This window comes from Streptomyces sp. NPDC085931, from assembly GCF_044540565.1.
GTDB lineage: Bacteria > Actinomycetota > Actinomycetes > Streptomycetales > Streptomycetaceae > Streptomyces.
The window spans coordinates 115,093-170,783 of the sequence record NZ_JBITSK010000010.1 but is presented as its reverse complement, the minus strand read 5'-3'; the positions used below and the strand labels follow the sequence as shown (position 1 = coordinate 170,783).

The following is a 55,691-nucleotide window of genomic DNA, read 5'->3' as shown; positions in this document are numbered from 1 at the left end:
GCGGATGAGGGTGTGAGTGTGAGTCGGGGGGCGGTGGCGTGGTGCCCGGTGCCCGGTCGGTGGGGGAGGGTGCGAGGTCGGGTGCCGGTTGGGTGGGGGAGGGTGGGAGGCCTGGCGGCGGGTCGGTGGTGCCCAGCGCCGGTCCGGTCGGGGAGGGCGCGTGGCCGGGGGCCGGCGGGGTGGGGGTGGTGTCCGGGTCCGGCAGGGCGGGTGCGGGTGGGCGCAGCCGTGCCACCCCGCACGGCACCGCCTCCGTCGCGTACGGCAGCCGCAGCACCCCGTCCGCCGTCCACAGGCCCGTCCCCGTCAACCAGCCCTCCGGCGCGGGCAGATGGTGCACCCGCCGCTCGGCCGGCCGCCACACCCCCACCCAGCTGCCCGCGGGCCCGTCGACCCGCAGCGCCACCGCGCAGCTCTCCGGCGTCAGCACCTGCCCCGGCTGGATCGCGAACGGCGTGACGGAGCAGTCCCGCAACCGCAGGCACTCCGGGAACCGCACCGGCAGCGTGCTGCCCAGCACGCCCCAGCCGAGCCGCTCCTGCCCCGGCGAGGGCGCGTCGGAGCGGACGATCAGCAGGCCGCTGTCGTGATCGGCGAGCAGCAGCCGGTCGTCGCTGTCCGCGGCGATCTGCAGCAGCGGCGACACCTCGCCGCCGCGCTCCAGGTCCACCACGACCGCCTTGGTGCGCCCGCCCGTCTCCCGGTCCAGGGCCAGCAGCCGCCCCGCGCGGTCCAGCCAGACCCCGCCCGAGCCGCGGCCGGGCAGCTCCGCCACCCGCTCGGGCCCGAAGGCGCCGCCCGCCACCAGCCACACCGACGTCGAGCGCGGGCCGACCGCCAGGGCGTACGCCTTCTCCCCGCAGGGCGCGGGCGGCAGCAACCGCAGCCGGGCGCGGTCGTCATGGCACTCGACCGCGCCCAGCGGCAGCTCCCCGGTGCCGGGCCCGGTCGGGTACAGCAGCGAGAAGGCGTGCCGCCCGGCCACCCGGCGGTGGATGAGGACCCGCCCGTCACCCATCGGCTGCACCTCCGTGCCCGGCTCCTCCGGCTGGTTGCGGGGCAGGGGCACGGCGTAGGGCTCGGGGCCGTCGAGGGTCCAGCGCTCCGGGAACCAGGCGTCACCGGCCGACGCGAGGCGCGCGCCGTAGGCGCCGTCCGCGCTGAGCGTGCAGCCGGCCGGCGCGGCACCGTCCCCGTCCCCGTGTCCCGCCGAAGGCTCGATCGCACAGGCAGTCATCGTTCGGTCACCTCCAGTGACGAACGTAGTTTTCGCACGAACAGGCGGGGAATTCCCTGGCGCCCCACTTCACACATAAGGGTGTTCCAGGAACGATTCGCCTGAAGGGAAGGGGCCGTGTGTGCTGAGCGGGGCGAGCGCGGGCCGGCGGAGGCGGTGGCGGTTCAACGCCACAGATCAGGCGGGTAGCCTTGCACCCGTGCCCCGTCTGTCTGAAGTCATCGCCGCGCTGGAGAGCCTGTGGCCCGCCGAGCGGGCCGAGTCCTGGGACGCGGTCGGCACCGTCGCGGGCGACCCGGACCAGGAGGTCACGCGCGTGCTGTTCGCCGTCGACCCGGTCCAGGAGATCGCCGACGAGGCGGTGAAGCTGGGCGCCGACCTGCTCGTCACCCACCACCCGCTCTACCTGCGCGGCACCACGACGGTCGCGGCGTCGCACTTCAAGGGCCGCGTCGTGCACACGCTCATCAAGAACGACATCGCGCTGCACGTCGCCCACACCAACGCCGACACCGCCGACCCGGGCGTCTCCGACGCCCTCGCGGGCGCCCTGGGCCTGAGGGTCACCGGGCCGCTCGTGCCGGACCCGGCCGACCCGGAGAGCCGCCGCGGCCTGGGCCGGGTCTGCGCGCTGGACCACCCGCTGACCGTCCGCGAACTGGCCGCCCGCGCCGCCGAGCGGCTGCCCGCCACCGCGCAGGGCATCCGCGTCGCCGGCGACCCCGAGGCGCTCGTGCGCACGGTCGCCGTCAGCGGCGGTTCCGGCGACAGCCTCTTCGACCGGGTGCGCGCCGCCGGCGTCGACGCCTTCCTCACCGCGGACCTGCGCCACCACCCGGCATCCGAGTTCATGGCGGACCGCGCCCACAGCCCTCTCGCGCTGCTCGACGCGGCGCACTGGGCCACCGAGTGGCCCTGGTGCGAGCTGGCCGCGAGCCAGCTCGACGAGATCTCCGACCGCAACGGATGGGACCTGCGCGTCCACGTCTCCAAGACGGTCACCGACCCCTGGACCGCCCACGCGGCCTCGACCACTTCTGACCCCCTGGGAGCCCCGAACTGAACGCCGCGCCCGCCGACCAGATCCGCCTCCTCGACCTGCAGGACCTCGACGTCCGCCTCCAGCAGCTGGCCCACCGGCGGAAGTCGCTGCCCGAGCACGCCGAGATCGAGTCGCTGACCAAGGACCACACCCAGCTGCGCGACCTGCTCGTCGCCGCGCAGACCGAGGAGAGCGACACCGCCCGCGAGCAGACCAAGGCCGAGCAGGACGTGGACCAGGTGCGCCAGCGCGCCACCCGCGACCAGCAGCGCCTGGACTCCGGTGCCGTCACCTCCCCCAAGGACCTGGAGAACCTCCAGCGCGAGATCGCCTCGCTGGCCAAGCGGCAGGGCGATCTGGAGGACGTGGTGCTGGAGGTCATGGAGCGCCGGGAGTCCGCGCAGGAGCGGGTCGCCGAGCTGACCGAGCGGGTCTCCTCCGTCCAGGCGAAGATCGACGACGCGACCGGGCGGCGTGACGCGGCGTTCGAGGAGATCGACGCCGAGGTGGCCACCGTCACCAAGGAGCGCGAGGTCGTCGCCGGGTCCATCCCCGCCGACCTGCTCAAGCTCTACGACAAGCTGCGCGGGCAGCAGGGCGGCGTCGGCGCGGCGAAGCTGTACGCGCGCAGCTGCCAGGGATGCCGGCAGGAGCTGGCCATCACGGAGCTGAACGAGATCCGCAAGGCGGCGCCCGACACGGTGGTCCGCTGCGAGAACTGCGGCCGCATCCTGGTGCGCACGTCCGAGTCCGGTCTGTAGCCCTCGTTCAGTCGCTGGTCGCTGGTCGCTGGTCGCTGGTCGCTAGTCCCTAGTTCAGTCTCTAGTCCTCAGGGGGCAGTTGCGGTGCGGGAGTTCATCGTCGAGGCGGACGGCGGGTCACGGGGCAACCCGGGACCGGCGGGCTACGGGGCCGTGGTGAGCGACGCGGCGACGGGCCGGACGCTGCGGGAGGCCGCCGAGTACATCGGCGTCGCCACGAACAACGTCGCCGAGTACCGGGGCCTGCTGGCCGGCCTGCGCGCCGCCCACGCCCTGGACCCCGACGCCACGGTCCACGTCCGGATGGACTCCAAGCTCGTCATCGAGCAGATGTCGGGCCGCTGGAAGATCAAGCACCCCGCGATGAAGCCCCTGGCGGCGGACGCAGCCCGGATCTTCCCGCCGGGGCGCGTGACGTACGAGTGGATCCCGCGCGAGAGGAACAAGCACGCGGACCGGCTGGCCAACGAGGCGATGGACGCGGGCGCCAGAGGCGAACAGTGGTCGGAGCCGGCCTCGACGGCCGGCCTGGACACGACGGCCGGGCCGGCGGCGACGCCGGAACCGCCCGGCGACGCGGCGGCGGGCGCGGCCCGGGTGCGCGACGCCCTGGCGGCGGGCCGGGCCTCCGCCGCGGCGCCCGGCCCGGGGCCGAGTGCCGTGCCGTCCGCCCGGGGGGCGACGAGCGCGCCGGGCGGCGCGGACGCGCAGACCGCGGGCCAGGAGACCGTCGGCCAGGAGACCGCCGTCGCCCCGGCGGCCGCGGCCGCCGATGCGCGTGCGGCACGGGCCGTCGCCGAGGACGGTGCCGGGACGGCGGACACCGAGGGCGGTGGCGGGACGGCGGACACCGAGGGCGGTGGCGGGACGGCGGACACCGAGGACGGTGGCGGGACGGCGGACACCGAGGACGGTGGCGGGACGGCGGACACCGAGGACGGTGGCGGGACGGCGGACACCGGAGGCGGCGTTGCCGAGGCCGGGTCCGTCGCCGACGGCCGCGCCGCGCAGGCGGACGAGTACGGTGCGAAGACCGACGCCGGTACCCGCGTGGCGCGGGCCGCGGTCACCACCGAGGGGATCGGCTCGGGCACCCGAGCCACGACGGTGCGGCCCTCCACGGAGGGGACTGATGCCGGCACCCGGGCTGGTGCCGATGCGCGGGCCGGTGCAGAGGCGCCGGCTGATGCCGGTATCCGGGCTGGTGCCAACACGCGGGCCGACTCCGGCAACCACGCCGACTCCGGCAACCACGCCGATGCCGACACCCAGGCCGCTGCCGAAACCCAAACCGCTACCGGCCCCCGGGCCGGCAAACCCGTGGCGGCGCCCGGCTGGGCGCCCGCCGACATGGGTGCGCCGGCCACCTTCGTCCTGCTGCGGCACGGCGAGACGCCGCTGACGCCGCAGAAGCGGTTCTCGGGGAGCGGCGGGACCGACCCCTCCCTGTCCGACGTGGGGCGGGAGCAGGCCGAGCGGGCCGCCGCGATGCTGGCCCGGCGCGGGACGATCCAGGCGGTCGTCTCCTCGCCCCTCGCCCGCACGCGCGAGACCGCCGGGATCGTCGCGGCCCGGCTCGGGCTGGACGTGGAGATCGAGGACGGGCTGCGCGAGACCGACTTCGGCGCCTGGGAGGGACTCACCTTCGCCGAGGTGCGCGAGCGGCACCCCGAGGACCTGAACGCCTGGCTCGCCTCCCCGGACGCCGAACCCACCGGCGGCGGCGAGAGCTTCGCCGCGACCGCCGAGCGGATCGCCGCCACCCGCGACAAGCTGATCGCCGCCCACCAGGGCCGCACGGTCCTGCTCGTCACCCACGTGACGCCGATCAAGACCTTCGTCCGGCTCGCCCTCGGGGCCCCGCCCGAGTCCCTGTTCCGCATGGAACTGTCGGCCGCGTCCCTGTCGGCCGTGGCGTACTACGCCGACGGCAACGCCAGCGTCCGCCTCTTCAACGACACGTCCCACCTGCGCTGAGCCCGGCCGCCGCCCGGGCCAGCTCCTCCACCCGCCCCCAGTCGCCGCCCGCGACCGCGTCCGGCGGCAGCATCCAACTGCCGCCCACGCAACCGACGTTGGGCAGTGCCAGATACTCCGGGGCGGAGTCCGGGCCGATCCCGCCCGTCGGGCAGAACCGCGCCTGCGGCAACGGCCCGGCCAGCGACCTCAGATACGCCGTGCCGCCCGCCGCCTGCGCCGGGAAGAACTTCATCTCCCGCACCCCGCGCTCCAGCAGCGCCACCACCTCGGACGTGGTCGACACCCCCGGCAGGAACGGCACACCGGACGCCCGCATCGCCTCCAGCAGCCCCTCGGTCCAGCCGGGGCTCACCAGGAACCGGGCCCCCGCCGCCACCGCCTGCGCGACCTGCCCGGCGCTGATCACCGTCCCGGCGCCGACCACCGCCTCCGGAACCTCCCGGGCGATGGCCCGGATCGCGTCGAGGGCCACGGGCGTCCGCAACGTCACCTCGATCGCCGGCAGCCCTCCCGCCACCAGCGCGCGCGCCAGCGGTACGGCGGCGCCGACGTCCTCGACGACGACCACGGGGACGACGGGCGCGAGGTCCAGCACGGACGCGGGCAGGGCGGAGGAGGAGGCCATGGCCTCATCCTGCCGTCCGGGATGCAGAGCGCGCAAAGGGCGTTGCGCGTGCTGCAACGTCGGGTCAGTGGACCTCGTCCACCAGGACGTCCAGCGCCCACGCCTGACCGGCCTTCGCGGGCGCCCCGGCCTCCACCACGTAGCCGAGGTCCCGCAGCGCCTCCACCAGCTCGGCGGGCGACCGGGGAGCCGCCCCGTCGGTCAGCAGGCTCCGCACGATCCGCCCCTTCGTCGCCTTGTTGAAGTGACTGACCACCTTCCGGGTCGGCGCGTGCAGCACCCGCACGGTCGCCGTCCGCCCGGCGACCTCGCCCTTCGGCTTCCACGCGGCGGCGTACGCGGCCGACCGCAGGTCCAGCACCAGCCCGCCCCCGGCCGCCTCGTCCAGCACCGGCGCCATCGACGTACGCCAGTGCGCGCTCAGCGCCCCGAGCCCCGGCAGTTTCACCCCCATCGAGCACCGGTAGGACGGGATCCGGTCCGTCACCCGCACGGCACCCCACAGCCCGGAGAACACCAGCAGCGAGCGCGCCGCACGCCGCCTGGCGGCCGCGTCGAGGGTCGCCAGGCCGAGCGCGTCGTACAGCACACCGGTGTAGATCTCCCCGGCCGGCCGCGCCCCCGCCGTCCGCAACCGGGCGTTCTTCGCGACCTCGCCGCGCAGCCCCTCGCTGAGCCCCAGCACCTCGCGCGCCTTGTCCTCGTCGCCCGAACACAGCTCGACCAGCTCGGTCAGGACCGCCTCCCGGGCCCCGGCCAGCCCCGGCAGGGACAGCGACTCCGGCTTCAGCGGCGCACCCCGGCCGAACGAGGCCTTTCCTTCGGACGGCGGCAGCAGGACAAGCACGCGTACTCCTTCGATCGAACTCCGCCGACAGCGTACGGGGGCCTCACACCCGTGCCGGGCCGAGGGCACGGACCAGGCCGTCGGCGTCGTCGGCGTGGAAGCGGACGACCCGGACCCGGCGGCGCCGGCCGAGGAAGGAGACGTGGGTGACCGGCTCGGTCAGTTCGAGCGTGATCGTGGTCTGCGACCCGACTTCGACGTCCAGCTCGCCGTCGGCCCGCTGGTGCGTCATGCGCAGCTCGCGGCGTACCGAGGCGATCCGCTCCAGCGGCACGCACAGGTCGACATGGACGTACCGCCGTATGCGCAGGATCCCGCGGTCCGGGTCCAGCACGTGCGGGCGCACCACGGACGAGGCGTGCAGCCCGACGACGACCACCACGCCGTACCCGTCCAGGAACAGCAGCACCGCGTGCGCGGCCGGGAAGTCCCGCAGCAGCACGGACATCGCGACCGTCTCGACCACGCAGACGAACGCGAGACCCGCCATCATCGCGCCCTGCCCGCGCGCGTACCCGAAGGCCGTCCCGCCCCGTGTCCCGTGCGTGCGCCGCGCCGCCCACAGCACCAGGCTCACCAGCACCCGCGCCTCGTGCCGGACCAGCAGCCCCGCGACCCTCATCGCCGCTGTCCGGCCAGGATCCGCAGCGCACGGCGGACCGCCTCGGCCTGTGCCGGGGCCAGGTCGTCGTAGAAGGCGCGCAGCACGCCGTCGTCCCGGTCGAGCCCCCAGGTCGCGCTCTCCGGGAGCAGCCCCGGGGGAATGCAGCCGGCGAGCACCCGGGCCGCGTCCCCGACCCGCGGATCGTCCGGTTCGGCGTCGGCGAGCGCGTCCAGCAGCGCGTACGCCTCACCGGCCCGCGCCACGGCCCCCGGACTCCCCAGCGCCTCACCGATCGACGCGACCATCCGCTCCCGTGCCCCGGCAGGCATGGAGGTCTCCAGGAAGGCGATGATCTCGCGGTCCTTGGCCGCCATGGGGCTGTCCGTCAGGTGCGCGGTCCCCGCGAACAGCGCGGCCAGCTCGGGCGAGACGGGCCCCTCGGCGGGCAGCCCGCCCTCCGCCTCCAGCAGCGCGCGCAGCCGTCCGCGCCGCTCCCGGACGGCCTCCTCCTGCCGGGCCAGATCCTCGTCCAGCTCGGTCAGCACCTCGACGAGGTCCTTGCCCGCGTCGTCCGCGAGCACGTCCCGCACCTCGGCGAGCCCCAGCCCCAGCTCGGTCAGCCGCCGGATCCGCGCCAGTACGACGGCGTGCCGCAGCGTGTACTGCCGATACCCGTTGGGGCGCCGCTCCGGCTCGGCCAGCAGCCCCAGATGGTGGTAGTGCCGCACGGCCCGCGTGGTGACGCCGACGACCGCGGCGAGTTCTCCGATCCGCATGCCACCAGTGAAGACGTTGACGCCGCGGCAGGGTCAAGCACGCCGCCCGGTGTCTGCGGGCCGTCTTGACCGTGTGCCGTGGTCGAGGGAGCGGGTCCCGCTTCCGCCCGCCCCTTCGGCAGGCCCGTCACCCTCCAGGAACCCTCCGCCTCCGATCTGGACACCGCGGACCTCCTCTGATCCCCTGGGGGGCGGGGGTGTGTGTCATGGGGATACGGGAACGAGCCAGCTGGACCCGAGCCCGGCTGGGGCGGGCCGGTCCGCCCCTGGACCTGCTCACGGCCCACTTCGACCGGCACACCTACGCACCCCACGCGCACGACGAGTTCACCGTCGGCGTCACGGTCGGCGGGTCGGAGGTCATCGCGTACCGGGGCGGACACATCCACTCCTATCCCGGCTCGATCGTCGTGCTGGAGCCCGGCGAGATGCACACCGGCGGACCGGCCGCCGCCGACGGCTACGCCTACCAGGCCCTCTACGCCGAACCGGCCCTGCTCACCGACGGCACCCTCGGCGGCGGCCCGCCGCACTTCCACGACCCCGTCCTGCACGACCCGGAACTCGCCGCCGCCCTGCGCGCCGCCCACACCGACATCAGCGCCTGCCCCGACCCGCTGGAAGCCGAGTCCCGCCTGCCCTGGCTGCTGACCGCCCTGGCCCACCGCCACTCCACGGCCCGCGCCGCGAGCGACACCGTGCCGGGCGCCGGCCACATCGCCCGGACCGTACGCGACCGCCTCGCGGACGAACTGCTTCAACCCCCGTCCCTGGCCGCCCTCGCCACCGACCTGGGCCTGTCCCGCTACCAGCTCCTGCGTGCCTTCCGCACGACCATGGGCGTCCCCCCGTACGCCTGGCTCGCCCAGCACCGCGTGTCCCGTGCCCGCCGCCTGCTCGACTCCGGCCTGCGCCCCGCCGAGGTCGCCGCGCTCGTCGGCTTCGCCGACCAGGCCCACCTCACCCGCTGGTTCCGCCGCGTGCTGGGCGTGACCCCGGCGGCGTACCGCAACAGCGTTCAAGACGCGGCGCGGTGAGACGGCCGAAACTCGGCACATGACTGCACGCGGCTGGTTCCTGTTCTCCCTGATGGGAGTGGTCTGGGGCATCCCCTATCTGCTGATCAAGGTGGCGGTGGACGAGCTGTCCCCGTCGGCGGTGGTGTTCGCGCGCTGCGCGCTCGGCGCCGCGCTCCTGCTGCCCTTCGCCCTGCGCCAGCCGGGCCTGGCGCGCACCGTGCGGACGCACTGGAAGCCGATGCTGGCCTTCGCGGTCATCGAGATCGTCGGCCCCTGGTACACCCTGACCGACGCCGAACGCCATCTCTCCAGCTCCACCGCGGGCCTGCTGATCGCCGGCGTGCCGATCGTCGCGGTCGTCCTCTCCCGCTTCTTCGGCGCGGCCGAGTCTCTCGGTACCCGCCGCATCACGGGTCTCGCGCTGGGCCTCGCCGGCGTGGGCGTCCTCACCGTCCCGCACCTGACCGGCGGCGACGCCTTCTCGCTGGCGGAGGTCCTGGTGACCGTCGTGGGCTACGCCACGGCCCCGCTGATCGCCAGCCGCCACCTCAAGGACGTCCCGACGCTGCACCTCATCACGCCCTGCCTGGCCCTGGCGGCCCTGGTCTACGCCCCGGCGGCCGTCGCCTCGCGCCCCGCCACCCTCCCCTCACCGCAGACCCTCACCGCCCTCGTGGCGCTCGGCGTCGTCTGCACGGCCATCGCGTTCGTGGCCTTCCTGGAACTGATCAAGGAGGTCGGCCCGACCCGCGCGGCGGTCATCACGTACGTCAACCCGGCCGTCGCGGTGGCGGCCGGGGCCGCCTTCCTGGACGAGCACCTGACCCCGACGGTGCTGTCCGCGTTCGCCCTGATCCTGGCCGGCTCGGTCCTGGCCACGGCGGCGGCGCCGAAGCCCGCGGCACGCCGGGTACCATGGTCGGCACGGCAGACGAGCCGGGCGGACGGCCGCGTGGAGTCCCCCTGACGGGGAGCTTCCCGAGGAACGTCCGGGCTCCACAGGGCAGGGTGGTGGCTAACGGCCACCCGGGGTGACCCGCGGGACAGTGCCACAGAAAGCAGACCGCCGGGGACCTCGGTCCTCGGTAAGGGTGAAACGGTGGTGTAAGAGACCACCAGTGCCTGGGGTGACCCAGGCAGCTAGGTAAACCCCACCCGGAGCAAGGTCAGGAGGAGACACCCCGGTGTCTCTGCGCGGACGTTCGAGGGCTGCCCGCCCGAGTCCGCGGGTAGACCGCACGAGGCCGGCGGCAACGCCGGCCCTAGATGGATGGCCGTCGCCCGGCGCTCCGCGAGGAGCACCGGGAACAGAACCCGGCGTACAGCCCGACTCGTCTGCCGCTCTCCGTCGGCGCCGCGGGAGCGGCAGTGGTGGTGTGCCGCGTGTCAGTCCTGCCAGGTCGTCGGGGGAGGGCCGAAGGCGCGGCGGCCCGCCCGGACGGTCAGGGTGGCCATGGCGGCGTTGGCGCCGCCGCCGATCACCGCGCCGATGCCGAACGGCGCCACGCGGCCGAGGACGACGATCCCCTGCTTGGTCCCGTACTTCGTGACGAAGTTCTTCCCCAGGATCTTGTTGATCTGGCGCAACGTCTCGACCGGTACCTTGGCCACGACCTGCCGTCCCCAGTGCTGCCCCGTGCGCTCGGCGACCTTGGTGATGGTGGCCGAGCCGCTCCCGCCGAGCATGATGCCCATGACGATCGTCCGGCGGCGCTCGACCTCGTCGATGGGGATTCCATGGACCTCGGCGAGTGACAGGGCGAAGAGGGCGCTCAACTCGAGCGAGGAGAACGTCTCGCCGGCCGACAGCGCCAGTGCGACCCCCGTACCGACACCGGGCGCTGCCGCGGTCCCTCCCACCGCGGCGCCGGTCCCGGTCAACGTGCTCACGTACATGCGCTCCAGGGTGCGGATCACCTGTGCCGGTGTCGCCTCCGGGTTGCGCTGACGGGCCCGGGCGATGTTCTTGCGCACCAGGACGCTCTGGCTGTCGATCGCCTTGTCCAGGAGGTCGAGGGCTCGCCGCCCGCCTTCGCTCGGCTCGGGAACCTGTCCGTCGTGGGCGTCTGCTGCCATGCCTCGAACTCCTCGGATCGTCAGGTCCCAAGTCTCCCATCGTCACCGCCGGTTCGGGGGCGCTTTCCCCGCAGGTGATGCGCTCAGGGGTGACTCGCCGCCGAGGAGTGGGCCACCCCGTCGCGGTGATCAGGGAGTGGTCGTCACCTCCCTCAGGAGCCTCGTGAAGGACTTAGCCCAGCCCTCCACCGTCTCCGCCCCGAACAGGTCCGTCGAGTACTCGAAGGTGATCGTGATGCGGTCCGCCTCCGGAGTGATCACCGTGTAGAGCTCGTTGCGGGCCACGCCCTCGACGGGGAGGGGGCGGACGGTCGTGCGGACGTCCTCGAGGTGCAGGGCCGGGGGTTCCGTCGTGATCACCGTGAAGAGGACCGTCGGGAACAGGGTCTTCGTCAGCTCCGGGGCCACCAGGGAGACCACGTCCGTCAGGGGGAGGTCCTGGTGGTCCAGGGCCTCGAAGAGGGTCGTGCCCAGCCGGGTCACCAGGGCGGCGAACGAGTCCGCCTCCGACAGGCGGGCCCGGAGGAGGACCGCGTCGCCCACGATGCCGACCGTTTCGGCGCGTTCGCGGGGGAGGCGGTTCGCGCTGGACGCCGCCAGGACGATGTCGTCCTGTTCACCGCACAGCGTGCCGAGCCACTTCGCGAACGTGGCCGCCAGGACCGTGTACGGCGTGGTGCCCAGGCGGGTCGCCGTGGCCGTGAGGCGGGCCGGGGTGTCGTCGTCGACGGTCCAGGTGTGCAGGGCGCCGCGGCCGGAGAGCGTGCCGGGGTGGGGGTGGTCGTAGGGGAGGCGTGGGCGCAGGGGGACGCCGGTGAGTTCCTTGCGCCAGAAGTGTTCCAAGGTCTTCCTGCGGTCGTCCGGGAGGGAGTGTTCCGTCCGGGCGAAGTCCGTGAAGTGGTGCGTCAGAGGCGGCAGTTGGGGTGCTCCGCCGGTCCGGCGCGCGTTGTAGAACTCCTGCAGGTCCCGTCGGATCAGGCCCAGGGACCAGCCGTCGCAGACCGCGTGGTGGAAGACCGTCAGCAGCAGCCAGTGGTCGTCCGCCAGGCGGGCCAGGGCGAAGCGGAACAGCGGGGGCCGGTCCAGGGCGAAGGGGAGGGTGACGCGTTCGGCGCACCACCGGTCCGCCGCCGTCCCCGGCCCGGCGCGCAGGTCGGTGACCGGCAGGTCCACCGGGACCTCGGCCAGGATGTCGACCGCGTGACTGCCGTCCGGCCGGCGCACCGGCCTGGCGCGCAGGGCGTGGTGGCGCGCCACCACGTCGCGGAGGGACTGGTGCAGCGCCTCGGGGTCCAACGCGCCGCGCAGGTCCATGCGGTGGGCGATGTTGTAGACACTCGGGTCGGTGAGGGTGTGGTGGCGGTGCCACAGGCGGCGCAGGGTGGAGGGCATCGGCGCTGTGTCCATCACCCTGGGGCGGGTCGCGATGCCCCGGATCGTCGGGTCGAGGAAGAACTCCGCCATGGTCAGGTCGATGTCCGCCGCCTCCCGCATCCGGTTCAGCAGGCGGATCGCGCTCAGCGAGTGGCCGCCGAGTTCGAAGAACGGGGTGGTGACCGGGACCCGCCGGGTGTCCAGTTCCTCGCACCACAGGTCGTGCAGCACCCGCTCCAGGTCCGTGGCCGGTGCCGAGTGCGAGGGGTCCGCCGGGTCCTGCCCGGGTTCCGCCGGGTCCCGCCCGGCTTCCGGCAGGGCCGCGCGGTCCAGTTTGCCGGAGGTGTTCACCGGGAGGCGGTCCAGGGGCACCCAGCGGCGGGGGACCAGGTGGTCGGGGAGGCGGGTCGCGAGCGCGGCGCGATCCTCGGTCCAGGACGTTCCTTCGGTGAGGACGACGTACGCCACCAGCTCCTGGTCGCCGTGCTGGTCGCGGCGCGCGAGCACCGCCGCGTCGCGGACGGCGGGCAGGGCCGTCAACGCCGCCCGCACCTCGCCCGGTTCGACCCGGTGGCCGCGGATCTTGACCTGGTCGTCGGCCCGGCCCCGGTACTCCAGGGTGCCGTCGGCGCGCAGGCGTCCCAGGTCGCCCGTGCGGTAACGCGCCCCGCCCGCGCCGTCGTCGAGGAACGCGGCGGCCGTCTCGGCGGGGCGGTCGTGGTAGCCGTGCGCCACCGGCACCCCGCCGACGTGGATCTCCCCGACCGCTCCGGCCGGCACCGGCCGGCCCGCCTCGTCCAGCAGCAGGACGCGCGCCCCCGGCACCGGGGTGCCGATCGGGGGCCACTTCTCGCCGGCCGGGTCGACGCGGTGCGACGTGACGATGACCGACGTCTCCGTGGGGCCGTACTGGTTGTACAGCGCGCAGTGCGGGTGGGCGGCGAGGAAGCGGCGGAAGGCGGGAGTGAGGTGCAGGGCCTCGCCGGCGCTGAACAGCTCGCGCAGGGACGGCAGTTCGGGGGCCGTCTCCATCAGGTACTTCAGTGGGGTGCAGGGCATGAACAGGCGCTGGACCCGGTGGTGGCGGACCGTGCGCTCCACCGCCGCCGGGTCGTGCCGTACGGCGTCGTCGACGAGGACGAGTGCCGCGCCCGAAGCGAGCGTCGTGAAGATCTCCTGGACGCTCACGTCGAACGCCGGTGACGTCCACTGCAGGGTGCGCAGCGCCGGGTGACGGGCCAGGTGGCCGCGGACCAGGTTCGCGGGGCCCCGGTGGGGGACGAGCACGCCCTTCGGCCGGCCGGTCGAGCCCGACGTGTGGATGCAGTAGGCCGGGTCCTGCGGGCCGGGGCCGTCCGTGACGGGGGTCGACGGGAAGGTGCCGTCCGCCGACTCCGCGAGGACGACGGGGACTTCGGTGCCGGGCCGGGGTGTGCCCTCGGACGTGACGAGGAGCACCGGTTCCGTGTCGGCGAGGAGCAGGGCCAGGCGGGGGGCGGGCAGGGACGGGTCCAGCGGGACGTAGGCCGCGCCCGTCTTGAGGACCGCCAGCAGGGCCGTGATCAACTGCGGGCCGCGGGGGAGCAGGACCGCCACACGCCGTCCGCGCTGCGCGCCCCGGCTGCGGAGCAGATGGGCCAGCCGGTTCGCCGCCGCGTCCAACCGCGCGTACGACAGCTCGACTTCGTCGCCGAGGAGCGCGACGGCGTCCGGTGTGCGGCGGGCCTGCTCCTCGAACAGGGTGTGCAGGGTGCCGGGCGGCGCGGCCTCCGCCGTGCGGTCCAGGGCGGCCAGCAGCGCGCGGTCGGCCGCCGTGGGGGCCGTCAGGCCGGACAGCGGCGCGCCGGGGGTGTCCAGCGCCCGGCGCAGCACCTGCTCGACGTGGTCCACGAAGCGGCGCACCGTGGACTCGTCGAAGAGAGCCGTGTCGTACTCGACCATGAAGCGGATGCCGCCCGGGTGGCGGGTGAGGTAGACGCTGAGGTCGAACGGGGCGCGCTCGCTCGGGACGTCGAGCAGGGTGGCGGTCAGGTGCGGCGGGTCGAACTCCGCCTCGCCCTCGTTCTCGTACTCCACCATCACCTGGAACAGCGGGTTGCGGCCCGGGTCGCGGGGCGGATTGAGCGCGCCGACCAGCTCGTCGAAGGGGACGCCGCTGTGCTCGTACGCCGCGGTGCTGCTCTCGCGGACCCGGCGCAGCAGGGCCGGGAAGTCCGGGTCGCCGGTGAGGTCCAGGCGCAGCGGGACGGTGTCGAGGAAGAGGCCGACGTGGTCCTCGGCGCCCGGCGGACGGGACGCCAGCGCCGTGCCGATCACCACGTCCCGCTGTCCCGCGAACCGGCCGAGGGCCGCGCCGATCGCGCCGGTCAGCGCCATGAAGGGGGTGGCGCGGTGCCGGGCTGCCAACTTCTGCACAGCGTCCGCCAGTTCGGCGTCGAGGGCGTGGGTGAGGCTCGCGCCCGCTCCCGAACGGACGGGTGGGCGCGGGCGGTCGGTGGGAAGCGTCGACTCGGGCGCACCGGCGAGGTGGTGCCGCCAGAAGCCGAGGGAGGCGGGGTCCGGGCGGGCCGGTGCGGGCAGTTCGGGCAGGGGCCGGGGCTCGGGCTCCGCACCGCGCCGGGCGCGGTAGTACGCGGCGAGGTCGCGGGCCAGCACGGTCGTGGAGGAGGAGTCGAAGACGATGTGGTGGGCCAGCAGGAAGAGCAGGTGACGGTCCGGGGCGAGGCACAGGAGCCGGGCCGCGACCAGGGGGCCCGCGGACAGGTCCAGCCCGTGATCGGCCGCCAGCACCGAGCGCAGCGCTTCCCGCTCCGTCGCGCCCGTGTGGTCCTCCACGGGGCAGTCGAGCGGCATGCGGTCGCGTATCTCCTGGTAGGGGACGCCGTCCGTGTCGCCGAAGACCGTGCGCAGGGCGGGATGCCGGTCGGCGACCCGGTCCAGCGCCCAGCGCAGCGCCGCGACGTCCAGGGGGCCGTCGAGCAGGATCGCCTTGGGTTCGTGGTACATGGCGGTGCCCGGGTGCAGTTGCTCCAGGAACCAGATGCGGCGCTGGGCGGGGGTGAGAGGACGGCGGCGGGGGCGGGGCGGAGGGGCGGTGGGGGCGCCGGCGGACGGTCGCGGGCGGGGTGCGGGGGGAGGGGCGGCCGTGTGCACGGCGGGTTGCGGGCGGGGCTCGGGCCGGGGCCGCGGTCGTGGGTCCGGTGCGGGAGTCGTCCGGCGCACCCGGTCCAGGACCGGCAGCGCGGCCAGCACCTTCTCCTTCGGCACGCCGAAGTCCACGAAGCAGGCGATCTCGTCCGCCCCGGCCGCCAGCAGACGCCGTACGGTCTCGGCGGCGGTGTGCTCGTCGCCGATCAGGGCGCGGGACGCGCAGTAGCGCTCGTACGCGCGGCCCAGCAGGAACTCCACGTCCTCCTCGGGCGTGTTCTCCAGGTCCACCTGGAAGCCCAGGCTGTTGGTGACCTGGTCGAAGAGGGAGAGCGAGGACCGCAGGTACGCCAGGAACGGCCGGTACGCCTCGGCCCGCGCCCGCTCCGCGTCGTCCTCCAGGTACGTGTGCACGAGCACCACCACCCGCCCGGCCGCCGGGTCGAGACCGTGCTCGGCACGGCTGCGCCGGTACAGCGCGATGTTCTCGGCCAGTTGCTCCACCGTCTGCGTCATCAGGTTGGTGACCACACCGAGGTCCTCGGCGGCCGCCCGGCGGTAGCTGTCCGGGTTGCCGACGACGGCCACGTACATGGGCGGCCGCTCCTGCACGGGCCGCGGGTGCAGGGTGATCTCCACGGGCGTGCCGTCACCCGCGGTGGTCTTCACCGGCTGCCCCGACCAGAGGTCCCGTACGGTCGCCAGGTGCTCGTACATCACCTCGCGGTGCCGGCCGAAGTGCTGCGGGGCGAGCGCGAAGTCGGTGGCGTGCCAGCCGCTCGCGAAGCACAGACCCGTCCGCCCGCCGGAGATGTTGTCGACGACCGACCACTCCTCGGCCACCCGGGCCGGATGGTGCAGCGGCAGCACCACGGACCCGGCGTGCAGCCGGATCCGGCTGGTGCGGGCGGCGAGGGCGGCGGCCAGGACGGAGGGGTTGGGGAAGAGCGCGCCGAAGGAGTTGAAGTGCCGCTCCGGGAACCACAGGGCGTGGAAGCCGTGCCGGTCGGCGAAGTCGGCGGCGGCCATGATCAGGCCGTACTTGTCGTGGTCGGTGTCCTCGGGGTAGTCGCCGAAGAAGTACAGGCTGAAGTCGGTGCCGCCGGGTGCGGCCGAGGGGGAGGGGCGGGGGCTGGGCACGGGTGCCGGGGTGACGGCGGTGGCCCGGGGCGGTGCCGTCCCGGTGGGGGTCGTCGCGAGGACGTCGAGCTGGCGGGAGATCATCCCGCCGACCTGGTCGACGAGTTGCTCGGCCAGGCGCAGTTGCTGACCGAAGAGGGCGGTCAGGCCGTCCGGTGACTCCTGCGGGGCGGTGGGCGCCGCTGCCGCCTGAGCGACCGGCTCCTGAGCGACCGGCTCCTTAGCGACCGGTTCCCTAGCGATCGGCTCCTGAGCGACCGGTTCCTGAGCGACCGGCTCCTCCAAGGCCGGCGGTTCGATCACCGTTCGCGACGGGGGATCCATCGCGTCCCGCCCGTTCCCCCGCAGCTCCGCGACCCGCTCCGCCAGCCTCCCCGGCGTGTCGGCCGTGTCGAACACCTCGCGGACCGGGACCCGGACGCCGTACCGCTGCTGCAGTTCCGTGGTCAGGCCCATCAGGGACAGCGAGTCGGCGCCCAGCTCGAAGAAGGAGCGGTCCGGTGTCACGTCCGCCACCGGACGGCCGAGCTTGTCCGCCGCCGATCGCCGTACGAAGTCGAGGACATCGTTGTCCGGCCCGGTCCGCGTGACGGCCTCGGGAGCTGTCAGCGCAGCCGCGTCCGCGAGCGGCGTCCCGCCCTCGGACGGCATCGCGGCCGTCAGGTACGGCACCTTCCGGCGCCGCAGTGGATGCCCGGGCAGCGGCACCCGGCCGCCGGCTCCCGTGAGCGCCCGCCAGTCCAGGTCGGCGCCCCTGCCGTACAGCGAGCCGAGGGCCGTCAGGAAGCCGTGCACCTGCTCGGCGGCCGTGTCGCCCGCGCCCTGCCCCTGCAGCCACCGGCTGTCGGGTACGCAGTGCCGCCCGAGGCCCGTGAGGGTGCGCCCGGCGCCGATCTCCACGAAGTCCCGGCAGCCCTGCGCGACGGCCGTGGCCATGGCGAGGTCGAAGCGGACCGGCTGCCGGGCCTGGCGGCGCAGGTACTCCGCGTCGACCGTCCAGCCGGCCCGGCGCAGCTCCCCGTCGGCCGTGGTCACCAGCGGGGTGTGCGGCGCGCGGTACGTCACCGCTGCCGCGAGGTCCCGGAACGCGTCCAGCGCGCCGTCGATCTCCGCGGAGTGGAACGCCCGGTCGACCGGCAGCGCACGCCGGCGCAGGCCCTCCAGGTCCAGCAGCCGCGCCGCTTCCTTCAGGGCCTGCGGCGAACCCGACAGCACCTGGGCGTCCGGGCCGTTGACCGCGGCGAGTTCCGTACCGGAGGCGGCGGCGATCCGGCGGGCGGTGGCACGGTCGCACCGGACGGCGAGCATGCCTCCGGCCGGACATCGGTCTCGCATCAGACGTCCGCGCCAGGCGGTGAGCCGCAGCCCGTCCTCCAGGGAGAGGGCACCGGCCGCGTACAGCGCGGCGTACTCGCCGACGCTGTGGCCGAACAGCAGCCCGGGCCGGATCCCGGCCGCCCGCCAGGCGTCCGCCAGCGCCGCCTGGTGGGCGAAGAGGGCGGGCTGCGCGGTGTCGGTGGGCCAGATCTCGTCCGGCGCGGCGGGACCGTCCGGCGCGGCGGCACCGTCCGGCCCGGCGGGACGATCAGGGCCGGCGGGACCGTCCGGGCCGTCGGGGCCGGGGGCGGTGAGCAGCGCGGTGAGCAGGCTGCCGCCGAACTCCCGGACGTGCAGCTCCTCGCAGCGGTCGAGCGTGGCCCGCGCCGCCGGGTGCGCGGCGTACAGGCCCCGTGCCATGCCGCGGCGGGCGCTGCCCTGGCCCGTGAAGGCGAAGGCGACCGGGCCGAGCGGGGCCGGTACGGTCCGCCGGTGTTCCGCCAACGCACGGGCGAGGTCGCCGGCCGTGCGGCCGGTCACGGCGGTGCGGGCCGCGCGGTGCGGCCGGCCGAGAGCCAGGGTGGCGGCCACGTCGGCGGCCGCCAGGTCCGGGTCGGCCAGGAGCCGCTCGCGGAGCGCGGCCGTGAGCGCGTCGAGGGACTCGGGGTCGGTGGCCGACACCGGGACCAGGACGGGCAGTTCGGGCACCGGGCGGGGGCGTGCGGGCGGGGCCTCCTCCAGGACGACGTGCGCGTTGGTGCCGCCGACGCCCAGGGCGCTGACCCCGGCCCGGCGGGGCACACCGTCCGGGACCCGCCACGGCTCCAGCTCCGTCGCCAGCCGCAACGGGCTGTCGGCGAGGGGGAGTTCCGGGTTCGGGCGCGTCAGGTGCGGGGTCGGCACGAGCGTGCGGTGGCGCAGCATCAGGACCGTCTTGACGAGCCCGGCCATGCCCGCGCAGCTGTCGAGATGTCCGATGTTGGGCTTGACGGAACCGACCGCGCAGAAACCGGCCGGGCCGTCCTCGCCCGGGCGCAGGGCCCGGGCCAGCGCCGTGAGTTCCACCGGGTCGCCGAGCCGGGTCCCGGTGCCGTGCGCCTCCACGTAGGAGATCGTCTCCGGCGGCACGTCCGCCCGGCGCAGCGCCTGGCGCACCACCTCGGCCTGCCCCTCGACACCGGGGGCGCTGAAGCCGACCTTGGCGGCACCGTCGTTGTTCACCGCGGAGCCCAGGATCACCGCGTGCACGGTGTCGCCGTCGGCCAGCGCCCGGTCCAGGCGCTTGAGCAGCACGGCGGCCACGCCGTTGCCGCCGACCGTGCCGTCCGCCTCCGCGTCGAAGGCCCGGCAGCGGCCGGTGGGGGACAGGATCGAACCGGGGTGGCTGTGATAGCCGGTCTCCTGCGGCAGGTGCACGGCCGCCGCGCCGGCCAGGGCCAGGTCCGTCTCCCCGGTGAGCAGCGCCTGCACCGCCAGGTGCACGGCGACCAGGGACGTGGAACAGGCCGTCTGCACGCCGATCGCCGGGCCCGTCAGGCCGAGCCGGTAGGCGACGCGCGTGGCGAGGAAGTCCGGCTCCCGCCCGATGGCCGACTGCATGCCGGCGGCGGGGTCCGCCGGGTCGTAGGGGGTGCCGGTCGCGGGCCGCCGCTGGTGGTCGTAGAGGTTCATGCCGGACCCGGCGAACACCCCCACCCGCGTGCCCGGGGCGGTCGCCGCGTGGCCGGCCTCCTCCAGGGCCTGGTGGCAGCACTCCAGGAACAGCCGGTGCGCGGGGTGCGTGAGCCCGGCCTCGCGGGGGCTGAGCGCGAAGAAGTCCGCGTCGAACTCCTCGACGCCGTCGAGCACTCCGGACACGGGCACATGACCGGGGGCGCGGCGCTGCTCTGCGGTGAGCCCGGCCGCGGCGAGCTCCCGTTCACCGAACACCCGCACGCTGTCCACGCCGTCCCGCAGGTTCGCCCAGAACTCGTCGGCCGTACGGGCGCCGGGGAAGCGCAGCGCCATCCCGATAACGGCCACACGCTGGTCAGGGCGGCTGCCCGTGGGCACCGCGTCGGGTCCGGCGGCCGGGCCCGGAGTGGTCTCACTCGCCGACGGGACTGCGGGCGCGGGTGCGGGGGCGGGTGTGGGCGCGGGTGCCGGTGTGGGTGTGGGGATGGGCACGGGCGCCGAAGTCGAGTTCGGCGCGGGTCCGTTCGCGGGGTGGGTCGCGAGGTGGGTGGCGAAATCGGCCGCGAGGTGGGTCGCGAGCGCCGTGACCGTCGGGTGCTCGAAGAACGCCGTCTGCGGCACGGGCACGCCCAGGCGCTCCGTCAGCCGGTTCCGCAGCCGCACCAACAGCACGGACGTCAGCCCGAGTTCGTAGAACGGCACGTCCGCATCGGCCGGGCGGCCCAGTACGGCGGCCAACTCCTCCCGGACGGCCCGGGTCACCGCGTCGGCGTCCTGGTCCTGGTCCGGGCCCGGCCCGTGTTGCGGCTCGCCGCCCGGGGCCATGTCCCGCGGCTCGCCCCGGCTCAGCCGGCTCCGCAGCTCCTCCCGGCGTACCTTGCCCGCCGGTGTGCGCGGGAACTCCGCCTCGGGAACGGGCAGGACGTGGGCGGCCGTGAGCCTGAGGCGGCTGAACAGCGCCGCCCGCACCTCCGCGGCGATCCGGGTGTCCTCGGCGGCACCGCGGCTGACGAAGAACACCGCCAGTTCTTCCGTGCCCTGCTCCGCCGACGGGATCCCGCACGCGGCGACCTCGCCCTGCCGGACCCCGGCGACGGCCGTGGCGGCCTCCTCCACCTCGTGGCAGTAGACGTTGAGGCCGTTGAGGATGATGACGTCCTTGCGCCGCCCGGTGATGACGACCTGGCCGCCGTCGAGGAAGGCCAGGTCGCCGGTGTCCAGCCAGTCCGGCCCGGCCGGGTAGGCGGCCGCGTCCGCGTCGGGGTTGCGCACGTAACCCGGGGTGAGACGGGCGGGGGAGTGCACCTGCAGCCGGCCGACGCGGCCCGCCGGGGCGAGGTCGCCGTGGTCGTCGACGACGCGCAGCGTGACGCCGTGCGCGGGCGAGCCGCAGGCGACGAACGTGACGCAGTCCGCGTCCGGGGTGTCCTCACCGGCCCGTACCAGGTCGCCGCCCAGGCTGCTCTTGAGCAGGCGGTGCACGGTGCCCGGCCGGTCCAGCCGGCCGTAGGTGACGGCCGTGACCGTCTCGGCCATGCCCCACACCGGGGCGATGTGCTCCTCGCGCACGCCGTACGGGCCCGTCGCGTCGAGGAAGCGGCGCAGCACCGGCAGCACGACCCGCTCGCCCCCGCACAGCAGGGACTTCAGCCCGCCCAGGTCCCAGTGACGGTCGGGCCGTTCGGCCAGCGCGTCCGCGACGAGCCGGTAGGCGAAGGTCGGCGCCCAGCTGTGCCGTGCCCGGTGCTCGTGCAGGAGGTCGAGCCAGCGCAGCGGGTCGGCGAGCACGTGCTCGGTGGGGGCGTGGACGTTGGTGGCACCGGTGAAGACGGCGAGCAGGTGGTAGAGGAGGAAGGCGCCGCTGTGGTCGACGGGCAGCCAGTTCACCATCGTGTCGTCCGGGCGGACGTCGAGGATCCGGCGGCTGCTCGCCGCGAAGTCCGCGAGCCCGGCGTGGGTCAGCCGCGCCGCCTTCGGGACCCCGGTGCTGCCGGAGGACAGCATCAGCAGGGCGGTGTCGGAGGGGCCGGGCTCGACGTGGTCCGGCGCGGGCGGCGCGGCCAGGCAGTCCCGGGCGAGGGCGATCCGGGGGGCGGGCGAGGCGTGGGCGAGGGCGGCGGCGCCGGGCGCGTCGGTCAGGACCAGCGGCCCGTCGAGTAACGCGTGCGTCTGCCCCAGGCGTTCGAGGGCCGGGGAGCCCGGGGCGGGGTGCTCGGCGATGGCCACCGGGAGCGCTCCGCCCAGCACGCAGGCCCAGAAGGCGGGGAAGAACTCGTCCAGCGGCAGCCCGCACAGCACCACCGGGTCGCCGCGCCGCACCCCCTGCTCGCGCAGCCCGGTGAGCATCCGGCGTGCCGCGTCCAGCAGTTCGGGATAGGACCGGGAGCCGGTCGTGCCGTCGGCGGCGAGGGTGACGACGGCACCGCCGCGCGCCGAGGCGGCGGCGCCCAGCAGCGCCCGTACCGCGTCGACCGGGTCGTCCTCGGTCCGCTCGGGCTCAGGACCCCGGCAGACGGCCTGCCCCCGTAGACGCTCCATGCGTGTCCTCTCCCTCTTCTGCGGTGGTGCACGAACGGTTCGTGGCCTTGCGCGCGTGGCGCTTCCGTACGGTGAACAGCAGGGCCAGGGCCCCGCACGCCGCCACCCCGTGGAAGGCGCCCACGACGGTCAGGGCGGACAGCGTCTCCAACGCGGCAGCGGCGGCGATCGTGCCCAGCGCGAACCCGGACTGCTCGGCGGTGGCGGACAGGCCGAACAGCCGGTCGCGCTGCCGGTCGGGGGCGGCCTGGAGGCGCGAGGTGTAGACGATCTCGGTCCAGCCGTCGGCGAAGCCCGCCGCGAGGGCGGCCGCGATCAGGGCCGGGGCGGGCGGGCCGGTGAAGGCCGCGACGAAGCAGAGCGACATCGCGCAGGTGCCGGCCGCGAAGGCCCGCTCGCCCCAGGTCGTCCCGTGCGGGCGGCGCTTGAGGACCTGGTGGGCGAGGAGCGTGCCCACGGCCCAGGCCGACCAGAACCGGGTCATGAACAACGCCGGTTCGGACGGCTCGGCCGCGGTGGCGGCCAGCGGCAGCGCGACGTTGTGCGAGGCGGACGCCAGCGCGTCCAGGCCCCGCAGCGCGATCAGGCCGAGCAACGGCCCGGCGACCCCCGCGACCCGCAGCCCCAGCCGCCCACCACGGACCCTCGCGCCCGGGCGCCGCCGCCCTCCGGCCGTCGATCGGTCGGCCTCGGTCGCCGGGTTGTTCGCCGCGTCGGCCGAACGGTCGCCGTCGGCCACCGGGTTGTTCGCCGCGTCGGCCGAACGGTCGCCGTCGGCCACCCGGTTGCCCTTCTCGTCGGCCGAACGGTCAGCCTTGGTCACCAGGTTGTTCGCCGAGCTGGCCGAACGGTCGGCTCCACTGGTCGGGTTGGCCTTCGCGTCGGCCGAACGGCAGGCCCCGGCCGCTGCGTCACCCGGCTGGTCCGCCTCGGTCGCCGGGCTGACCGCCGCCGCGGAGTCCGTGCGCGGGCGCAGCACCAGCACCGCCGCCGCCGACACCGCGAAGCTCGCGCCGTTGACCGCGAAGGCGAGACCGAAGCCGCCGAAGGCGATGATCGGCGCCGCCGAGGCGAAGCCCAGCACCGTGGCGACGGAACGGGCCGTCACCAGCACGCCGTTGGCCCGGGCGCGGCTGTCCTGCCCGACCATGACCGGGACCGCGCTGCGCAGGGCGACGTTGAACAGCGTGTTGCCCGCGCCCAGCACCAGCACCGCGCCGAACAGCACCCCGGGCGAGACGTCCCGGGCCCCCAGCGCGAGCACGGCCATGGCGAGCGTCTGGGCGAGGTCGGTGGTCACCATGACCGTGCGGCGGGTCACCCGGGCCGTCACGGCCCCCGCCGCGAGCCCGGCCGCGACACCGGACAGCAGGCGTACGGCCATCACCGCGCCCACGCCCAGGGCGCTGCCCGTGACCTCGTACGAGAACAGGCTGAGCGCGATCAGATTGAGGTACGTCCCGTAGGCCGACACGGCGTGCGCGACCACCAGGGACCGGAACCTCCCGTCCACCCCCGTCACCGGACCCCTCACCCTCGGTGGCCGAAGTCGGCCGCCCTACCATCCGAGCGTTCGGTCGATCATTGCAGAAGCGTTCGGGCCGACGGGTGGAAACAGGCCACCGGGGGCCCCACCGGGGGCCCCACCGGGGGCCGACGCCGTGGCGGTCACTGCCGCGCCGAGGCCAGTGACCGCCGCGCCACCCGCTCCAGGTGGCGCGTGAACACCTCCCGTGCCTCGGGCGTCAGGGTCCGCAGCGCCAGCAGCGCCGTGATGACGACGTCGCACAGCTCCGCCTGCACGTCCTCCCAGCCGTGCGTCACGCCCTTGCGCGGGTTCTGGCCGGTGACGCCGATGACCGCCTCGGCGACCTCGCCGACCTCCTCGCTGAGTTTCAGCACGCGCAGCAGCAGGCCCTCACGGCCCTCGACCGGGCGCTGCGCGTCCAGCCACGCGTACAGGACGTCGACGGTCTCCCACAGCTCGGGCGCGGGCGGGGTGGGGGGCGTGTCATCACTCATGGGCGGCAGCCTGCCACGCGGGTCTGACAACGCCCCCGGCCGCGCCCCGGCGGGGCGCTACGCCATCGACTCCTCTTCGAACAGGGCCTCCTGCTCGCCCTCCTCGGCCTTCCGCAGCCGCCGGGCCCGCCCCCCGACGACCAGGGCGGTGCCCGCCGCGGCCGCCGCGAAGGCCGCCGGGATCATCCAGCCCCGGTTCACCGCGTGCCCGAGCGCGTGGTCCAGGGAGTACCGCCCCGGCCCGGTGACGGCGAGGCCGGCGGCCGTCAGGCCGAGCGTCGCCGCGTACTCGTAGCCGCCGCCCTGGTTGAAGAAGCCGTTCGGGGCGTGCACCGCGGCCGCTCCCGCCATCGCCCCGGCCGCCGCAGCCCCGGCCGCGGGCGTGGCCAGGCCGAGGGCCAGCAGCGCGCCGCCGCCCGTCTCCGCGAGCCCCGCCGCCGTCGCGCTCGCCCTGCCCGGGGCGTAGCCCACGGACTCCATGAACTGGCCGGTGCCCTCGATGCCGTGGCCGCCGAACCAGCCGAACAGCTTCTGCGCGCCGTGGGCGGCCAGGACGCTCCCCGCTCCCAGCCGGAGCAGCAGCAGGCCCAGATCGCCTCGGTGGTCGTGCCTCGCGTGCCTCACGTGCCTCACGTCGTCTCCCGGAGCAGACAGCAGGAACAGGGGAAGACCCCTCGTCGCGTCTCCACCGTCGCACCCGCGGCGCCGCGCGACACCCCACGGCCGCGCCCGGGGCGCCGTTCGGGTGGCACGGGTGGCGTGGCCGGGCGGCCGGGACGAGGCTGACGCGTATGACGATTCAGACGACGCGCCTGAGCGACCCGGTCGTCCGCGCCTTCGTGACCGCCGTGAACAACCACGACCGCGAGAGCTTCATGGAGCTTCTTGCCCCGGGCGCGACCATGGCCGACGACGGGTCCGACCGCGACCTCGAGGACTGGGTCGACCGGGAGATCTTCTCCTCCCGCGGCCACATGGAGGTCGACAACGAGTCCGACGGCGGCCGGTCCCTGCTCGCCCGCTACAGCAACGACACCTGGGGCGAGATGCGCACCCGGTGGAGCTTCACCGTCGACGAGGACGGCAGGATCTCCCGCTTCGAGACCGGCCAGGCCTGATTCGGCAGTCGTTCCACGCACCGGTGCGCACCCCGCGGTCCCTCGCGGGGTCCACCCCCACCCGGTCCCGTGGAACGACTGCCGCCCCCACCCCCCCCTGGATGTGGCCTACGGAAGTCCTCTGCTCCAAGTGTGAAGCTTTGGTGTAGGAGAGTTGAGCATAAGCGCCCCACCGGCCGCAATGGTCCGGACGTACTTATTCCGTTTGTGCAGGTTGACGAGTTGACGAGTTGAACGACCGCACAGGCGCACCCCTGAGGGCTCAGCCGCGCCCCACGTACGGCATCGCCGTGGCCAGCACGGTCGCGAACTGCACGTTCGCCTCCAGCGGCAGCTCCGCCATGTGCCGCACCGTGCGGGCCACGTCCGCCACGTCCATCACCGGTTCCGGGGCGACCACCCCGTTGGCCTGCAGGGCTCCCGTCCGCATCCCGGCCGTCATGTCGGTCGCCGCGTTGCCGATGTCGATCTGCCCCACGGCGATCCGGTACGGCCGCCCGTCCAGCGACAGCGACTTGGTCAGGCCGGTCAGGGCGTGCTTGGTCGCCGTGTAGGCCACCGAGTTCGGGCGCGGCGTGTGCGCGGAGATCGAGCCGTTGTTGATGATCCGCCCGCCCTGCGGGTCCTGCTCCTTCATCTGCTGGTACGCCGCCTGCGCGCACAGGAACGCCCCGTTGAGGTTGGTGTCCACCACGTGCCGCCAGGCGTCGTAGGGCAGTTCCTCGACGGGCACGCCGCCGGGCCCGAACGTGCCCGCGTTGTTGAACAGCAGATCCACCCGCCCGAACCGCCCGACGGTGGCGGCGAAGAGGGCGTCCACGTCCTCCGGCTGTGAGACGTCCGTCCGGACGACGAGGGCCGCGGCCTCCGGCACGAGGGCCGCCGTCTCCTCCAGCGTCCCGGCGCGCCGGCCCGCCAGCGCCACCGACCAGCCCGCGCGCAGCAGTTCCACCGCGACCGCCCGGCCGATGCCGGAGCCCGCGCCGGTCACCACCGCGATTCCGTTCTCCTTCGCGTCCATGGGCCCGCAGCGTACGGGAGGGTCCGCCATCCGGAACTCATCCGTCCGTCATGTGGGTGCGAGGTACGCGTCGACCAGGTGTCGTCCCCGGCCACTCCAATGCCCCCTGCAGCCATTCGCCAGGGGAGGACCGGATGACACCCGCAGCACACCCGTCCCAGCACGCCCCCGAACTCCGCGCCGCCGCGCGCCACATCGGCCGCCGCCGCTTCCTCACCACCACCGGCGCCGCCGCCGCGCTGGCCTTCTCGACCAACCTGCCCGCGCCCGGAGTCGCGGCCGCCGCCGAACTCGACGCCGGGCGCATCGCCGACGACCCCTTCACGCTGGGCGTCGCCTCCGGCGACCCCCAGCCGGACTCGGTGATCCTGTGGACCCGCCTCGCGCCCGTCCCGTTCCAGGCCGACGGCGGACTGCCCGCCGAACGCGTCACCGTGCACTGGGAGCTGGCCCACGACGAGCGGTTCCGCCGCGTCGCCCGGCGCGGCACCGCCACCGCGCACCCCGAGTTCCACCACACCGTCCACGTCGAGGTGGGCCACCTGGAGCCCGGCCGCGTCTACCACTACCGCTTCCGCACGGGCCGCTGGACCAGCCCCACCGGCCGCACCCGCACCGCCCCCGGCCCCGGCAGCCGCCCGGCGTCCCTCACCCTCGCCGCCGTCTCCTGCCAGGCCTACCACGACGGCTACTACACCCCCTACGCCCATCTCGCCGCCGAGGACGTCGACCTCGTCTTCCACCTCGGCGACTACCTCTACGAGTACGCCGTCGACGCGGTCGGCGGCCGGCGCCGGTACACCGACCGCACCCTGCCCGCCCTGTTCGACCGCGAGACGCTGACCCTGGAGGACTACCGGCTGCGCTACGCCCTCTACAAGTCCGACCCGGACCTGGCCGCCGCGCACGCCGCGCACCCCTTCGTCGTCACCTGGGACGACCACGAGACCGAGAACAACTACGCCGGCGACACCCCGGAGAACAGCGTCCCGCCGGAGGAGTTCCTGCTGCGCCGCGCCGCCGCCTACCGCGCCTACTGGGAGAACCAGCCCCTGCGCCGCCCGCAGCGCCCGGCCGGATCCGACATGCGGCTGTACCGCCGCCTGACCTGGGGCCGGCTCGCCCAGTTCGACGTCCTGGACACCCGCCAGTACCGCTCCGACCAGGCCTACGGCGACACGGCCCACGTGCCCGGCCCCGAGTCCGACGACCCGGCACGCACCATGACCGGCGCCACGCAGGAGCGGTGGCTGCTCGACGGCTGGCGCTCCTCACGGGCGCTGTGGAACGTCGTGCCGCAGCAGGTGCTGTTCGCCCGCCGGAACATGGACGCCACCACCCCGTCCCGGGTGTCGATGGACGCGTGGGACGGCTACAGCGCCTCCCGCCGCCGCGTCCTGGACGGCACGAAGGCCGCCGGCGTGGCGAACCTGATGGTGCTCAGCGGCGACGTGCACTCCGCGTACGCCTTCGACATCAAGGACGACTTCGACGACCCGGCCTCCGCCACGCTCGGCACGGAGATCGTGGCGACCTCGGTCTCCAGCGGCCGGGACGGCGCCGACAAGCCCGCGACCTGGGACACCTACATGTCCGCCAACCCGCACCTGAAGTTCTTCAACGGCCGGCGCGGCTACGTCACCGTCGAGCTCGGACGGCGGGCGGCGCGGGCCGACTTCCGGACCGTGCCGTACGTGACCCGGCAGGGGGCGCCGGTCACGACGGCCGCGTCCTTCGTGACGGAGGTGGGGGAGCAGGGGCTCAAGCCGGCGTGAGTTCCGTGGCGCGGCCCTCGCCGGGGGCCTCGCCCGGGCTCTCCCCGGGGTAGCGGACGCCGACGCGGTCGCGGATCGCGTCGAGCGTCCGCATCACCGCGAGCGTGCCGTCGAGCGGGACGAGCGGCGACTCGGTCTCGCCGGCGCGCACGGCCCGCATGACCTCCAGCGCCTCGTGGCGCATGCTGTTGCGCGGGCCGTCCGCCGGGTCGGCCGTGAACTCCTCGGCGTCACGGCCGTCCCGGTGCAGCACGAACCGCTCCGGGAAGAAGAAGCCGTGCGGAATGTCGATGCGGCCCGCGGAGCCGGTCACCGAGGCGGCGGTCGCCGTCCCGCCCACGATGGAGCAGTGCACCGAACCGAGAGCGCCGCTCTCCCAGGAGAGCACCGCTGCCGTCTGGAGATCGACGCCCTCGTCCGAGAGCACCGCTCGCGCCGCGATGTCCGACGGCTCCCCGAGCAGCAGCTGCGCGAACGACACCGGGTACACGCCCAGATCGAGCAGCGCGCCCCCGCCCAGCTCCGGGTTGCGCAGCCGGTGCGAGGGCGGGAACGGACCGGCCAGCCCGAAGTCCGCCTGCACACTGCGCACCTCGCCGATCGCCCCGTCGTCCACCAGCGCCTTCAGCCGCCGCACCAGCGGATTGCAGTACATCCACATCGCCTCCATCAGGAAGCGCCCGTGCTCCCGCGCCAGCGCCACGAGTTCCTCCGCCTCGCGCAGGTTCAGCGTGAACGGCTTCTCGCACAGCACGTGCCGCCCGGCCGCCAGACACAGCCCGGCGGCGGCCCGGTGCGCGGTGTGCGGCGTGGCGACGTAGACGACATCGATGTCCTCGTCCTGCGCGAGCGCGTTCCAGTCGCCGTAGGCGCGGGGTATCCCGAACCGCTCCGCGAACGCCTTCGCCGGTTCCGGCGACCGCGACGCCACCGCCACGACCTCCGCGTCCGGCAGGTCGATCAGGTCCGCGGTGAACGCGGCCGCGATCCCTCCGGTCGCCAGGATCCCCCACCGCACCGTGTCCACCGTCATTCCCGCCCGCCTCCGCCTCGTGACCCCTAGCAGTCCGTACGAGCTGAGAGCATAGGTGCCGATCGACTCGAAGAGGGAGGGACTCATGCCCGAGGGTGGGGCGTCCATATCGAAGACCGCGCAGGGGGCCGCGACCGGGACGGCGGCCCCCGGCCTCGCACCGCACCGCCGCACCGGGCTCCTGGTCACCTTCCTCCTCGGAAGCCTGACCGCCGTACCTCCCCTGGCGATGGACATGTACCTCCCGTCGCTGCCCGAGGTCACCCGCTCCCTGCACGCGCCCGCCGCGACCGTCCAGCTCACCCTCACCGCCTGCCTGGCCGGCATGGCCCTCGGGCAGCTCGTGGTCGGGCCGATGAGCGACCGCTGGGGGCGCCGCCGCCCGCTCCTGGCCGGGCTCGCCGTCTTCGTCGTCGCCACCGTCCTGTGCGCGCTCGCCCCCACCGTCGAGACCCTCGTCGCCTTCCGGCTGGCCCAGGGCCTCGCGGGCGCCGCCGCGATCGTCATCGCCCGGGCCGTCGTCCGCGACCTCTACGACGGCATGGCCATGGCCCGCTTCTTCTCCACCCTCATGCTGATCTCCGGGGTCGCCCCGGTCGTGGCGCCGCTGATCGGCGGGCAGGTGCTGCGCGTGACGGACTGGCGGGGCGTGTTCGCCGTCCTCACGGTCGTCGGCGTCCTCATCGGCGTCCTGGTCTGGACGAGGCTGCCCGAGACGCTGCCGCCCGCCGAACGGCACAGCGGCGGCGTCGGCGAGGCCCTGCGCGCGATGCGCACCCTGCTGGCCGACCGCTCCTTCACCGGCTACATGCTCACCGGCGGCTTCGCCTTCGCCGCCCTCTTCGCCTACATCTCCGCCTCCCCGTTCGTCGTCCAGGAGATTTACGGCGCCTCCCCGCAGACGTTCAGCCTGCTGTTCGGCGTCAACTCCGTCGGACTGGTCGTCGTCGGCCAGATCAACGGCAAGATCCTGGTCGGCCGGGTCAGCCTGGACCGGGTGCTGGGCGTCGGCCTGGCGGTCGTCATCACCGCCGCGACCGCGCTGCTGCTGATGTCCCTGGGCGTGTTCGGCGAGGTCGGGCTCGCGCCCGTGGCCGTCGCGCTGTTCGTGCTGATGTCGGCCATGGGCATCACCCTGCCCAACACGCAGGCGCTCGCCCTGATGCGCGTCCGGCACGCCGCGGGCTCCGCCTCCGCCCTGCTCGGCACGACCTCCTTCCTCATCGGGGCCGTCGCCTCCCCGCTGGTCGGCGTCGCCGGGGAGGACACCGCCCTCCCGATGGCCGTCGTCCAACTGGCCGCCGCCCTGGTGGCGCTGGCCTGCTTCATGGGAATGTGCCGACCCTGGAGGGCTCGCGCGAGCGCGGAGGGAGCGGACAGCTGAGCGCACCGAGACTGCGCGACGGCACGCCGGAACGGGCCGGACTCGACCCCGCGGAACTGCGCCGGCTCGTCCGGGAGGTCCACGTCCTGACCACCGGGCAGCGCCCCTGGGCACCGGGCGCGGTGCTGGTCGTGGGCCGCGGCCCGGTCATCGCCGTCGAGGAGGCCGCGGGCTGGGCCGTCCGCTACGCGGCCTACGACGAGGCCACCGACGCGGGCGTGGAACTGCCCCCCGGGGAGCGGGTCCCGATGACCGTCGGCACACCCTTCGACCTGGCGTCCCTCACCAAACTGTTCACCTCGGTCGCCGCCGTGCAGCAGATCGAGCGCGGCACGCTGGGCATCGACGCGAAGGCCGGCGCGTACCTGCCCGACTTCACCGCGGCGGCCCGGCACGGCATCACCGTCCGCCAGCTCCTCACCCACACGTCCGGCCTGCGGCCCGAACTCCCCCTGTACGACTGCGCCGACGACGCCGAGCGCCTCGCGGCACTGCGCTCGGAGGCCCCGGTCGGAGCGCCCGGCACGTACTGCTACTCCGACCTCAACATGCTCCTCCTCCAGCACGTCCTGGAACGCCTCACCGGCCGCACCCTCGACGTCCTGATCCACGACGGCATCACCCGGCCGCTGGGCATGACGGCGACGGCCTTCGGACCGTGCCCGGGCGCCGCGGCGACGGAGGACCAGCGCCGCCCCTGGGCCAAGGCGGACCGCGGCATGCTGCGGGGCGAGGTGCACGACGAGAACGCCTGGGCGCTCGGCGGAGTGGCGGGCCACGCGGGCCTGTTCTCCACCGGCCGGGACCTCGCGGTGTTCTGCCGCGCCCTCCTGGCCGGCGGCTCCTACGGCCCCGCCCGCATCCTCGGCCCCGACTTCGTGGAACTCCTCTTCACCCCGCCGGGCCTCGGCTTCACCCTCGACCAGCCCTGGTTCATGGGCGACCTCGCGGGCCGCGGCGCGGCGGGTCATACGGGCTTCACGGGCACGTCCCTGGTCCTCGACCCGGCGACGGACACGTTCCTGATCCTCCTCGCCAACACGGTCCACCCCCGCCGCCGCCGCCCCGACCACGCCCCGAGGTCAGCGGCGGCCTCACGGGTGGCGCGGGCCGTGCGGGGGAGATGAGGGCCGGCCGCTCCGGTCCCGCTCGCGCAGGGCGATCCGGGCCAGTTTCGTCAGCATCATGCCGTTGCGGACCGCGACGAGGTAGTCGACCGGGAGGCCGTGCATGCGGGTGCCCGGGCCGCGGAGGGGGTGCCAGTCGAGGGTGAGGAGGGTGTGCTCGCCCCAGGGGAGCAGCCGCATGGCGATGCGGGCCGCGCCGAACGGGTCGGCCTTCGCCTCCAGTTCCAGGCGGCGGCCCGGCTCGCAGATGCGGACCACGCAGGTGTCGTCCAGGGTGAGCGGGCCCGCGCCGACGCGGACCCGCAGCCGGGCGCCCACGTCCGGCCAGTGCGGGTCGGCGGCGAGGACCTGTCGCGTGCCGGTCACCCACTCCCCGTAGCGGTGGCCGTCCGACAGCAGGCGCCAGACCTCGGAGGGCGAGGTCAGGATCAGACGGCGGTTCCGGGCCATGGCCACGCTCCAGGCAGGTGTGCGTTCGGGGCGAGAGGTGGCTTCCAGGGTCACGCCGGGCGTCCCGCGGGCGCAGTCCGGCGGGGCCGGACGGGGGAGTCCGGCAGTGCCGGGACCCTCGTAGAATCGCCGGGTGAACGATCCCCTGACCCCGGCCGACTCCCTGCGCGCCTCCCTCGCCGGTCTGCTCGACGGGCTGCCGCCCCGGCAGGCCGCGCAGGCCGTGGAGCGGCTGATCAGCAACTACCGGGGGGCCACCCCGACCGACGCCCCGATCCTGCGGGACCGGGCCGACGTCGCCGCCTACGCCGCCTACCGGATGCCCGCGACCTTCGAGGCGGTGCGCTCGGCGCTGGAGGCGTTCGCCGGCGCCGCGCCCGGATGGGTGCCCGGATCGCACACCGACGTCGGCGGCGGCACGGGCGCCGGGGCCTGGGCCGTGAGCGCCACCTGGGCGGGGGAGCGGCCCGTCACCGTGCTCGACTGGGCCGAGCCGGCCCTCGCCCTCGGCCGGGAGATCGCCGCCGCCCGGCCGGCCCTGCGCGACGTCCGCTGGCAGCGCTCCCGGATCGGAGCGGCGCTCTCCCTGGAGAGCACTGATCTCGTCACCGTCTCCTACGTCCTCAACGAGTTGACCGCCCCCGACCGCACCGCCCTCGTCGACGCCGCCGCGGCCGCCGCCCGGGCCGTCGTGATCGTCGAACCGGGCACCCCCGACGGCTACGCCCGGGTCATCGAGGCCCGCGACCGCCTGATCGGCGCCGGCTTCCGGATCGCCGCCCCCTGCCCGCACAGCGCCGCCTGCCCCATCGCCCCGGGCACGGACTGGTGCCACTTCTCCGCCCGGGTGAGCCGCTCCTCCCTGCACCGCCAGGTCAAGGGCGGTTCCCTGGCCTACGAGGACGAGAAGTTCAGCTACGTCGCCGCCGCCCGCTTCCCCGTCGGACCGGCCCCCTCCCGAGTCGTGCGGCGCCCGCAGCTCCGCAAGGGCCAGGTCCTGCTGGACCTGTGCGAGACGGAGCCGTCCCTGCGCCGGGCCACGGTCACCAAACGCCACGGCGACCTCTACAAGGCGGCCCGGGACGCCGACTGGGGAGACCCCTGGCCGCCTACCGCCTCCGCCGGGTGAGTCGACGCGTCCCCGTCCAGCGCAGCAGCGCCTCCTCCGCCCACGCCCGGTCGGCCGCGGGCAGGTCCGCGAGGTCCACGCCGTGATGGCCGCCCGGCACCCACAGCACCCGTGAGTCCGCGCCCCCGGGGCGGAAGAACTCGGCGACCGACGGGTCCTGATCGCCGTAGACGAACAGCAGCCTGCTGCCGTGGCGGCGGACCCAGCGGTCGATGTCCGGCATGGCCGCGCCGTCGAAGGCCAGGGGGATCTCCGGGGGGACGAAGGTGCGCGCCGTGAGGGAGCCGGGGTGGCGCAGCAGGTCCGCCACATGGGCGGTGGGGATGTCGCCGTACCCGAGCTGGGTGCCGATCTGGTACCAGTACGGGACGTACCGCCGGGCCGCCGTGTCGGCGTACAGGGGCAGTCCCGCCCAGGAGTCCAGCCACGCGTACAGCTCGCCGGCCGTAGCCCGCGGGCCGGGGATCGCGGCGAGGTCGGCCGGTGCCGCGCGCTGCCAGAACATGAACAGCACGCGCAGCACGGCGACTTCGAAGGCCCGGTCGGCGCTGCCGACGAGGCGGAAGGTGTCGCCCGTGGCGGCCGCCCAGTCCTCGTAACGGGCCACCAGCTCCGCCCTGTGGAGCAGCATCCGGCGCTGGGCGGCCTTGACGGCCTCGCGGGCCGGAGCGGTGCCGACGGTCTCCAGGAAGCGCAGGTAGGCGGAGTCGTCGCGGTCGTCGACGTTGTGCGGAGCCGAGTAGACGACCGTGCCGTCCACGTCCCGGGGGTGGAACCGGCGGTGGTAGACGGTCGCCATGCCGCCCTTGCTGGCGCCGGTGGAGAGCCACGCGCCGGGGTAGAGCCGGCGGAGGAGACGGACGACGCGGTGGTGGTCGTCGGCGGCCTGGCGGATCGTGAGGTGGGTGCGGTCCGGCCGCCCGGCCGGGACCGAGGTGCCGAAGTGGCGGTGTTCCACCTGGAGTTGGTTCGCCCCGAGCAGCACCGCCGGTTCGGTGCGGCGCGGGGTGAGGACCGCGTGGTAGCCCGTGCTGAAGAGCACCGTCGGGGCGTCGAGGGCCGTGTGGAGCAGGGTGAGCCGCTGCTCGAAGGTGCCGGCGGCGGGGTCGGTGTGGTCGACCGGCTGGCGCAGGCCCAGGACGAAGTGCCGGTACCCGGGCTCGGCGTCCGGCCGTTCCTCGACCAGCCGCAGCCCGGGCAGTGCGCGCAGGGCGTCCGCGACATCCCCGTGCCCGCCGCGTCCATCGTGCCCGCCGCGTCCATCGCGCCCCCCGTGCCCACCGTGCCCGACGCGCCCCCCGTGCCTGTCGTGCCCGACGCGCCCCCCGTGCCCGCCGTGCCCGCCGCGCCCTCCGTACGCGGCCCGCGCCGGGCCCGCCGCCGAGGCGGTGAGGCCCGCCGTCGCGACGGCCGTCGTGAGCATCCTTCGTCTCGTCCACATGCGCATGGAGGTCCCTCCCGGGTGTCCGCGGTGCCGATGGCGGTCGCGCTGCCGCGACCGCCTCAGTACATCCGCCGGACGCCCCCGGGAGGATCCCGCCCGCGAGGGGCGCCCCTCCCCCGGGCGGGGGAGGCTCACGACGACGGCTCGGCCGTGTCGCCCTCCTGCCGTCGCTGCTGTCGCTTCTCCTGGAGCCTGCGCAGCAGTTCGCGCTTCTGGGCCTGCGGATCGAGCCCGCCGCCGACCCGGCCGCCCCGGCCGCCGCCCCGCAGGGCCTCGCGGCCGAGCGTCTTGCGCGCACCGCCGACCCCCAGCATGTTTCCGGCCGCACCTCGTGCCATGTCGGGCTCCTTCCTCACCACCAACGGAAACGAGACGGTTCGTCTCGCAATTTCCCTCCCACTGTCCGCGAGACGCTCCGTCTTGTCAACCTGGTAAATTCGACCCATGGCCGCCCAGAAGTCAGCCCAGCCCGCCCCCGGCAAGTCCGCCCCCGACTCCACCCGGCGCAGCGAGAGGTCCCGCCGCGCCATCTACGACGCCGCCCTCGCCCTCGTCGTCGAGGTCGGCTACCCGAAGACCACCATCGAGGGGATCGCCGCCCGCGCCGGCGTCGGCAAGCAGACCATCTACCGGTGGTGGTCCTCGAAGGCGGACGTGCTGATGGAGGCCTTCCTCGACCTGGCCGAACGTTCCCAGCGGGAGGCGGCGGCGGAACCGCTCTCGTACGAATTCCCGGACACCGGGGACGTCGCCGCCGACCTCAAGACCGTGCTGCGGGCCACGGTCGACGAGCTGCGCGACCCGCGGTTCGAGGCGCCGTCCCGCGCGCTGGCCGCCGAGGGCGTCGTCAACGAGCAGCTCGGACGCGAGCTGGTGGCCAAGCTGATGCAGCCCTCGCTCGACCTCTACATGGACCGGCTGCGCGCCGCCCAGGCCGCCGGGCAGGTCCGCGAGGGCCTCGACCTGCGCATCGCCCTGGAGTTCTTCATCTCCCCGCTCGCCCAGCGCTGGCTCCAGCACACCGGGCCGATCACCCACGAGTACACCGACACCCTCGTCGACTACGCCCTTCAGGGCCTGGCGCCCCGCTGAGCGGCCCGGGCGAGCCGCCCCGGCGCGTCCGTGATGACACCGTCGCAGCCCAGCGCCAGCACCCGGTCCCGCTGCGCGTCCGTCACCACCGTGTGCGCCCACACCCGCGGGATCCCCGACCGCACCGCCCGCAGCAGGTCCGCGTCGCGCGCCCGGTGGTCCACGTCCAGCAGGTCGACGAACGACCGCCAGCGCTCGGGGCGGTCCGTGCGCAGCTGCTCCGCCGAGCGCCACACCTGGGCGAGCAGGCCGAGGCGGTGCGCGCGCCGGGCCACCTCGGGGTCGTTGGAGTTCACGAACACCGAGCGGGTCAGGCCCCGGGCCCGGATCAGGGCGGCCAGCCGGTCCAGGGCCCGCGGGTCCTTCGCCTCCAGCATCAGCACGATCCGGCCGCCGAACCGGTCCAGCACCTCGGCGACCGTCGGCGGCCGCTCCGACCGCCAGCTCCCGGGCAGCCGGTCCTTCGGGCGCAGCCGCACACCCCGCCACTCCCCGGCGTCCAGACCGCGCACCGCGCCGCCCAGGTAGGTCGTCCGGTTCAGGGTCTCGTCGTGGAACACCACCGGCGTGCCGTCGCGCAGCAGCCGGGTGTCGAAGTCCAGCACCTGTGCCGTCCCGCGCGAATAGGCCGCCATCAGGCCCGTCATGCTGTTCTCCGGGACCTCGCGGGCGCCGCCGCGGTGGGCGACGTAGGTGACGCGGGGGAGCGCCGCCACGGTCAGCGGGCCCGAGCCCCACTCCAGCGGGGCCGGGGCGCGGCCGCCGGGGCCGGAGAGGGCGAGCGAGACCACGGACGCCGCAGTGGCCAGGGCCGTCAGCGCGATGCTTGTGACCATGGCGACCACGGTAGGGCGCCATGTCCTGGCATAGCCGTCAATGACACCCGATGGCGGTGCTGCGCCCCTTTTCGCGCCCTGGCATATGCCTCGCCCCGCCTGCGCCACTCGCCCCACCGGTCCGTGTCTCGCCCCACCGGTCCACGTCTCGGCCCCCATGCCCCGGATGTGGGCACTGGCCCCCCGGTGCGCGGCAAGATGGGACGATAGGGCATGCTGTTCCGCACGACGGCGAGGCGAGGGGATAGATGAGCGCGGAGTTCGGCGGCCGGACCGGCCTGCAGGGCAAACTCACCCAGTGGCTGCGCGCGGGGCGCCGGCCCAAGGAGACCGCCGGGGACGGCGGCCGTGAGGCCCTGCTGCTTGCCGCCGCCGGCGCGGGACTGCCCCTCGCGCCCGCCGCCCACCCGGCCGGGTACCGCTGCTCCTGCGACCGCGTCGGCTGTCCCACCCCCGCCCGGCACCCGGTGTCCTTCGCCTGGCAGACGCAGTCCACCACCGACCGCGGCCAGATCGAGCGCTGGGCCCGCCATCAGCCGCAGGCCAACTTCATCACCGCGACCGGCATGGTGCACGACGTCCTCGACGTGCCACTCGACGCCGGTCGCGTCGCGTTGGAGCGGCTGCTGACCGAGGGCGTCGAGGTCGGACCGGTCGCCGAGAGCGACGACGGGCGCATGCTCTTCTTCACGCTCACGCGCGGTACGCCCGAGGACGAGGACGAGTGGTGGCCGTGCGAGCTGGACTGCCACCCCGAGACGATGGACGAGCACCCCGGACTGCGCTGGCACTGCCGCGGCTCCTACGTCCTCGTGCCGCCGGCCCGGCTGCCCGGTGAGGACCAGGCGGTGCGCTGGGTGCGCGGGCCGGAGCACGCGCTGCCGGATCCGCTGAGCCTGCTGGAGGTGCTCACCGAGGTCTGCGCCCGCTACGCCGGTGAGGACACCGACCAGCGGGCGGCCTGGCCCCTGCGGCACTGAGCCCTTCGGGCCGCTACGAGCCCTCCGCCGACGTCAGGCCCTGGATCCTGCCCAGGATCGTCACCTTGCCGCGGCCCTCGGGAGCCAGCGCCACCTCGTTGGAGACGAACTCCATCAGGAGGGACTGCTTGATCTCGCCCTTGGTCAGGGCCAGCACGTCCTGGTTCGGGGCGGGGACCGTCGTGCCCGCCGCGGCCGTCTGCTTCTCGTAGTGGCGTGTGGTGAAGAACACCAGCGCCCCGCCGTCCGCCGTGCGCAGGGCCAGCGGCGCGTAGTCGCCGTTGGTCAGCGGCTCGTCGACGTACTGGGTGACCAGGCCCGGCTTCTTGGCGTTCTTCTGGCGCAGGGCGCGCCACTGCGTGGTGTGCGGGCCGTCCGCGAAGGCCGCGCCGCCGTTCTTCAGGTACGTGCTGTAGCTGCGGCTCAGTTCGTCCGGAGCGGCGGCCAGGCCGGCCGCGTTCGCGGGGACGGCCTCGGCCCAGCCGTCCGCGTCCTTCTTGAACTCCGGGACCTTCCCCGGGGCGACGAGCGTCAGATACGCCACCTGGAACGGGGCGTCGAGGCTGCCGCGGGTGAAGACGAGGAGCCAGCGGGCGGTGCCGCCCTTGTTGCCGGCCGCGTCGACGAGGAACCAGCGGGGCCAGCCGGCCTTCTTGGGGATGGTGAACTTCGCGTCCGTCAGCTTCAGGGGGGTGTGGTTCGGGTTGCCGCCCGGGTTGTTCGCCCGGCCGGCCTCCAGCCGGGCCGCGTCGATGTCGGCGAGGGCCCCGGTGGTGTGGTCGGCGTCCAGGGCCGGGTCGTAGGCCTTGTCGGCCGCGTTGTACGCGGTCGTGAACTGCCGGAGGGCCTCGGCGGCTTCGGCGCGGGTGGTGGACGGAAGGATCTCCCGTTCGCCGTGCACCACGACGCATCCGCCGGTCGTCAGCGACAAAGCGGTCACCGACGTTGCTATGAGGGCGCTCCGGGCGGGCCTGCGGAGCGTTCGAGGGTCGCGATCCCTGCTCATCGGGTTCCTTCACCTTCCCCTTTCCGGAGGCGAACCCTACCGGGTGCCTCCGGCGGTTACGGCGTCAGGCCCGGTCGCCCACCGGTTCCGTCCGCCGCGCCCTGGCCGGTGCGAGGAAGAGGGCCAGAGTGGGGACCAAGTACAGCAGCCAGACGGTGACTTGGAGGGTCGTCGGGTCCGGCTGGAAGTTGAGGACGCCCTTCAGCAGCGTGCCGTACCAGCTGTCCGGGGGGATCGTGCCGGAGACGTCGAAGGCCTTGTCGTTGAGGCCGGGCAGGAAGTCGGCCTCCTGCAGGTCGTGGAAGCCGTACGCCAGGACACCCGCCGCGACCACCACCAGCATGGCGCCGGTGTAGGTGAAGAACTTCGACAGGTCGATGCGCAGGGCGCCCCGGTAGAACAGCCAGCCCAGCAGGACGGCCGTGAGCAGGCCCAGGGCGACACCCACCAGGGGACGCGGCGTGCCGTCGCCGGCCGCGTGGACCGACGCCCAGACGAACAGGGCCGTCTCCAGTCCCTCCCGGCCGACCGCCAGGAACGCCGTGGCCACCAGCGCGCCCGTGCCCATCGCCAGGGCCGCGTCCAGCCTGCCGTGCAGCTCCGACCTCAGGTGCCGGGCCGTGCGGCGCATCCAGAACACCATCCACGTCACCAGGCAGACCGCGAGGATCGACAGCGAGCCGCCGAGCGCCTCCTGCGCCTGGAACGTCAGTTCCTGGGAGCCGAATTCGAGGGCGCAGCCGAAGCCGAGCGCGAGTGCCACGGCGACGCCGATGCCCGTCCAGATCGGCTTCAGCGCGTCCCTGCGGCCGGTCTTGACGAGGTAGGCGATGAGGATGCAGACGACCAGGCTCGCCTCCAGGCCCTCGCGCAGACCGATCAGGTAGTTGGAGAACACGGGCCTAGGCCTCCTCGGAGAACAGCGTCCGGCCCCACCAGTCGTCCTGGTCGCGGACGCCCGGCGGGATGGCGAAGAGCGCCGAACCGACGTGCTGGATGTACTCGTTGAGCGCGTCCGTGGCCAGGTTGCGCTGGATCGGGATGAACCCCGTGCGGACGTCGCGCTGGTAGGCCAGGAAGAACAGGCCCGCGTCCAGCCGGCCCAGGCCGTCCGTGCCGTCGGTGAAGGAGTAGCCGCGGCGCAGGATGGTCGCCCCGTGGTTGGAGTCGGGGTGCGCGAGCCGCACGTGCGCGTCGGGCTTCATCGCCTTCAAAAACGGCTCGTCCCGCTCCTTGGCCTTGCCCACCGGCGCGCCCTCGCCCTTGTCGCGGCCGAAGATGTCCTCCTGCTCCTGCAGCGAGGTGCGGTCCCAGGTCTCGATGTGCATGCGGATGCGGCGGGCGACCAGGTAGGAACCGCCCGTCATCCAGGCCGGGCCGTCCTTCTCGCCGACCCAGACGTGCTCGCGCAGGCGGGCCGTCTCGGTGCCCGCGATGTTGCGCGTGCCGTCCTTGAAGCCGAAGAGGTTGCGCGGGGTCTGCCCCTCGGGCGTCGTCGAGGACGTCTTGCCGAAGCCGAGCTGCGACCAGCGGATGACGACCTTGCCGAAGCCGATGCGGGCCAGGTTGCGGATGGCGTGCACGGCGACCTGCGGGTCGTCGGCGCAGGCCTGGACGCACAGGTCGCCCCCGCTGCGGGCCTTGTCCAGGTTGTCGCCCGCGAACTTGGGCAGGTCGACCAGGGCTTCGGGGCGGCGGTCGGCGAGGCCGAACCTCTCGAACAGGCTCGGGCCGAAGCCGATGGTCAGGGTCAGGCGGGAGGGCTTCAGGCCCAGCGCCTCGCCGGTGTCGTCCGGGGGTGCCTCGGCCAGGCCGCCGTAGGCGCCCTCGCCGACGGTCCGGCCGGCCGTCAGCCGCCGGGCCGCCTGCGTCCAGTCCTTGAGCAGCCGGACGAAGGCCGCGCGGTCCTCGGTGGTCACGTCGAACGCGGCGAAGTGCAGGCGGTCCTGGACCGGGGTGGCGATGCCCGCCTGGTGGGCGCCGTGGAACGGGACCGCCGCGTGGGCGGCGGGCGTGGCGGCGTCGTCGTCCGTGCGGGCGATCGCCACCGCGCCGCCCGCCGCGGCGGCGCCGAGCGCCAGGCCCGCGCCGCCCCAGCCGAGCAGCGCGCGCCGGGAGGGGGAGGGTGCGTCGGTGTCCGTCATGGTGGGGTCCCGGTCACTTCACGACGGCCGCGGCGAGCTTCGACAGCGGCTCCGCCAGCGCGTTGACCGCGTCCGACAGCTCCTTGCGGTCCGCCTTGCCGACCTTGTCGTAGGAGGTGAACTCGTAGGAGGCGGTGTTCGGGCGGTAGCGGTCGAGGAGCTTGTCCAGGGCGGCGAACTGCCGGTCCAGCTCGGTGACCAGGGCCGCGTCGTTCTCCCGGGCGACCGGCTTCAGCAGGTCGAACGACTGCTGCGCGCCCTCGACGTTGGCCTTGAAGTCGACCAGGTCGGTGTGCGAGTAGCGCTCCTCCTCGCCGGTGACCTTGCCGGTGGCGACCTCGTCGAGGAGTTCCTTGGCGCCGTTGGCCATGGAGGTGGGGGTGATCTCGGCCGTGCCGACGCGCTTCTGCCAGTCCTTCAGGTCCTTGACGAGCAGGCCGGCGAGTTCCTTCTCGCGGTCGCCGATCTTCCCGTCCTGCCAGAGCGCCTTCTCCAGGCGGTGCCAGCCCGTCCAGTCGGTGGCGGGGTCCTGCCCGTCCTCCAGGCCGTCCTCGCGGACGTCGACCTTGGGGTCGATGTCCCCGAAGGACTCGGCGACGGGCTCGGTGCGCTCCCAGCCGATGCGGGAGGGCGCGTACGCCTTCTTCGCCGCCTGGACGTCGCCGTCCCGCACCGCAGCGGCGAAGGCCTCCGCCTTCGGCAGCGTCTCGTCGGCCTGCCGCTGCACGTAGGCGCGGTAGGCGGCCACCGCCTTGTCCAGACGCGGGTCGCGCTCCGCCGTGCGGCCGCCGGTGGCCTTGACGGCCTGGCGGATGCCCTTGCCCTTCATGCCCGGCTTGCAGGCGATCTGGTAGTCGCCCGCCTTCACCTCGGCGGTGACGCGCTGCTTGGTGCCGGGGCCTATGTTCTCCCGCTCGGTGACGACGCGGTCGTCGGGGAAGAGGACGTAGACCTCGGTGACCTTGGAGCCCTTGTTCTCGACGGCGAGTTCGACGTGCCCGGCCGGGAACTGCTTCTTCGACACCTCGCACTTGTCGTCCGTGGCCGTCACCTTGATCACGTGGTCGCCGTCCTCGGCACCGCCCTTCTCGGTGCAGCCGGTGACGGCGGTCAGGACCGCCGCGGCGGCGATGACGACGGAGGCTGGTCTGACGGGTCGCATCTGGGCTCCAAAACAGGAAGGTGAGGCTCACCTAAGCCAGATAAGAATGACGTAAGTGGCTCAAAGTCACCCCCATGGGGCAGTCAAGGGACGGTCAAAGGTCGCGTCGCGGAGCGATCAGCAGGCCGTCCGTGCGCGGATGCGGGAAGACCTCCACGGGCTGGTCGTAGACGTCGGAGAGCAGACGCTCGGAGAACACCTCCGCGGGTGTGCCCGTCGCCACGACCCGGCCGGCGCGCAACAGGGCGACCCGGTGCGCGTAAGCCGCCGCCAACCCCAGGTCGTGCACCACCACGACCACCGCGTCCCCGGCGAGCGCCCGGGACCGGCACAGGCGCAGCACCAGTTCCTGGTGCCGCAGGTCGAGGGCGGCGGTCGGCTCGTCGAGCAGCAGCAGCGGGGCGCGCTGGGCCAGCACGCGGGCCAGGGCGGTCCGGGCCCGCTCGCCGCCGCTGAGCGTGGAGAACGGACGGGCGGCGAAGGCGGTCACCTCGGTCGCGGCCATCGCCTCGGCCACCGCCCGGTCGTCGTCCGCGGGGGTGGTCGCGGGGTCGGCGGCGTACGGGGCCCGGCCCATGCGGACGACCTCCTCCACCGTGAAGGGGAAGGAGAGCGCGGGCGCCTGGGGCAGGACCGCGCGGCGCAGGGCGAGTTCCGGCGCGCTCCAGTCCGCCGCGCGGCGGCCGTGGACGCTCACCGTTCCCCGGACGGGCGGGACGTCGCCGGCCAGGGCGCTCAGCAGGGTCGACTTGCCCGCGCCGTTGGGGCCGGCCAGGGCGAGGACCTCGCCCGCGCGGACGGTGAGCGCGACGTCCGTGAGGACGTCGCGGGCGCCGAGCCGGACCCGCAGGTCCCGGGCCTCGGCCAGGACGTCGCCGGGCGCGGGCGGCGCGGGCGGCCGCGGACGCCGGCCGTACGGGCGGATCATGCCCAGCCTCCCTGCCGGCGCCGGGTGCGGCGCAGCAGCCAGAAGAAGAACGGGCTGCCGAGCAGGGCCGTCAGCACCCCGAGCGGCAGTTCGGCGGGCGCCGCGGCCGTACGGGCCGTGAGATCGGCGGCCAGCAGGACCAGCGCGCCGAGCAGCGCGCTGCCCGGCACGAGGAAGCGGTGGCCCGGCCCGGCCGCCATGCGGAGGAGGTGCGGGACGACCAGGCCCACGAAGCCGACGATCCCGGCGACGCTCACGGCCGCCGCCGTCAGCAGCGCGATGACGAGGACCAGCACGATCCGCAGCCGCTCCACGTCGACGCCCAGGTGCCGGGCGGGACGCTCCCCGAGGGCCAGCAGGTCCAGCCGGCGGGCGAACCGGGGCGCCGCCGCCAGGCCGGCGGCCGCGCACGGCAGGACCGCCAGCACCTTCGGCCAGGTCGCCTGGGAGAGCGAGCCCAGCTGCCAGAAGGTGATCTGGTTGACCGCGGCCGTGTCCGCGACGAAGAGGAACAGGCCGATCAGCGCCCCCGCGAAGGCGTTCACGGCGATGCCGGTGAGGATCAGCGTGACCACCTCCGTGCGGCCGCCCGAACGGGACATCGCGTACACCAGCAGGACCGTCAGCAGCCCCGAGACGAAGGCGAAGGCCGGCACCGTCCAGGTGCCGAGGGCGTCCACGCCGAGGGCGATGGCTGCGACCGCGCCGACCGCCGCCCCGGAGGAGACGCCGATGACGCCCGGCTCGGCGAGCGGGTTGCCGAACACGCCCTGCATCAGCGCCCCCGCGCAGCCCAGGCAGGCGCCGACCAGCAGCGCCAGCACGATCCGCGGGAACCGCACGTTCCACAGCACGGATTCGGCCACTCGGTCCAGCTCCGCGCCGCCCAGGCCCAGCCGGTGCTGCACGGAGGCGAGGACGTCACCGACGGGCACGGGGAAGGCGCCGGTGCCGGCGGCGACCGGGACGAGCACGAGGAGGGCGGCGGCCAGCGCGGCCGTCAGCAGCCGGGCCGTGGTGCGTCGGCTGCGGGTCGGGGCGCCGGCCGTCGTCCGCTGCAGCGCGGTCATCGCCCGCCACCCTCCGGGTACAGCTGCCGCACCACCGACCCGAGCACCTGGTCGGTGCGCGGGCCGTAGGTGAGCAGGACGCCGTCCTCGACCGCGACGATCCGCCGGTCGGCCCCCGCCGGGGTCTGGGCCACGCCCGGGATCTTCACCAGGCCGTCGACGCCGCCGACCGACGCGAGCCCTTCGGACATCACCAGGATGGCGTCGGGAGCGGCTTTGACAAGGGCCTCGCTGGTGAGGGCGGTGAAGTCCTTCTCCAGGCCCGAATCGGCCCCGGCGTCCACGCCGCCGGCCGCCTCGATCAGCGACGTCGCGCCCGATTCTGCGCCGCCGATGAGGTAGACCGAGGCGGAGCCGCGCAGGTAGAGGAAGGCCACCCGGGGACGGGGCCGCTCGGCCGGGACCGACTCCCGCACGGCGGCGATGCGCTGTTCGGAGCGGCGGACGAGCCGTTCACCGGCGTCCGGGACGCCGAGCGCGTCGGCGACCGCCCGGATGCGCGCACCGACGTCGTCCAGGCCCGTGGCCGGGGCGACGACCAGGACCGGCACGCCGGCGGCGCGGATCTGGTCCATGGCCTCCCGGGGGCCGGTCGTGGTCTCGGCGAGCACCAGGTCGGGCCTGAGCGACAGCACGCCCTCGGCGGAGACGTCGTGGCCCCGGGTGACCAGGGGCAGCCGGGCGGCCTGCGCGAACGTGGTGGTGATGTCGCGGGCCGCGACCCGGTCGCCGAGGCCGAGCGTGAAGACGATCTCGCTGAGGCTGCCGGACAGGGGCACGATCCGGGCCGCCCGGCCGACCGTCACCCGCGCGCCGTCGGCGGAGCGCACGGTGACGGGGAGCCGGGGCTCCGGCGTGCCCGAGAGGGGCTGGACGCGGTTCGCGGTCGTCACGGCGGGCGCCGGGGCGGGCCGTGCCGGCCCCGAGCACGCCGTCGCCGTGAGCGTGAGGGCCAGCGCGGACACCAGCGCCCCCGCCAGTCGTGTGCGCATGCGTCGCACCATCCGTTCCGTTCCCTTCGCTCCTGAGGCCGGGCGCCGTCCCTGTGGCCCGAGTGAAGCTTAGGTTAGCCTTACCTTATTCGCTACGGCTGACATCACCGTCGCTACCGGAGGACTCCGCCATGCCCGCCCGCCCACGCGCCCTGGTCACCCTGTTCTGCGCGGCCCTCGTCGGTGCCCTCGGCGCTCTGCTGCCGGCTACCGGCGCCCACGCCGCCGGCCGCGCCGTGCAGGGCGGCCGGCTCGACTGGGGCGTCAAGTCGTCGTTCTCCGCCTACGTCACCGGGCCCATCGCCAAGGGCGGCTACTCCCTCACGGGCGGCGCGGCCACCGTCGGCGGCAGCGGCTTCCGCTTCCACTCGGCGACCGGGACGTACGACGGCGACACCGGCGCCTTCCGCGCCACCTTCTCGGGCGGGGTGCGCTTCCTCGGCCACCGCACCGGCACGGGGGAGCACCAGCTCGACCTCACCCTCAGCCGTCCCACCGTGAGCGTCACCGGCTCCACGGGCACGCTCCTCGTGGACGTCACCAGCAAGGCGAAGGGCACCGGGACGGTCACGACGTCCCGTCAGGTGCCCTTCGCCTCCCTCTCGCTGGGCGGGATCGACATGCGCGGCGCCGGCACCTCCGTCGTGCTGAACAACGTCCCCGCCACGCTCACCGCCCAGGGCGCCCGGTCCTTCGCCGGGTACTACACGGCCGGCACCGCGCTGGACCCGGTGAGCCTGTCGGCCGATGTGCGCCGGGCCGCGGCCCCGCCGTCCCGCACGCCCGCCGCGCCCTCGGCGTCCCCGTCCCGGCGGAGCACCCCGGGCGAGGCCGTCGAGGACGGTGCCGTCGACTGGGGTGTGCGCCGCACCTTCCGCGAGTACGTCACCGGCGACATCGCCGACGGCCGCTGGACCCTCTCCGCCGGCGCGCGGGACGGCGGCGCCCTCTTCCGCTTCCCGGGCGGCGAGGGAACCTACCGGGACGGCCGCCTGACGGCCTCGTTCCACGGCGCCGTGCGCTTCACCGGCGCCCACGGCCTCGACCTGCGCCTGAGCGCGTTCCGCGTCACCGTCGACGAGGGCCGGGGCACGCTCCTCGCCGACGTCACGAGCCCCGGGTACCGCGCGAAGAAGGCCCCGCTGGTCACCTTCACCGCCGGGGAGCTGAAGGCGTCCGGCGGGCTCGTCCGGGTGACCGAGGCGCCCGCGCGGCTCACCGCCCAGGGCGCGCGGGCCTTCGGCGGGATGTACCGGCCGGGCACCGCCATGGACCCGGTCTCGCTGGCCGTGGCCCTGACGGCCGACGCCGAACTGCCCGCGCTGCCCGACCTGGGCAGCGCGCCGACGGCGAGCCCACCGCCCACGCCGGCGCCGCCGGAGGCCTCCGCGCGACCCGTCGCGAGCGACACGGCGGACGACGGCGGGACGCCCGCCCTGCCCGTCGTCCTCGCGGCCGGCTTCCTGGCCGTCGCGGCAGCGGCCGTCACGGTCGTCGCCGTCCGCCGGCGCCGCACCCGTCCGGCGGCCGACGCCCCGGACCAGCACTGACCCACCAGCCGACCCACCCCCTACCCAGGAGACGCACGCCATGCCTGTCAGACGACGCCGGACCGCCGCCCTCGCCGCCGCCGTGGCCACCGCCGCCGCCCTCGGCGCCACCGCGCTCGCCCCCTCCGCCACCGCGGCCGAAGTTCCCCTCAGCGGCTACGAGTTGACCTGGGGCATCAAGCAGTCGTACCGCACCTACGTCACCGGCATGGCGGCCGGTGCCTTCACCCCGGCGGACGGCGCCAGCCAGGCCGCGGGCAACGGCCCGTTCACCTTCACGGACGGCGCCGGCAGCTACGACTCCACCGCCCACACCGTGGACCTCGCCTTCAAGGGCACCCTGCGGATCGAGTCCAAGCTGCACGGCTTCGCCCTCACCCTGTCGGACGTGAGGTTCGACAGCGCCGAGGCGGAGGTCACCGCGGACGTCACGCGCGACGGCGTCACGAAGGACGACGTACCGCTCGCCACGGTGACGGTCACCCGCGCGATGAAGGACATGGCCACCACGCTGACCAAGGAGGCGGCGGACGTCTTCGGCAGCGCGGGCTACGAGGGCGCGGCCGGTGACCCCCTGACGGTGGTGCAGAAGACCCCGCCCGCGTCCCCCAGCCCGACACCCACGCCCACCCCCACCCCCACCGCCACACCCACCTCCACCCCGTCGCAGCCGGCGACCACGTCCCCCGGCCCGGCGTCCCCGCCGGCCTCCCCGTCCCCGGTCCCGAGCAGCCCCGCGGCCGGCGCCCCCTCGGACGGCGCCTCCGCCCCGTCGGCCCGGGGCGAGATAGCCGACGGCAGGCTCGGCTGGGGGGTGAAGGAGTCCTTCCGCACCTACGTCGTCGGCCCCGTCGCCCACGGACGGATCACGGCCTCCGGCGGCGCCACGCAGGCGTCCGGCAACGGCCCCTTCACCTTCCCGGGCGCGACCGGCAGCTACGACACGGACGCCGGGACCCTCTCCGCGTCCTTCGAGGGCAGCGTGACGTTCCAGGGCCACGAGAGCGACGGCCGCTACGGCCTCGACCTGACCCTCGCCGGCCTGACGGCCACCCTCGACGACGGCACCGGCCGCCTCACCGCCGACGTCACCAGCCTCGGCGAGCAGTCGCGGGACGTGGTGCTCGCGGAGCTGAAGGCCGACGCCTCCGACCTGGTCCCCGAGGACGACGTCATCACGCTCGACGACGTCACCGCCACCCTCACCGAGGCCGGGGCCGACGCCTTCGGTGACTTCTACCCGGCGGGCACCCGGCTCGACCCGGTCGACCTGACGGTGGCCCTCACGGACGACGCCCAGCTCCCCGGCGGCGACGGCGGCACGTCCGGTGGCACTGGCGGCACGTCCGGCGGCGCGTCCGGCGGCATCGGCACCACCGGCGGCGCGGGGACGGCCGGCGGCGCCGGTTCGACCACGGGCGGCACCACGGGCGCCGTGACGGGCGGCCTCGCGAGCACCGGTTCCTCCGTCCCGGCCGGCCCCCTGGGCGCGGCCGCGGCGGCGGCCGTCGCCGCGGGCGCCGGTGCCGTCCTGGCGGTGCGCAGGCGGCGCGCGGGGGCCTGAGCGCTCCGCGGGACGGGCGGCCCGTCGGGCGCCCGTCCCGCCGGTGCTTGAATGCCCCCGTGACTGACTACGACGTGCTCCGCGTCTTCTGCGGGCCGAACGGTGGATACGGCAACGAGCTCGGTGTCGTGCGGGACGGGTCCGTGCTGCCCGGTCCGGACGACCGTCAGGCGTTCGCCGCGAAGCTCGGATTCAGCGAGACCGTGTTCGTCGACGACCCCGAGCGGGGTGTGATCGACATCTACACGCCCACCCTGCGGCTGCCCTTCGCCGGGCACCCCTGCGTCGGCGCGGCCTGGCTGCTCGACGTGGGCGAGCTGGTGACGCCGGCCGGGGTGGTCGGGGCGCGGCAGGACGGGGAGTTCTGCTGGATCGAGGCACGGGCGGACTGGGTGCCGCCGCGCACCCTGCGGCAGTACGGCGGCGCCGCCGAGGTCGACGGCCTGCCTGTGCCGCCGCCGGGGGAGTGGGTGTACGCCTGGGCGTGGGAGGACGAGCCCGCCGGGCGGGTCCGGGCCCGGGCCTTCCCCGGCCGGGGCGACGGCATCGACGAGGACGAGGCGACGGGGGCGGCGGCCCTGCTGCTCACCGACCGGCTGGGCCGGGCCCTCAACATCACCCAGGGGGCGGGCTCCCAGATCCTCACCGCGCCCCAGCCGGGCGGCTGGACCGAGGTCGGCGGGCGGGTGCGTCTCGAACGCTGACCCGGGTGGCCCGCGGCCGTACGGGTGGAACAGCGTGTGTGCGCGGCTGCGAACGGGGACCTCTGGGCGTGACAAGGCACCACCGCGAGAGGAATCTCATGCGCATTCGATCCGCTCTGGCCGTAGCCGCCCTGACCGTCGCCGTCACCGCCACCGGCGCGGCGACCGCCGCCGCCGGCGACGACGACCGGGACCACCGCGACGGCCGCGGCCACCACGTGGCGTGCAGCCCGTACTTCGGTGAGCTGGAGGCCGAGACCGCCGAGATCGAGTGGGGCGGCGCCGTCTGCCACAACGGTCCGTTCGACATCTGAGCCGGGACCGGCGCTCCACCCGAGACGGATCCGGGGCCCCCTCGCCGTGTGCGAGGGGGCCCCGCCCGTCGTCCCGGGCCCTCACGCCGAGAGCGGGAACTCCTCGCCCAGCGCCACGAACATGGCGTTGTTCAGCCCGTAGGCCCGCTTGCACTCGGCCACGATCCGCTGCCGCTCCAGTTCGTCCCCGGGCACCGCGTCCAGCAGCTCCCAGTAGGTCCGCTTGAAGGCGGCCGGGTTGGGGATCTCCTCGAAGACGTAGAAGCGGACCCCGTCGCCCTTCTTCGGGAGACCCCACGTCTTCTCGGCCGTGTCGCGGATGATCTGCCCGCCGGAGAGGTCGCCGAGGTAGCGGGTGTAGTGGTGGGCGACGTAGCCCGCCGGCCAGTCGCGGGCGCACTCGGTGATCCGCCCGGCGTACTCCAGCGTGGCCGGCAGCGCGCTGATCCGCGAGCGCCACCCGGGGCCGCGCAGGTACTCCAGGTCCTGCTCCAGCGCCGCCGAGCGGAACAGCTCCGGGCGGACGAAGGGGCCCGCCACCGGGTCCCCGGCCAGCCGCTCGGCGGCGGACTCCAGCGCCCCGTACACGAACCACAGCTGTTCCGTGTAGCGCGCGAACGCGTCGACCCCCAGTTTGTGCCCCAGCAGGTCGCTCAGGAAGGTCGAGCCCCTGACCTCCTCGTGCTGCTCGCGGGAAGCGGTCCGGATGAGGGTCGAGAAGGATTCCATGGACCCACTTTCTCTGGTTAGGGTTACCTAAGTCAATGGCTTGCCGACCGGTTGTCGGTAAACTTCCCGACGGCTTGTCGGGAAAAACCCGCGCGAGCACGAAAACGGCCCGCCCTCCGAAGAGAGCGGGCCGTCGGCCGGGGTACGGCTCAGGTCAGGGCAGCGTGAGGATCTCCGCGCCCGAGTCCGTCACCACCAGCGTGTGCTCGAACTGGGCCGTGCGCTTGCGGTCCTTCGTCACGACCGTCCAGCCGTCGTCCCACATGTCGTACTCGTGCGTCCCGAGCGTCAGCATCGGCTCGATGGTGAACGTCATGCCGGGCTGCATCACCGTGGTCGCGTGCGGGCTGTCGTAGTGCGGGATGATCAGGCCCGAGTGGAACGACGAGTTGATGCCGTGGCCCGTGAAGTCCCGCACCACCCCGTAGCCGAAGCGCTTGGCGTACGACTCGATGACCCGGCCGATGACGTTGATCTGCCGGCCCGGCTTGACCGCCTTGATCGCCCGGTTCAGGGACTCCCGGGTCCGCTCCACCAGCAGCCGCGACTCCTCGTCGACGTCCCCCACCAGGTAGGTGGCGTTGTTGTCGCCGTGCACGCCGCCGATGTACGCCGTCACGTCCAGGTTGACGATGTCGCCGTCGCGCAGCACGGTGGAGTCCGGGATGCCGTGGCAGATGACCTCGTTGACGCTGGTGCACAGCGACTTGGGGAAGCCCCGGTAGCCGAGCGTGGAGGGGTAGGCGCCGTGGTCGCACATGTACTCGTGCGCCACCTTGTCCAGCTCGTCCGTGGTCACCCCGGGGGCGATCAGCTTCGCGGCCTCCGCCATGGCCCGGGCGGCGATCCGGCCGGCGCGCCGCATCGCCTCGATCGTCTCGGGCGTCTGCACCTCCGGTCCGGTGTACGGCGTCGGAGCGGGCTTGCCGACGTACTCCGGGCGGCGGATGTTTCCGGGCACGGAACGGGTGGGGGACAGTTCCCCGGGGACGAGCAGCGACTGGCCAGACATGCCAGCGAGTCTAACCAGCGGCCGTGGGGGAACATGTCGATGGCGAGAGGAGCTGGTCATGGCCCTGTTCAAGAAGCGGACGGTCGGCAAGCCGGGCGAGTGGTACTACTGCCTGGAGCACAAGAAGGTCGAAGAGGGGCCCGATTGCCCGGGCAAGGACCGCTTCGGCCCGTACGCGAGCCGCACCGAGGCCGAGCACGCGATGGAGACGGCCCGCGAGCGCAACCTCCAGTGGGAGAACGACCCCAAGTGGCACGACGCCCCCGCGGGCGGCCGCGAGGAGAACTGACCCACCGAACGCCCGGAGGCACCGCCGCCCCGGGCGTTCGCCGCGCCCGGGGGCATCGCCGCCTCGGGCGTTCGCAGCGCCCGGGGCCTGCGCCCGGGCCTGCGCCCGGCTCCGGTCGCTTCACCAGCGGGCCGGTGGTGGGGCCGTCAGGTGTTCGGCCAGTCTCGCGACGCGGTCGCGGAAGCGGCGCCGGCCCCGTGGGGCCGGGAGCGCGTTCTCGCCCGCTGCCGCGCTGACCAGGTGCTGGACGGTGTCCAGATCCAGCTCCGAGCCGGCCGGGACGGCCAGGGTCTCGTGGGCCACGGCCGGCAGCTCGCCCCCGTCGGGGCCGAGGGCCAGCACCGTCGCCCCGGCGCGGCGGGCGTCCGACACCCGTTCGAGCAGGGGTGCGGCAGGGCCCTCGGGTGACACAGGTGACCCGGGTGACACCACCAGCAGTGTCTCGCCCCGCCGGGCCGCCTCCAGCCGGCCCAGGCCCACCGCCAGGTGCGCCGGGTCCGAGGGCCGTGCGTCGTGCCGTACCAGCGTCGGGGCCAGCTCCGGCGTGCCCGACCAGGCGGCCTCGTCCACCAGATGGGCGGCGAGATGCCACGGCTCGTACGCGGGCGTGCCGACCAGCAGCAGTCCGCCCCCGTGCGACACCACCGACCCGCGCAGCGCCCTGGCGAACCGCCGGGTGGCGCCCAGCCACTCCGTCCCGGCGAGCACTTCCCGCAACAGTGCCACCCGTACCGCGTCCATAGGCCCGCATCCTGCCCGAACCGCCCGGTCGTGACGCGGAGTTCACCGCGTATTCGCCCGGCCTGGGTAGGCGGCCCGGTCACGCATTCCGACGTCGAACGCCCGGAGGATCCCGCCGATGACCGAGATCAGCGTCCCCTTCCGCGCCGGCCGGGAGGGATACGCCAGTTTCCGCATCCCCGCCGTCGTCGCCGCGAACAGCGGCACCCTGCTCGCCTTCTGCGAGGGCCGGGTCGGCTCCCGCGACGACTTCGGGAACATCGACATCGTGCTGAAGCGCTCCACGGACGGCGGCCGCACCTGGGGCCCGCTCCAGGTCGCCGCGCGCAACGGCGACGCCCTCGCCGGCAACCCGGCGCCCGTCGTCCTCGGCACCGGCCGCGTGCTCCTCGTGCACGTGCGCAACGCCGCCGCGGCCACCGAGGACGCCATCCGGCGCGGCAAGGTGAGCGCGGCCGACGGGCGCCGCGTGTGGGTGCGGCACAGCGACGACGAGGGCCTGACGTGGTCGGCGCCACGCGAGATCACCCGGGAGGCCAAGAAACCCGAGTGGCGCTGGTACGCCACCACCCCCGGTCACGCGCTCCGGCTGACCACCGGCCGGATCGTCGTCCCCGCCAACCACTCCCTGCCGCCCACCGGCACCGACAACGGCACGGAGGGCCGGTACAACGGCGGCCACAGCCTGCTCAGCGACGACGGCGGCACCACCTGGCGCATCGGCTACGTCGACGACGACCCCGACGGCTACATCAACGCCAACGAGACCACCGCCGCCGAACTGCCCGACGGGCGCGTCTACTTCAACACCCGCAACGACTCACCCTCACCCGGCACCCGCGCCGACGCCCACTCCGCCGACGGGGGGCGGACCCTGCTGAAGCCCTTCCGCCCGCAGGCCGGCCTGACCGCCCCCGTGTGCCAGGCGAGCGTCCTCCAGCTCCGCGACCCCGACCTGCTGCTGTACTCCGGGCCGGCCGACCCAGGCTTCCGCGCCCTGATGACCATCCGCGCCTCCACCGACGGTGGCACCACCTGGCGCCCGGCCCACACCGTGGACGGACTGCCCGCCGCCTACTCCGACCTCGTCCGCGCCGACCAGGACACCGTGGGGCTGCTGTACGAGACCGGCGACTTCGGCGCCTACGAGACGATCACCTTCCGGCGGGTGCCGGTGGCGGAGCTGACCTGAGCCGGTCGGAGCGGGGGCACGGTCGTAGAGTCGGGGCCATGACCTCTACCGACAGTGCTGCCACCGACCCCGCCCGGAAGGCCCCCGCCAAGGACCCCTGGGACCTGCCCGACGTCTCCGGACTCGTCGTCGGGGTGCTCGGCGGGACCGGACCGCAGGGCAAGGGCCTCGCCTACCGGCTCGCCAAGGCCGGGCAGAAGGTGATCATCGGCTCGCGGGCCGCCGACCGCGCGCGGGCCGCCGCCGAGGAGATCGGCCACGGCGTCGAGGGCGCCGACAACGCCGAGACCGCCCGCCGCAGCGACATCGTGATCGTCGCCGTGCCGTGGGACGGCCACGGCAGGACCCTGGAGTCCCTGCGCGGGGAACTGGCCGGCAAGCTCGTCGTCGACTGCGTCAACCCGCTCGGCTTCGACAAGAAGGGCGCCTACGCCCTCAAGCCCGAGGAGGGCAGCGCCGCCGAGCAGGCCGCCGCGCTGCTGCCGGACTCCCGGGTCACCGCCGCCTTCCACCACCTGTCGGCCGTGCTGCTCCAGGACCCGGAGATCGACGAGATCGACACCGACGTGATGGTGCTCGGCGAGGACCGGGCGGACGTGGAGATCGTCCAGGCGCTGGCCGGCCGGATCCCCGGCATGCGCGGCATCTTCGCGGGGCGGCTGCGCAACGCCCACCAGGTGGAGTCGCTGGTGGCGAACCTGATCTCCGTGAACCGCCGGTACAAGGCGCACGCGGGGCTCCGGGTCACGGACGTCTGAGCCGATGGGGGACACTGGACGGCACAGCAGTGCCCGAAGTGTCCCCCGACAGGAGTCGACCCCTATGCCCCGCCTCGCCCTCTACGCGCTGATCGTCTGCGTGCTGTCCGTGGCCGCCGCCGTCGTGTCCTTCACCCGGGGCAGCTTCCTGGGCATCGTGTGGGTGCTGCTGGCGGGCCTGTCGTCCAACATGTGCTGGTACTACCTCAAGCGCGCCAGGCAGCAGAAGTCCGTCGCGGGCTGAGCCATCAGGACGCGGCCGAGCAGAACTCGTTCGAGCCCTGCCAGAAGCGGTACAGCTCGTGACCGCAGTACGTCTCGAAGTCGCTGATCCCGAGCGACTTCAGGATCGCGTCGATCACGTCGAAGAACACGCCGTTCACCGCCGGCAGCCACAGCAGCGCGAACACGAACAGCAGGCCGAACGGCGCGAACGGCTCCACCTGGCGCCGGACGTTGTACGACAGCCAGGGCTCGATCACGCCGTAGCCGTCCAGACCGGGCACCGGCAGGAAGTTCAGCAGCGCGGCCGTCACCTGCAGCAGCGCGAGGAACGCCAGCGCGAAGCGGAAGTCGCTCGGCACGCCGTCCAGCGCGTCCAGCCAGAACGGGGCGGTGCACACGACGGCGAACAGCACGTTGGTCAGCGGGCCCGCCGCCGAGATCAGGCTGTGCTTCCAGCGCCCGCGGATCCGCCCGTGCTCGATGAACACCGCGCCGCCGGGCAGGCCGATCCCGCCCATGATCACGAAGATCACCGGCAGCACGATGCTGAGCAGCGCGTGCGTGTACTTCAGCGGGTTCAGGGTCAGATAGCCCTTCGCGCCGACCGAGATGTCGCCGCTGTGCAGGGCCGTGCGCGCGTGCGCGTACTCGTGCAGGCACAGCGAGACGATCCACGCCGCCGTCACGAACAGGAACACGGCGACCCCGGGCTGCTCGGCGAACCCGGTCCAGGTCGCCCACCCGGTGACCGCCGTCACGGCCAGGATCCCGACGAAGACGGGACTGATCCGCCGCTCACTGTGGCGGCTGGTGGCGGTGGTCATGGGACTCCCTGCACTCTCGAACACGCGATGGGACGGCCCGACGGTACCGGGCGCGGGAGGAAAACGTCTCGCGCGGGGCCGCCGGTTCCGGGGAGGGTGGGGCCATGGGGCTGCGGCAGGTGATCCGGAGAGACCGGCAGAGGACGTGCCGAGGCACCCCGCCGGCACCGTGCCGCACCCCCACCACGGTCACTCGTCGCCCCACGCCCCCGAGCCCCGACGGACCCACCCCCGCCCCACCGAACACCCCACTGCGCCGGGTGCGGGGTGCGGGGTGCTCCGCGGATTCGCCGAGGCCGCGCCGGGTGCCGGGTACCTTGCCGATTCGCCTCCGCCGTGCCGGGCGCCGGGTGCCCCGTCGGTCCGTCCTCGCCGTGCCGGGCGCCGGGTTCCGCGCGATTCACCTGTGCCGGGCCGGGGCCAGGTGCCGCCGACTTGCCGCGCCCTGCCGGGCTCGGACACCGGCTGGGGCCTCGTCGGCCCTGCCGGGTGCCGGGTACCTTGCCGATTCGCCTCCGCCGTGCCGGGTGCCTGGTGCCGCCGACTTGCCGCGCCCTGCCGGGCCCGGACCCCGGCCGGGGCCCGTCCCCCCTGCCGGGCGCCGGACGCCCCGTCGGTCCGTCCCCGCCCTGCCGGGCGCCGGACGCCCCGTCGGTCCGCCTTCGCCCTGCCGGGCGCCGGACGCCCCGTCGGTCCGCCTTCGCCCTGCCGGGCGCCGGACGCCCCGCCGACCGCACCGCCCTGCCGGGCGCCGGATGCCTCCCGCTCGACTGCCCCGCCGGCGTCGAACGCCCGCCCACTCGCCCGCCCCGCCCGGTGTCGGACGCTCCTCGGTCCGTGTCCGCCGCGCCGTGGGACCGTCGTGACCGCCCTTTCACCTCCGGAGACAATGGACCCCGTGCACTACCGCATCCTCGGC

The 55,691-nt window shown here is 74.5% G+C and carries 46 protein-coding genes, 1 other RNA gene and 2 pseudogenes (2 of these 49 only partly in view); 22 read left to right on the top strand and 27 right to left on the bottom strand.

Annotation, left to right across the window (positions count from 1 at the left end; all coding sequences use genetic code 11):
• On the bottom strand, nucleotides 1-1,237 hold the 5' portion of the coding sequence (locus ACIGAN_RS22505; RefSeq protein ID WP_399859898.1) for a hypothetical protein. 197 nt of this gene lie to the left of the window's left edge; 1,237 of the gene's 1,434 nt are visible here — the first part of the coding sequence; its start codon is at nucleotides 1,235-1,237; its stop codon lies beyond the left edge, outside the window.
• 199 nt (nucleotides 1,238-1,436) lie between these two features.
• Here ACIGAN_RS22505 and ACIGAN_RS22500 point away from each other — a divergent pair, with 199 nt between their 5' ends.
• The 3 genes from ACIGAN_RS22500 (at nucleotide 1,437) to ACIGAN_RS22490 (ending at nucleotide 5,017) form a co-directional block, all read left to right on the top strand.
• Nucleotides 1,437-2,300 (top strand): Nif3-like dinuclear metal center hexameric protein, encoded by an 864-nt coding sequence (locus ACIGAN_RS22500; RefSeq protein ID WP_399859895.1) that lies wholly within the window; start codon nucleotides 1,437-1,439, stop codon nucleotides 2,298-2,300.
• A complete protein-coding gene (locus tag ACIGAN_RS22495; protein ID WP_399860094.1) occupies nucleotides 2,297-3,040 on the top strand; it encodes a zinc ribbon domain-containing protein in 744 nt (247 codons plus the stop codon). The genes ACIGAN_RS22500 and ACIGAN_RS22495 overlap by 4 nt, the downstream gene beginning before the upstream one ends.
• Before the next feature lie 84 nt (nucleotides 3,041-3,124).
• A complete protein-coding gene (locus tag ACIGAN_RS22490) occupies nucleotides 3,125-5,017 on the top strand; it encodes a bifunctional RNase H/acid phosphatase (protein WP_399859893.1) in 1,893 nt (630 codons plus the stop codon).
• Here ACIGAN_RS22490 and eda read toward each other — a convergent pair.
• The 4 genes from eda to ACIGAN_RS22470 form a co-directional block, all read right to left on the bottom strand.
• A complete protein-coding gene (gene eda, locus ACIGAN_RS22485; RefSeq protein WP_365737709.1) occupies nucleotides 4,992-5,645 on the bottom strand; it encodes a bifunctional 4-hydroxy-2-oxoglutarate aldolase/2-dehydro-3-deoxy-phosphogluconate aldolase in 654 nt (217 codons plus the stop codon). The two genes, ACIGAN_RS22490 and eda, sit on opposite strands and share 26 nt — an antisense overlap.
• 64 nt (nucleotides 5,646-5,709) lie before the next feature.
• Nucleotides 5,710-6,492: a peroxide stress protein YaaA gene (gene yaaA / locus ACIGAN_RS22480; protein ID WP_399859891.1), complete on the bottom strand. Its 783-nt coding sequence runs from the start codon at nucleotides 6,490-6,492 to the stop codon at nucleotides 5,710-5,712.
• 43 nt (nucleotides 6,493-6,535) lie between these two features.
• Entirely contained in the window at nucleotides 6,536-7,114 is a 579-nt protein-coding gene (locus tag ACIGAN_RS22475; RefSeq protein WP_399859888.1) for a hypothetical protein, read from the bottom strand.
• Nucleotides 7,111-7,872 carry a MerR family transcriptional regulator gene (locus ACIGAN_RS22470; protein WP_399859886.1) on the bottom strand — a complete coding sequence of 254 codons (762 nt, stop codon included), beginning with the start codon at nucleotides 7,870-7,872 and terminating at the stop codon, nucleotides 7,111-7,113. Before ACIGAN_RS22470 ends, ACIGAN_RS22475 begins: the two co-directional genes overlap by 4 nt.
• A gap of 206 nt (nucleotides 7,873-8,078) precedes the next feature.
• Between ACIGAN_RS22470 and ACIGAN_RS22465 the strand changes: the two genes are divergently transcribed.
• The 3 genes and pseudogenes from ACIGAN_RS22465 (at nucleotide 8,079) to rnpB (ending at nucleotide 10,229) form a co-directional block, all read left to right on the top strand.
• Nucleotides 8,079-8,909, top strand: a complete 831-nt coding sequence (locus ACIGAN_RS22465) for an AraC family transcriptional regulator (protein WP_399859883.1) — start codon at nucleotides 8,079-8,081, stop codon at nucleotides 8,907-8,909.
• A 19-nt stretch (nucleotides 8,910-8,928) separates the two neighbouring features.
• A pseudogene (locus ACIGAN_RS22460) lies at nucleotides 8,929-9,708 on the top strand (DMT family transporter); the annotation flags it as partial.
• A 115-nt stretch (nucleotides 9,709-9,823) separates the two neighbouring features.
• An RNA gene (gene rnpB / locus ACIGAN_RS22455) (RNase P RNA component class A) lies at nucleotides 9,824-10,229 on the top strand.
• A gap of 48 nt (nucleotides 10,230-10,277) precedes the next feature.
• Here rnpB and ACIGAN_RS22450 read toward each other — a convergent pair.
• The 5 genes from ACIGAN_RS22450 to ACIGAN_RS22430 all read right to left on the bottom strand — a co-directional run bounded on the left by ACIGAN_RS22450 (nucleotide 10,278) and on the right by ACIGAN_RS22430 (nucleotide 24,803).
• Nucleotides 10,278-10,967: a hypothetical protein gene (locus ACIGAN_RS22450; protein ID WP_399859881.1), complete on the bottom strand. Its 690-nt coding sequence runs from the start codon at nucleotides 10,965-10,967 to the stop codon at nucleotides 10,278-10,280.
• Between the two features lie 129 nt (nucleotides 10,968-11,096).
• Nucleotides 11,097-22,157: an amino acid adenylation domain-containing protein gene (locus ACIGAN_RS22445; protein ID WP_399859878.1), complete on the bottom strand. Its 11,061-nt coding sequence runs from the start codon at nucleotides 22,155-22,157 to the stop codon at nucleotides 11,097-11,099.
• Nucleotides 22,117-23,679 (bottom strand): MFS transporter, encoded by a 1,563-nt coding sequence (locus ACIGAN_RS22440; protein ID WP_399859875.1) that lies wholly within the window; start codon nucleotides 23,677-23,679, stop codon nucleotides 22,117-22,119. Before ACIGAN_RS22440 ends, ACIGAN_RS22445 begins: the two co-directional genes overlap by 41 nt.
• A 146-nt stretch (nucleotides 23,680-23,825) precedes the next feature.
• Nucleotides 23,826-24,179, bottom strand: coding sequence for a MazG-like family protein (locus tag ACIGAN_RS22435; protein ID WP_365737722.1), 354 nt, complete (start codon nucleotides 24,177-24,179; stop codon nucleotides 23,826-23,828).
• A gap of 57 nt (nucleotides 24,180-24,236) precedes the next feature.
• Nucleotides 24,237-24,803 (bottom strand): DoxX family protein, encoded by a 567-nt coding sequence (locus tag ACIGAN_RS22430; RefSeq protein WP_399860092.1) that lies wholly within the window; start codon nucleotides 24,801-24,803, stop codon nucleotides 24,237-24,239.
• Between the two features lie 167 nt (nucleotides 24,804-24,970).
• Here ACIGAN_RS22430 and ACIGAN_RS22425 point away from each other — a divergent pair, with 167 nt between their 5' ends.
• Nucleotides 24,971-25,297, top strand: coding sequence for a nuclear transport factor 2 family protein (locus ACIGAN_RS22425; protein ID WP_365086941.1), 327 nt, complete (start codon nucleotides 24,971-24,973; stop codon nucleotides 25,295-25,297).
• 262 nt (nucleotides 25,298-25,559) lie between these two features.
• Here ACIGAN_RS22425 and ACIGAN_RS22420 read toward each other — a convergent pair whose 3' ends face one another.
• Nucleotides 25,560-26,318: an SDR family oxidoreductase gene (locus ACIGAN_RS22420; protein ID WP_399859873.1), complete on the bottom strand. Its 759-nt coding sequence runs from the start codon at nucleotides 26,316-26,318 to the stop codon at nucleotides 25,560-25,562.
• Between the two features lie 134 nt (nucleotides 26,319-26,452).
• On the opposite strand from ACIGAN_RS22420, the gene ACIGAN_RS22415 reads away from it, so the two are divergent.
• On the top strand, nucleotides 26,453-28,093 hold the full coding sequence (locus ACIGAN_RS22415; RefSeq protein ID WP_399859870.1) for an alkaline phosphatase D family protein: 1,641 nt from the start codon (nucleotides 26,453-26,455) through the stop codon (nucleotides 28,091-28,093).
• On the opposite strand, the gene ACIGAN_RS22410 is transcribed toward ACIGAN_RS22415, so the two are convergent.
• Nucleotides 28,080-29,126: a Gfo/Idh/MocA family protein gene (locus ACIGAN_RS22410; RefSeq protein ID WP_399859868.1), complete on the bottom strand. Its 1,047-nt coding sequence runs from the start codon at nucleotides 29,124-29,126 to the stop codon at nucleotides 28,080-28,082. The two genes, ACIGAN_RS22415 and ACIGAN_RS22410, sit on opposite strands and share 14 nt — an antisense overlap.
• 85 nt (nucleotides 29,127-29,211) lie before the next feature.
• Between ACIGAN_RS22410 and ACIGAN_RS22405 the strand changes: the two genes are divergently transcribed.
• Nucleotides 29,212-30,510 (top strand): multidrug effflux MFS transporter, encoded by a 1,299-nt coding sequence (locus tag ACIGAN_RS22405; RefSeq protein ID WP_399859865.1) that lies wholly within the window; start codon nucleotides 29,212-29,214, stop codon nucleotides 30,508-30,510.
• Complete coding sequence (locus ACIGAN_RS22400) at nucleotides 30,462-31,637, top strand: serine hydrolase domain-containing protein (RefSeq protein WP_399859863.1); 1,176 nt, start codon at nucleotides 30,462-30,464, stop codon at nucleotides 31,635-31,637. Before ACIGAN_RS22405 ends, ACIGAN_RS22400 begins: the two co-directional genes overlap by 49 nt.
• Here ACIGAN_RS22400 and ACIGAN_RS22395 read toward each other — a convergent pair.
• Entirely contained in the window at nucleotides 31,605-32,087 is a 483-nt protein-coding gene (locus ACIGAN_RS22395) for an SRPBCC family protein (RefSeq protein WP_399859860.1), read from the bottom strand. The two genes, ACIGAN_RS22400 and ACIGAN_RS22395, sit on opposite strands and share 33 nt — an antisense overlap.
• A 133-nt stretch (nucleotides 32,088-32,220) precedes the next feature.
• Between ACIGAN_RS22395 and ACIGAN_RS22390 the strand changes: the two genes are divergently transcribed.
• Nucleotides 32,221-33,216 carry a small ribosomal subunit Rsm22 family protein gene (locus ACIGAN_RS22390; protein WP_399859858.1) on the top strand — a complete coding sequence of 332 codons (996 nt, stop codon included), beginning with the start codon at nucleotides 32,221-32,223 and terminating at the stop codon, nucleotides 33,214-33,216.
• Here ACIGAN_RS22390 and ACIGAN_RS22385 read toward each other — a convergent pair.
• Nucleotides 33,197-34,657: a S28 family serine protease gene (locus ACIGAN_RS22385; protein WP_399859855.1), complete on the bottom strand. Its 1,461-nt coding sequence runs from the start codon at nucleotides 34,655-34,657 to the stop codon at nucleotides 33,197-33,199. The genes ACIGAN_RS22390 and ACIGAN_RS22385 overlap by 20 nt on opposite strands.
• 134 nt (nucleotides 34,658-34,791) lie before the next feature.
• Nucleotides 34,792-34,998 (bottom strand): DUF6243 family protein, encoded by a 207-nt coding sequence (locus tag ACIGAN_RS22380; protein ID WP_365086914.1) that lies wholly within the window; start codon nucleotides 34,996-34,998, stop codon nucleotides 34,792-34,794.
• Between the two features lie 106 nt (nucleotides 34,999-35,104).
• Between ACIGAN_RS22380 and ACIGAN_RS22375 the strand changes: the two genes are divergently transcribed.
• Complete coding sequence (locus tag ACIGAN_RS22375) at nucleotides 35,105-35,752, top strand: TetR/AcrR family transcriptional regulator (RefSeq protein ID WP_399859852.1); 648 nt, start codon at nucleotides 35,105-35,107, stop codon at nucleotides 35,750-35,752.
• Here ACIGAN_RS22375 and ACIGAN_RS22370 read toward each other — a convergent pair.
• Nucleotides 35,731-36,588, bottom strand: coding sequence for a glycerophosphodiester phosphodiesterase (locus tag ACIGAN_RS22370; protein ID WP_365086908.1), 858 nt, complete (start codon nucleotides 36,586-36,588; stop codon nucleotides 35,731-35,733). The two genes, ACIGAN_RS22375 and ACIGAN_RS22370, sit on opposite strands and share 22 nt — an antisense overlap.
• Nucleotides 36,589-36,836: 248 nt before the next feature.
• On the opposite strand from ACIGAN_RS22370, the gene ACIGAN_RS22365 reads away from it, so the two are divergent.
• On the top strand, nucleotides 36,837-37,568 hold the full coding sequence (locus tag ACIGAN_RS22365) for a bifunctional DNA primase/polymerase (protein WP_365086905.1): 732 nt from the start codon (nucleotides 36,837-36,839) through the stop codon (nucleotides 37,566-37,568).
• A 13-nt stretch (nucleotides 37,569-37,581) separates the two neighbouring features.
• Here ACIGAN_RS22365 and ACIGAN_RS22360 read toward each other — a convergent pair whose 3' ends face one another.
• The 7 genes and pseudogenes from ACIGAN_RS22360 to ACIGAN_RS22330 form a co-directional block, all read right to left on the bottom strand.
• Nucleotides 37,582-38,574: a hypothetical protein gene (locus tag ACIGAN_RS22360; protein ID WP_365737741.1), complete on the bottom strand. Its 993-nt coding sequence runs from the start codon at nucleotides 38,572-38,574 to the stop codon at nucleotides 37,582-37,584.
• Nucleotides 38,537-39,472 (bottom strand): annotated as a pseudogene (gene efeU, locus ACIGAN_RS22355) (iron uptake transporter permease EfeU); the annotation flags it as partial. The gene ACIGAN_RS22360 and the pseudogene efeU, both read right to left, overlap by 38 nt.
• Before the next feature lie 4 nt (nucleotides 39,473-39,476).
• Complete coding sequence (gene efeB / locus ACIGAN_RS22350; RefSeq protein WP_399859848.1) at nucleotides 39,477-40,718, bottom strand: iron uptake transporter deferrochelatase/peroxidase subunit; 1,242 nt, start codon at nucleotides 40,716-40,718, stop codon at nucleotides 39,477-39,479.
• A 13-nt stretch (nucleotides 40,719-40,731) separates the two neighbouring features.
• Nucleotides 40,732-41,880, bottom strand: a complete 1,149-nt coding sequence (gene efeO, locus ACIGAN_RS22345; protein ID WP_399859845.1) for an iron uptake system protein EfeO — start codon at nucleotides 41,878-41,880, stop codon at nucleotides 40,732-40,734.
• Between the two features lie 94 nt (nucleotides 41,881-41,974).
• Complete coding sequence (locus tag ACIGAN_RS22340; protein WP_365737747.1) at nucleotides 41,975-42,808, bottom strand: heme ABC transporter ATP-binding protein; 834 nt, start codon at nucleotides 42,806-42,808, stop codon at nucleotides 41,975-41,977.
• Complete coding sequence (locus tag ACIGAN_RS22335; RefSeq protein WP_399859843.1) at nucleotides 42,805-43,878, bottom strand: FecCD family ABC transporter permease; 1,074 nt, start codon at nucleotides 43,876-43,878, stop codon at nucleotides 42,805-42,807. Before ACIGAN_RS22335 ends, ACIGAN_RS22340 begins: the two co-directional genes overlap by 4 nt.
• On the bottom strand, nucleotides 43,875-44,870 hold the full coding sequence (locus tag ACIGAN_RS22330; RefSeq protein WP_399859841.1) for a hemin ABC transporter substrate-binding protein: 996 nt from the start codon (nucleotides 44,868-44,870) through the stop codon (nucleotides 43,875-43,877). The genes ACIGAN_RS22335 and ACIGAN_RS22330 overlap by 4 nt, the downstream gene beginning before the upstream one ends.
• 131 nt (nucleotides 44,871-45,001) lie before the next feature.
• Between ACIGAN_RS22330 and ACIGAN_RS22325 the strand changes: the two genes are divergently transcribed.
• The 4 genes from ACIGAN_RS22325 (at nucleotide 45,002) to ACIGAN_RS22310 (ending at nucleotide 49,002) form a co-directional block, all read left to right on the top strand.
• Nucleotides 45,002-46,420, top strand: coding sequence for an HtaA domain-containing protein (locus ACIGAN_RS22325; RefSeq protein WP_399859839.1), 1,419 nt, complete (start codon nucleotides 45,002-45,004; stop codon nucleotides 46,418-46,420).
• 40 nt (nucleotides 46,421-46,460) lie between these two features.
• Nucleotides 46,461-47,984: an HtaA domain-containing protein gene (locus ACIGAN_RS22320; protein WP_399859836.1), complete on the top strand. Its 1,524-nt coding sequence runs from the start codon at nucleotides 46,461-46,463 to the stop codon at nucleotides 47,982-47,984.
• Between the two features lie 59 nt (nucleotides 47,985-48,043).
• On the top strand, nucleotides 48,044-48,688 hold the full coding sequence (locus tag ACIGAN_RS22315; protein WP_399859834.1) for a PhzF family phenazine biosynthesis protein: 645 nt from the start codon (nucleotides 48,044-48,046) through the stop codon (nucleotides 48,686-48,688).
• Between the two features lie 98 nt (nucleotides 48,689-48,786).
• Nucleotides 48,787-49,002, top strand: coding sequence for a hypothetical protein (locus ACIGAN_RS22310; RefSeq protein WP_365086887.1), 216 nt, complete (start codon nucleotides 48,787-48,789; stop codon nucleotides 49,000-49,002).
• Between the two features lie 81 nt (nucleotides 49,003-49,083).
• On the opposite strand, the gene ACIGAN_RS22305 is transcribed toward ACIGAN_RS22310, so the two are convergent.
• Both ACIGAN_RS22305 and map read right to left on the bottom strand, forming a co-directional pair.
• Nucleotides 49,084-49,731 carry a biliverdin-producing heme oxygenase gene (locus tag ACIGAN_RS22305; RefSeq protein ID WP_365737759.1) on the bottom strand — a complete coding sequence of 216 codons (648 nt, stop codon included), beginning with the start codon at nucleotides 49,729-49,731 and terminating at the stop codon, nucleotides 49,084-49,086.
• Nucleotides 49,732-49,885: 154 nt separating this feature from the next.
• Entirely contained in the window at nucleotides 49,886-50,743 is an 858-nt protein-coding gene (map, locus tag ACIGAN_RS22300) for a type I methionyl aminopeptidase (RefSeq protein WP_365086881.1), read from the bottom strand.
• A 58-nt stretch (nucleotides 50,744-50,801) separates the two neighbouring features.
• Between map and ACIGAN_RS22295 the strand changes: the two genes are divergently transcribed.
• Nucleotides 50,802-51,032: a hypothetical protein gene (locus tag ACIGAN_RS22295; protein WP_351357926.1), complete on the top strand. Its 231-nt coding sequence runs from the start codon at nucleotides 50,802-50,804 to the stop codon at nucleotides 51,030-51,032.
• A gap of 120 nt (nucleotides 51,033-51,152) precedes the next feature.
• On the opposite strand, the gene ACIGAN_RS22290 is transcribed toward ACIGAN_RS22295, so the two are convergent.
• Entirely contained in the window at nucleotides 51,153-51,773 is a 621-nt protein-coding gene (locus tag ACIGAN_RS22290) for a hypothetical protein (protein WP_399859829.1), read from the bottom strand.
• Nucleotides 51,774-51,891: 118 nt separating this feature from the next.
• Between ACIGAN_RS22290 and ACIGAN_RS22285 the strand changes: the two genes are divergently transcribed.
• Genes ACIGAN_RS22285 through ACIGAN_RS22275 form a run of 3 tightly spaced genes read left to right on the top strand, consistent with a single transcriptional unit; the run spans nucleotide 51,892 to nucleotide 53,967 of the window.
• Nucleotides 51,892-52,965, top strand: a complete 1,074-nt coding sequence (locus ACIGAN_RS22285) for an exo-alpha-sialidase (RefSeq protein WP_399859826.1) — start codon at nucleotides 51,892-51,894, stop codon at nucleotides 52,963-52,965.
• A gap of 38 nt (nucleotides 52,966-53,003) precedes the next feature.
• Nucleotides 53,004-53,723, top strand: coding sequence for an NADPH-dependent F420 reductase (gene npdG / locus ACIGAN_RS22280; protein WP_365086872.1), 720 nt, complete (start codon nucleotides 53,004-53,006; stop codon nucleotides 53,721-53,723).
• Nucleotides 53,724-53,727: 4 nt separating this feature from the next.
• Nucleotides 53,728-53,967, top strand: coding sequence for a hypothetical protein (locus tag ACIGAN_RS22275; protein ID WP_399859823.1), 240 nt, complete (start codon nucleotides 53,728-53,730; stop codon nucleotides 53,965-53,967).
• Between the two features lie 4 nt (nucleotides 53,968-53,971).
• On the opposite strand, the gene ACIGAN_RS22270 is transcribed toward ACIGAN_RS22275, so the two are convergent.
• A complete protein-coding gene (locus ACIGAN_RS22270; protein WP_399859820.1) occupies nucleotides 53,972-54,772 on the bottom strand; it encodes a site-2 protease family protein in 801 nt (266 codons plus the stop codon).
• Between the two features lie 889 nt (nucleotides 54,773-55,661).
• On the opposite strand from ACIGAN_RS22270, the gene ACIGAN_RS22265 reads away from it, so the two are divergent.
• Nucleotides 55,662-55,691: the start of a BTAD domain-containing putative transcriptional regulator gene (locus ACIGAN_RS22265; RefSeq protein WP_399859817.1), read on the top strand. It continues 3,276 nt past the right edge of the window; the window shows 30 of its 3,306 coding nt (coding positions 1-30); it begins with the start codon at nucleotides 55,662-55,664; its stop codon lies beyond the right edge, outside the window.

Excerpts from the sequence above, each read along its gene's own strand:
- eda (WP_365737709.1), bottom strand. The coding sequence starts at position 5,645 with ATGGCCTCCTCCTCCGCCCTGCCCGCGTCCGTGCTGGACCTCGCGCCC.
- ACIGAN_RS22475 (WP_399859888.1), bottom strand. The coding sequence starts at position 7,114 with ATGAGGGTCGCGGGGCTGCTGGTCCGGCACGAGGCGCGGGTGCTGGTG.
- ACIGAN_RS22470 (WP_399859886.1), bottom strand. The coding sequence starts at position 7,872 with ATGCGGATCGGAGAACTCGCCGCGGTCGTCGGCGTCACCACGCGGGCC.
- ACIGAN_RS22465 (WP_399859883.1), top strand. The coding sequence starts at position 8,079 with ATGGGGATACGGGAACGAGCCAGCTGGACCCGAGCCCGGCTGGGGCGG.
- ACIGAN_RS22450 (WP_399859881.1), bottom strand. The coding sequence starts at position 10,967 with ATGGCAGCAGACGCCCACGACGGACAGGTTCCCGAGCCGAGCGAAGGC.
- ACIGAN_RS22445 (WP_399859878.1), bottom strand. The coding sequence starts at position 22,157 with ATGGAGCGTCTACGGGGGCAGGCCGTCTGCCGGGGTCCTGAGCCCGAG.
- ACIGAN_RS22435 (WP_365737722.1), bottom strand. The coding sequence starts at position 24,179 with ATGAGTGATGACACGCCCCCCACCCCGCCCGCGCCCGAGCTGTGGGAG.
- ACIGAN_RS22425 (WP_365086941.1), top strand. The coding sequence starts at position 24,971 with ATGACGATTCAGACGACGCGCCTGAGCGACCCGGTCGTCCGCGCCTTC.
- ACIGAN_RS22420 (WP_399859873.1), bottom strand. The coding sequence starts at position 26,318 with ATGGACGCGAAGGAGAACGGAATCGCGGTGGTGACCGGCGCGGGCTCC.
- ACIGAN_RS22415 (WP_399859870.1), top strand. The coding sequence starts at position 26,453 with ATGACACCCGCAGCACACCCGTCCCAGCACGCCCCCGAACTCCGCGCC.
- ACIGAN_RS22410 (WP_399859868.1), bottom strand. The coding sequence starts at position 29,126 with ATGACGGTGGACACGGTGCGGTGGGGGATCCTGGCGACCGGAGGGATC.
- ACIGAN_RS22405 (WP_399859865.1), top strand. The coding sequence starts at position 29,212 with ATGCCCGAGGGTGGGGCGTCCATATCGAAGACCGCGCAGGGGGCCGCG.
- ACIGAN_RS22395 (WP_399859860.1), bottom strand. The coding sequence starts at position 32,087 with ATGGCCCGGAACCGCCGTCTGATCCTGACCTCGCCCTCCGAGGTCTGG.
- ACIGAN_RS22385 (WP_399859855.1), bottom strand. The coding sequence starts at position 34,657 with ATGTGGACGAGACGAAGGATGCTCACGACGGCCGTCGCGACGGCGGGC.
- ACIGAN_RS22380 (WP_365086914.1), bottom strand. The coding sequence starts at position 34,998 with ATGGCACGAGGTGCGGCCGGAAACATGCTGGGGGTCGGCGGTGCGCGC.
- ACIGAN_RS22375 (WP_399859852.1), top strand. The coding sequence starts at position 35,105 with ATGGCCGCCCAGAAGTCAGCCCAGCCCGCCCCCGGCAAGTCCGCCCCC.
- ACIGAN_RS22370 (WP_365086908.1), bottom strand. The coding sequence starts at position 36,588 with ATGGTCACAAGCATCGCGCTGACGGCCCTGGCCACTGCGGCGTCCGTG.
- ACIGAN_RS22365 (WP_365086905.1), top strand. The coding sequence starts at position 36,837 with ATGAGCGCGGAGTTCGGCGGCCGGACCGGCCTGCAGGGCAAACTCACC.
- ACIGAN_RS22360 (WP_365737741.1), bottom strand. The coding sequence starts at position 38,574 with ATGAGCAGGGATCGCGACCCTCGAACGCTCCGCAGGCCCGCCCGGAGC.
- efeB (WP_399859848.1), bottom strand. The coding sequence starts at position 40,718 with ATGACGGACACCGACGCACCCTCCCCCTCCCGGCGCGCGCTGCTCGGC.
- efeO (WP_399859845.1), bottom strand. The coding sequence starts at position 41,880 with ATGCGACCCGTCAGACCAGCCTCCGTCGTCATCGCCGCCGCGGCGGTC.
- ACIGAN_RS22340 (WP_365737747.1), bottom strand. The coding sequence starts at position 42,808 with ATGATCCGCCCGTACGGCCGGCGTCCGCGGCCGCCCGCGCCGCCCGCG.
- ACIGAN_RS22335 (WP_399859843.1), bottom strand. The coding sequence starts at position 43,878 with ATGACCGCGCTGCAGCGGACGACGGCCGGCGCCCCGACCCGCAGCCGA.
- ACIGAN_RS22330 (WP_399859841.1), bottom strand. The coding sequence starts at position 44,870 with ATGCGCACACGACTGGCGGGGGCGCTGGTGTCCGCGCTGGCCCTCACG.
- ACIGAN_RS22325 (WP_399859839.1), top strand. The coding sequence starts at position 45,002 with ATGCCCGCCCGCCCACGCGCCCTGGTCACCCTGTTCTGCGCGGCCCTC.
- ACIGAN_RS22320 (WP_399859836.1), top strand. The coding sequence starts at position 46,461 with ATGCCTGTCAGACGACGCCGGACCGCCGCCCTCGCCGCCGCCGTGGCC.
- ACIGAN_RS22310 (WP_365086887.1), top strand. The coding sequence starts at position 48,787 with ATGCGCATTCGATCCGCTCTGGCCGTAGCCGCCCTGACCGTCGCCGTC.
- ACIGAN_RS22305 (WP_365737759.1), bottom strand. The coding sequence starts at position 49,731 with ATGGAATCCTTCTCGACCCTCATCCGGACCGCTTCCCGCGAGCAGCAC.
- map (WP_365086881.1), bottom strand. The coding sequence starts at position 50,743 with ATGTCTGGCCAGTCGCTGCTCGTCCCCGGGGAACTGTCCCCCACCCGT.
- ACIGAN_RS22295 (WP_351357926.1), top strand. The coding sequence starts at position 50,802 with ATGGCCCTGTTCAAGAAGCGGACGGTCGGCAAGCCGGGCGAGTGGTAC.
- ACIGAN_RS22290 (WP_399859829.1), bottom strand. The coding sequence starts at position 51,773 with ATGGACGCGGTACGGGTGGCACTGTTGCGGGAAGTGCTCGCCGGGACG.
- ACIGAN_RS22285 (WP_399859826.1), top strand. The coding sequence starts at position 51,892 with ATGACCGAGATCAGCGTCCCCTTCCGCGCCGGCCGGGAGGGATACGCC.
- npdG (WP_365086872.1), top strand. The coding sequence starts at position 53,004 with ATGACCTCTACCGACAGTGCTGCCACCGACCCCGCCCGGAAGGCCCCC.
- ACIGAN_RS22275 (WP_399859823.1), top strand. The coding sequence starts at position 53,728 with ATGGGGGACACTGGACGGCACAGCAGTGCCCGAAGTGTCCCCCGACAG.
- ACIGAN_RS22270 (WP_399859820.1), bottom strand. The coding sequence starts at position 54,772 with ATGACCACCGCCACCAGCCGCCACAGTGAGCGGCGGATCAGTCCCGTC.